Below are 57,671 nucleotides of genomic sequence, written 5' to 3' on the forward strand. Positions count from 1 at the left end.
CCGAGTACAATATGGCACAGCCAAGTAAAACGCTTGGTGTAAGAGTAAAAAACAAGCATAAAAAAGGCCAGCGGGAACAGCTTGAACGCCAGCGGACTTAACTTGAATGAGGCCCAGAATAACAACAACAAGCTAACGATGATGAAAATTACCACTTCGCTCGATTTGAGCAGCCCTGCCGGGATGGCGCGTCCTGCTGTACGCGGATTTTTCCCGTCAATTACACGGTCAATCATACGATTAAAGCCGAAGGCTGCGCTACGAGCGCCAACCATAGCCAACAAAATCCAACCGATCTGCGGCCATGAGGGAAGGTTGTCCGTCACGACAACTGACCCCAATACAGCCCCCATAAATGCAAATGGGAGCGCAAATAAGGTATGTTCAATTTTAATCATTTCTAAAAAAATAGCAATTTTCTTAAACATGCAGACTCTCCTTGATTCCAATATGCAATGCCGCAATGCCTCCGGTGAGAGAATGAGCCTGAACATCCTTTAATCCGACTTCACGAAAGATGTCAGCCAGTTCATCCCTTCCTGGAAAAAGCGCCAACGAATCAGGGAGCCATTTGTACTGCTCATAACGTTTGGCGAACAATTTGCCGAGCATGGGCAAGATGTGTTGAAAATATGCGTAGTAAATTCCCTTGAACGGCTGCCAAGTAGGTTTAGACAACTCCAGACATACGACCTGCCCACCAGGCTTAACGACTCGTTGCATTTCCTGCAACACGCGGCGCAGATCAGGCACGTTGCGAAGACCGAAACCAATCGTCGCATAATCAAATGAATTGTCTTCAAAAGGTAGATCCATCGCGTTGCCTTGAACAAGCTTGATTTGCTTTTCTCGGGATTCTGATGTAATCTTTCGCTCGCCAACATTTAGCATGTTCTGGCTAAAATCCAGTCCTACGATGTGACCACTTTCACTTGCACGCGCCATCGCAAGCGTCCAGTCACATGTCCCACAACAAAGATCGATTGCCGTATCGCCGCGATGCATGTCCATCTTTTTCATTGTAAATTTCCGCCAAGCCTTATGTCTGCGAAAGCTCAGTATATCGTTCATCAAATCGTATTTACCGGCTATACTTTCAAACACGCCATGAACGAATTGCTCTTTCGGCTTGGTGTCGCTTGATCCCATGACGTTCACCTAACCTTCCCTCACAACCGGGTGCGAACTATGTAGCAGCTTTAGGAAAGGCTCAAGCATGCATTCAAATTCCTCAATCCCCGTGTTTTGTTCATCTGACAGGGTCTGCCGGATGTGTGTAACAGCCGTGCGAAGCTTGTCCAGTATCGCATCCTCGGCTTTGTATTTCAGCACAAGCTTACGCCAAACTTCTGTTTCAGTACCACCCTCTGAAAGCAGCGCCTGCTCATGCTGGTCTCCGTTACCGTAAATATGCCAGAACATATATCCGAAACGGGACTTGTCTGGTTCTGCCCGCTTCTCCCATTCCTCCACCAGCGTATCACAGAGAGCGAATTCGTTAAGAAGCTGCTTCCAGACTTCCTGATCCTGTTCTGCAATAAGTGAAGTCAATGATAAAAAAAGCTCCTGTTTGAAGCAAACCATCTGAGATAAATACTGAGCAGCATCCAAACGAAAATGCTTCATCTCCCAGTACAAGCTCATTTTCCTTGCGTTCACTTCACATACAGCATCACTCAGCTTCGAAATGGCCTCGATTCGGCCTGCCAGTGCAAGTAGCTGATAAAAACGGCTGCTGAAGTAGTCACCGGCTAACACTTTCAGCTGTCTGGAACGCATCTCTTCCGGGCTTCGTATACCGGATAAAGTATCAATCATATCATGCGTATCCAGTCCCATCTGCACAAGTGATGTTACCAAAGCGTACAGTTCATCCTCACTGGCATGCAGCCCTTGCGCATTCCGGTTCAAAAACTCAAACAGCAAACGGGTACGGCTGTCAGGAAAAGCCGGCATTTCCGTATGTTGTTGAATCATGTCGTATTCCACATATTTCCTTGCTAATTGAGGTACGCGATACGGTTTCATCCTAAGCCTCCGAGCCATGACTTTCTGGTATACTCAAATAATTGCAATGCCTTATATTATATCACAATTTAAAATGATTCGCGACTAAAGTACTGTAGGTCCAGCGGTAGAAAACATCTAGTTTGTATATACACCGCTAAACCTGTTTTGCCACATGGGCGTTACTGTAATGCGGAAACGAGATTTCAAATCTTCTGGCAGTTCGGCGCCTTCCCGATTTCTAAGTTGTTCCAGTGCCTCGTTCGTCCACTCGTTCCGGCGTATATCGGATGCCAGCAGCAAATGGCGTTCTCCTGACCATTCGTCCTCTGTCACCACCCGCAACAGCAATTGCCGTACATTCGTCGTTCCGTAGAAGCTAAAGGCGGCAAGCTCCGCCATGTTTTGATAAATCTCCAGTGGCGTAGTTTCTTCCTTGGACAACTTAACATCCAGGGTCAAGACTGAATGTTCCCAGCTTACACTTGCAATCGGTGTAGTTAATGGAAGCTCATTCAGTGTATCTACCAGATTGTCATCCGTCAGCAGTACTCGTTTCTGGGGCGAAATTGTCGCCTGTGTTTCACGAACTGCTGCGGTACCCGAGTCCAGCATCTGTAAGGACGGCAGCAGTATTGCTGCTGCGGTGGTTATGAGAATGGAACCACCGAGTACAGTCCAAGGTTTCATCAGAGCCTCCCCTGACCCCTACCCCATAATGTGGGTTTGCTACGGTAAAGGTCCTCACTCTCATTGTACAACAAAAAAAAGCAGGCTATGCCTGCATTTTACTCCTCTGTATCTACAACCCCGTGCTTGGTCATCACAACGGCCTTGCCGCGGATTTTGATGGCAGAAGTATGATCCGTAAATTGGACGATCATTACCTCACCCTTGTCCAATTTTTCTGAATGATGCAGGCGTGTATCCTGACCTCTCGTCAGACCAAAAACCTGACATCCGTTGCTTTTTGCTTTAATTACGACGTACTCACTGCTGCCCGTCACGTTATCTTCCATGTTCTTTTCCTCCCTGAGAGCCGAAACTATATTTTTATGATGGAGATTTAAGATTGTTTTGTCAACTCATGCTTTCCACGCTGCCTGCAACAAATAGTGCTTCCTGTGCCATACTATCTGTGCAATCCCATCTATTAACGAAAGGAACGGATCTGATGGAAAACTATCGTCCCGCCAATCTCAGTCCTGCTCAGATTGAGCAGCTTCAACGGCTGGAACATGAATTTGCCGAGCTGACAGGTGAACCCCTGGTACTGATCGCTTATGCCTCCCGAAACGGCAGGACAACTTCCTCTTCTTCAGTCCATGGCACCTCTACCACAAAGTAAATAGGACAAAAAGAAAGGGCCGTGAATCAAATTCACGGTCCTTTCAGCGCATTGGGAATATGTAAGAAATCTTATTTAATTCCGTCTTTGAGCGCTTTACCCGGTTTGAATGCCGGAATTTTGCTCGCAGGGATTTCGATTTCTTCTCCTGTTTGCGGGTTACGTCCTTTACGTGCGGAACGTTCACGAACCTCAAAGTTCCCGAAACCTACCAGTTGTACCTTGTCTCCGTTTTGCAGTGCACCAGCGATCGCCTCAAATACTGCATCGATTGCTTTGGTTACGTCCTTTTTGGACAATTCAGTGCTCTCAGAAACCTGATTGATCAAATCCGTTTTATTCAACATATTCACCTCCCAATTCAAGTGTAGTCCAGCATTAAGGTTATCGGTGTGCTCCACCGATAATGAAGTCGCCTGTATAAAATAACCCGGGCGGCATACTGCCTTCCATAATGTTATCATCTGTTTCCGTTTCGTCGTTAAATATACATATAATATACCTAACCACCGCCATATAGGCCGAAACTGGCGTTTTATGGCACCCTTCTTGCGTGGAACAAGGTTTATAGTAATACAGTCGACAGACAATTTCAAGTACGACGACGGTTCAGCACGTAAAAAGTAACAGCCAGCGCAAGCACCAGCACTAGTCCTTTGACAATGTCATGGGCAAAATATTGCACATTCATCATGGTCAGTCCATTAACCAATACGCCGATCAACACCGCACCAATAAATGTACCAATAACATTGGGTTTACCCGCTCCAAACACTGAAAAGCCGACGAATACTGCAGCTACCGCCTCCATGAGCAAGGGAGAGCCAGCGTCAATTTGACCCGAGCCTACACGCGAAGCATACAAAATACCAGCAATTGCTGCAAATACGCCTGAAGCAATATAGGCCAGTGTACGGACTTTTTTTACCCGTATACCCGACAGACGAGCAGCCTCCTCATTCCCGCCAGTTACATACATTTGACGCCCGTGCTTCGTATAGGTCAAGAAAACATGCACCGCTGCCACAGCTAGCAACAGTAAAATAACCGAAATCGGGATACCCAACCATTTACCTTGACCTAGTAAAAGAAATGCTGGAGATATCTCGCCTGGGGCCTTGCTGCCATCAGGAAACTGCATATGATTGTAGATAGTATAGCCCTGCGCGTACGTTTGATGAACCCCGCTTACAATATACATAATGGCTAGAGTTGCGAGCAAATCGGGGATACGCAGTTTAATAATCAAAAGTGAATTTAATAGTCCAACTAAAGCTCCAACAACCAGAGCCACAATAATGACCACTGCAACAGGCTGTTCATACCAGACCATCAACGAAGCTGAGACGACTGTCGTCAAAGATACCGTTGCACCAACCGACAGGTCAAAACCGTCCACGATAAGTGACAATGTCACACCAATGGCTACAAAAGTTACAATCGCAATTGAGCCAAGAATATCCATTAAATTATCATACGTCCAAAAATAAGGTAAGGTGGCTGAGAAAAACGCCAACACACCTATAATGACCACTACAGCACCGTAACGAAACGAGACATTTAACCATTTTTCCTTCATGAATGCACCTCTTCACCACCGCTGGCGTACAACAGAAGCTGTTCCTGTTCGACTTCGCCTCGCGCAAATTCCCTTATTATTTTGCCGTCATACATGACTGCTATCCGATCACCAATGCCAATACCTTCTGCAAATTCACAGGTTAGATAAATGATTGCTTTTCCTTGTGCTGCCAATTCTCCAATGATACGGAAAATATCGCTTTTTGCCCCTATATCTACACCCTTGGTTGGTTCGTCAAAAACAAAGACATCCGCTCCAGAATGAAGCCATTTTCCTATCGCAACCTTTTGTTGATTCCCACCGCTCAAATACTTAACATGCTGGCGCAGTGAAGGCGTCTTAATACCAAGAGAGGCGACAACCTCATTACCGTTATTACGTTCTCTATGCCGACTAATGAAACCAAGGGCACTCAGCTTGCCCAAGAGCGGAAGACTAAGGTTTCGGTCCACGCTTTCCTCAATCAAGACCCCCTGCTTACGCCGCTCCTCGGGTATGGACACAATTCCTTGAGCTACCGCGTCCGCTGGCTCATGCAAACGAATGCAGCGCCCCTTGAAGGTCAGTTCCCCCACATCTGGCTTGTCTGCCCCTGTAAGAAGTCGTGACAGCTCCGTCTTGCCCGCACCGACCAAACCTACAATAGACAGAATTTCGCCGCGTCTGACCTGCAAATCAACACCGTGAACCCGCAATCCCTTCCGGAGCCCTCTTGCTTCCAATACCGTTTCACCAATAGGCGCCTCTGTTTTCGGAAATTCCTCATCAAATGTTTTCCCAAGCATATACGTGACAATGTCGCCTACACTTAAATCAGAAGCAGGTCCCGAGAACACGCGCTCACCATCACGCATTACCGTAACACGGTCACTGTGCTCGATGACCTCCGGCAATCGGTGGGTGATAAGAATACATGCTACTCCCCCATCCTTGAGGGTATGAATCGTACGGAACAAACGCCGCGTTTCTTCCTCGCTCAGCGGTGCCGTTGGCTCATCAAAAATGATAGTATTCGCTTGCTGTGTCAAAATTCGTGCGATAAGTACAAGCTGCTTTTCTGCCAACGTCAATTCAGACACATATCGTCGTACATCTATATCAACCTCCAGACGCGCTAATGCCTCACGTGCTCGCCTACGCATGGACGCTGGTGCAACCCACCACCGACCATCAAGTGCAGACAAATCGTCCATTACAATGTTTTCAGCGACGGTTAACTGAGGCACAAGTGCCGAATCGACTTCTTGATACACACAGTGAATTCCGGCTCTTTTGGCTTCCCACGGTGAACTAATAATCAGTTCCTTGCCATCCACAACGATCGCTCCCTGATCGTAACGATACGCACCGGACAAGATTTTCATTAATGTGCTTTTCCCTGCCCCGTTGGCACCGAGCAGAGCGTGAATTTCGCCACCCTGAACCGTAAAATTCACGGCTCGCAGCGCATCTACACCAGCAAACCGTTTGCTGATGTTCTTCATCTCCAATGTATATACTGGTGAACTCATGGTGCCCCCTCACTCCCGCTTATGATAAAAGCGCGCCGAAGCGCGCCTTTGCATTTGCGTTATGAATCAATTTATTTGGACGTTTCATATTCCTTCATCCAATCCTTGTAACCCTGCTCACTCTTGCCCCATCCTTTCACATATTGAGACAACTCGGATGTGGAAATTTGCTTATCTGGCAACTCTTCGCGCTGCACATATACTGCCTTCAGTACAACTTTCTCCTCAGGGTTATCCCCATGCAACTTTTGGTATGCATAGCGCACTTGTACGCGTCCAATATCTGTTGGATCGACGGCTGCTGAAGCCACCCACGGGTTTTTCAGGTCCTGAATCATTTGCAAATCTTCATCACTCATATCAATCCCGTAAACTTTAATTTCCGTACGCCCAGCTTGTTGTATCGCCCGAGCTGCACCTTTGGCAAATTCATCCCAAGCCGCCCAAACTGCCGTAATTTCGCCCTTAGGATATTGCTTTAGCACAGCTTCCATTTTGGCTTGCGTATCCAAAGCAGGATTCTCAGCCGAACCAAAAGTCGCAATCTCTTTAATATCTGGATTGGATTTCAAAAATGCATCATAAGCAACCTGACGGCGCTCCATTGGCGCAAACCCTGCAACCCATACCTTCACAATATTTCCTTTGCCACCGATGTCCTTTTTCATTTGCTCCAGCGTCAGTTCCGCCATGCTTTGATCATCCTGTGAAAGCACTACCGCGCCCGGAACATTGACCGCAGCATCGAACACGATAACCGGAATATTGCGGGAAATTGCTTTTTTAAGTCCTGGCTCCAGCAATGCGTCACCGTGATCAGTCAAAATGACATCAAATTGCTGGTTAATCGCACTATCTAGCAAGGAAGCCATTTTTGCCTTATCGTTATTTGCAACAAACTTGGTCAGCGTACCGCCAAATTTCTTAACCTCATCTTCCACACCTTGAACATACTGCTGCGAAAACGTACCTGTGTTAAACTCCATGATCAAAGCAACCCGTTTACCCTTTAGATTCGAACTATCTGTTTTTCCGTCCCCTGTATTCGTTCCTGCAGTGCTTGTCCCTTGAGCGCCGCTCTCTGTTTTAGGCGCGCCACATGCTGTGACCAGCAGAATCAGCACCAGTAGGATAATGGCTCCGAGCCCTAGCTTCTTGTTTTTTTGGAGCCCTTTTTGGATATACATGATCTGTTTCCCCCTCGTTCCATCCACTAATATGTTTCAAATTTGATACTTAATATATCGCGTTAAACCAAGTATGTAAATAGGTTTTATTAAATATAGAAAAATTCGCGATCTCTCATGGCAAAAAACTACAAATCCCGTAAAAAAATACCGCAAAGAGCAGTCAGCCCTCTACGGTATTTCCCTTACACATTTTTGGTAATGGATTAGCCTTAAAGAATTATAGCAATAAGACCACCAGAACCTTCATTGATAATGCGACCCAGCGTTTCCTGCAGCTTATAGCGTGCATTGTCCGGCATCATGGCAATCTTGCCTTGAATACCTTCACGCACAATGGAATGCAGCGAACGTCCGAAAATGTCTGATTCCCAAATTTTGATTGGATCATTCTCAAAATCCTGCATCAGGTAACGTACGAGTTCCTCACTCTGCTTCTCTGTTCCGATAATCGGAGCAAATTCCGATTCCACATCGACACGGATCATGTGAATGGAAGGGGCTGTCGCTTTAAGCCTCACTCCAAATCTTGTACCCTGTCGAATCAACTGCGGTTCGTCCAGTGCCATCTCAGCCAGTGACGGAGCAGCAATACCATATCCTGTTGTCTTGACCATTTCCAGAGCCTCGGCAAAACGGTCATATTCCCGTTTAGCGTGGGCAAAATCCTGCATCATCTGCAGCAAATGATCCTTGCCGCGAATCTCTACCCCGACGACTTCAACCAAAATCTGGTCATACAGTTCATCAGGCGCATACAAATCAATTTCCGCGACGCCCTGCCCCATATTCATTCCGCTTAATCCGGCCCTGTCGATGAACTCATACTCCATAAACTGGCCAACGACCCGATCTACATCACGCAGGCGCCGAATATCTTTAACCGTATCACGAACGGAATTTTCATAGTTGCTACGCAACCAGTGATTTTCGTTCAATACCATAACCCAGCTCGGCAGGTTCACATTCACCTCATGCACCGGGAATTCATACAATACTTCACGAAGTACACCCGTAACATCATCTTCCGTCATGGTTGCCGCGCTGAGTGTCATGACTGGAATATCGTACTTGGCAGCCAGTTCACTGCGGAGTTGAAGTGTTTCATCACTGCGTGGATGCGTGGAGTTGATAACCAGAACAAATGGCTTGCCAACTTCCTTCAACTCTTCAATGACGCGTTCCTCCGACTCTACATAAGAGCTACGCGGGATTTCAGCAATGGTACCGTCTGTAGTGACGACCACACCGAGTGTCGAATGTTCTTGAATAACCTTACGTGTACCAATTTCTGCCGCTTCCTGAAAAGGAATGGGTTCTTCAAACCATGGTGTAGAGATCATTCTTGGACCATTTTCATCCTCGTAGCCTTTTGCACCTTCTACTGCGTATCCTACACAGTCAACCAGACGTACATTCACGTCCAGTCCTTCCGTTACTTTGATCTGGACGGCATTATTCGGTACGAATTTAGGTTCCGTCGTCATGATCGTCTTCCCTGCCGCACTTTGCGGCAACTCGTCTACGGCGCGGGCACGGTCCGCCTCACTCGTAATGTTGGGCAGTACAATCGTTTCCATAAACCGCTTGATAAACGTTGATTTTCCTGTTCGGACTGCGCCGACGACCCCAAGATAGATGTCTCCTCCGGTGCGTTCGGCAATGTCTTTAAAAATGTCCACTTTCTCCAATGAAATCCCCTCCTCAAAAGTCTCCGAAGGAAAAATGCTTAAAGAGCATCCGCTTCGTGTTCAACCAACTGCTTGATCCCAGATGCGGCAGAACAGCCTTTAAAATGCCCGGAAGTCGTCCGCCGCCGAGATTCAGGAGACTGATGGAATCGGCGAAACGGCGTAAACTCGTACATGCATTTGGACTGATACCATCATATGTATCCCCTCCGTAAAATATGTTTAGTTTTTTAAAAATAGATTACGTAACAGCGATCAATGCAGAAACGATATTTTACGTTTGGGTCCACTCACCTAATATATGCACAGCAAGATTTCTCCATGACTTTGTTGCTAGACTTAAATAAAAAAAGGATATTTCTCAGACCGTTTCTAACCGTCGAGAAATATCCTTTGTTTTTTTGTTCTACTGATATAATCGATATTACCACAGTTCGTCATCCAGCCCCTGACGCTCCAGTTGCCGTCTAATAGCTGCCTTGAGCCTATCCTCCGGTATGGTTACCTCCATATCACCCTGAGCTCGGGCCTGACAGGATAAACGTATTCCTTCATTCAGTAAAGGCCCCAGCTTACGCTGCTCTGCATCATTAGGGCGACCTGCAAGCTCAGCCCGTTCCGGTGCTATCTCTACCTTACACATCAGACAGGCTGCTTTTCCATCACAACGTGTGGGAATATACACACCTGCTTTACGGGCAGCCTGGAGCAAAGACGTACCCCGACTGACCTGTACGCACCTGCCTGACGGCTTGAACGTAATCTGCACATTCATGAACGGTCCTCCATTCACCTTTCCTCTTAATACGCACGCAACTTATATTTTTTTACTCATTCGGATGAAGGAGTGAAGTTCTGGCCAAGGGAGAAGCTCTCCAAGCTTGCCCAACTGCTCCTTATTCCAAATGTTACTGACCAATAGCTGTTTTAGTATCCCTATGTGTCGTTGCGGGTCTCGCTTCATGACATTTGCAATCGCTTGATAGCGGTCGGGGCGATTTCGCAACAGATTGAATAGCAACTCGTGACTGAGAGGCATCAAACGCAATGAGGTATTTTCCAGATCAAGCTGTATCCCAGCCGACCAGAGTAGGCGCTCGACCTCTAAGCGGTATAAAGCTCCATCACATAAAACCTCAAATCCTCCCACCAATTCGACTGGAAATCCCTCCAGCTCATAGTGGCTTAGCAACGAAACGTAAGATCCGCTACGATCAACCTGCTGTTGGTCTATACTCACACCCGGCGAGTGCGCGTGTAACAGCTTTGCTGCATGAATATCCGCATAAATATCAATGTCCCGAGGCAGACGATCCAATTCAACTTCTTGCACAAGTAGTGCACAGCTCCCCCCCAGCATCCATGGAACCGACACCGCTGACCAGCTCTCAGTCAAGCTACCCAGCGCAACTGCCAGATCATGAGGAAGCCTGTCCACTAACACTGATGATATTGCCTCCTTCAACATCGTTTCCTCCTTTGCTATCTTTCCTCCCGTTTCCTGATGGGCATCATTATAACATGTTAGACATGGCAGTTCGACATTTTGTGTACTGGAATAGCACTTTCCTGCCTCAAAATATAAAAAAAACCGCGAACCTTCCCGGTTCACGGTAAAAAAAACGAACCATCGTGCGGCCAGGGTTTTATTTTTTCATCATCATTTTCATTAACGCTTCCATATTGGAAGGATTCATTCCACTCTTTTTGACGGCTCCGACAATATCCCTGACTGTATCTTCCGATACCGGAATGTTAGCCATCGCAGACACCTGTTTTATAAGCTGACGCAACTGTGTTTCATTTTGAAGCGTGTCCGGCTTTACCGTGCCTGCCAGCTTTTTCACTGCATTTTCGGATATGTTTTTGCCGCCTTTTTTGTTAATGGCCTTCAATGCATCTTTCGGAAAGTTTTTACTCACAATCTCCCCTCCTCCGCCATTGCTCAACTCAGTCTATGAGTGACGGAGACAAAAGGTGATTAAGCATACAAAAGACATGCCAAACGCCTAACTAAAAAAGGCTATCTCATCGTAGAAAAATCTACTCATGAGACAACCTTTATACTTTAGAAACTCCTCTGTACTCTTATGAATGCCATTGCTCCCAAGTTTGAAGCGGCATGACTTCCATCTCGGTTTTCGGATCGCGACCCATTAATGCCTCAACAGCTTTGCGGACGTCACGTCCTTCAAACAACACTCCATACAGCACCTCTGTAATAGGCATTTGAACACCTAATTTTTGTGAGATAGCGTATGCTGCTTTTGTCGTACGAATTCCCTCTACGACCATACCCATAGATTCCAGTACGGCATCAAGCTGTTGGCCCTGTCCCAATAATGACCCTGCACGCCAGTTGCGGCTGTGACGACTCGTTGCCGTCACAACTAAATCACCTATACCCGCAAGTCCGGCAAAGGTTAATGGATTAGCCCCCATCTCAACTCCGGCACGGGTAATCTCAGCCAATCCACGGGTCAACAAAGCCGCTTTAGCATTATCACCGAAGCCAAGTCCATCCGACATCCCCGCACCCAGTGCGATAATGTTTTTTAAAGCACCGGACAGTTCGACACCGAGCAAATCCCGGTTTGTATAGACGCGGAAATAGGAGTTCATGAACAGCCCCTGAGCAGCCTGTGCTGCCTTCTCATTGGAAGAAGCTACAACAACCGTTGTAGGACATTTCTTCACCACTTCCTCCGCATGACTCGGGCCTGATAGCACGGCAATATCGTCCTCCGCGATTTCCAGCTCTTCCGAGATCACCGTGGACATACGCTTGAGTGTCTCTGTTTCAAAGCCCTTAATGGCATGTACTACCAGCATATCCTTGGTGAAATGAGCCTTCAAACTACGTGCAACCTGCCGAGCGGCAGACGAAGGAGATACGATGATCACCGCTTTTGCTCCAGATACCGCAGTCTGCATATCCGTTGTAGCTGAAATGCGATCAGACAAAATAGAGCCTGGTAAATAATGCTCGTTCGTATGCTTCTCATTGATCTCAGCAGCTTGCTGTTCGCTTCTCGTCCAGACAGAGACATCGTTGTTATTGGTCGCAAGTACGGAAGCTAGGGCTGTTCCCCAACTACCTGCTACCAGCACAGCTATTTTCTCAGACAAGACGATCTCCTCCTTTGGAGCCAAGCTTATTCTCATTTCCCCGTGCCAACTTGACTATATTAGTACGGTGTCTCCACACAGCGAACAGGCAAATGATTAGAGCCGTCCAAAATAACGGCCAAGCATAACCAAGTACGAGTAATATCCAAGGGGTCAAAATAACAAAAATTAGCGATCCCAGGGATACATAACGCGTTATTACGATGGCAAGTATCGCAATGATTCCGGCATATAATGCCGGGAGCAAGGCAAGCGATGCCAATACACCAATGGCAGTCGCAATCCCTTTGCCTCCGCGAAAGTGAAAATATACCGGCCAGTTATGGCCCGCAATCGCCGCAATGCCACACAAACCCGGTAACCAGGATGATTCTCCACCCAACCAGTGCCCTATCAGCACCGCAATAACCCCTTTAAGTACGTCCAGCAGCAGTACCAGAATAGCTGGGCCTTTTCCAAGCACGCGCAGCGTATTCGTCGCACCGGCATTGCCGCTTCCATGCTGGCGAATGTCGATTCCTTTTAATTTTCCATACAGCAAACTAAAGCTGACAGAGCCAAGCAAGTAACTGAGTACGATGGCAACGATCTGTAAAATCAACCTATTCGCTCCTAACTTTCGTCAGACTTGCGCCGGGTAAATATACGAATTGGAGTTCCTTCAAAATTAAAGGCGGCGCGAATTTTGTTCTCCAGATAACGCTCGTAAGAGAAGTGCATTATCTCTGGATCATTTACGAATACAACCATCGTAGGCGGTTTAACAGCAACCTGAGTCACATAGTTAATACGCAGACGACGGCCCTTGTCTGTTGGTGGTGGATTGATGGCAACCGCGTCGGAAATGACATCATTCAGCAGATGTGTCTGAATACGCATGACATGCTGCTGTGCCACATGCTGCACAACTGGAAGCAACTTTTGCAGACGTTGCTTTGTCTTTGCAGATAAGAACACAATCGGAGCATAGGTCATGAACAGAAAGTGGTCACGGATTTTCGTCTCAAACTGGTGCATCGTTTTATCGTCTTTATCTACGACATCCCATTTATTAACGACAAACAACGAGGCTTTACCCGCTTCATAAGCATAGCCAGCAATGTGTTTATCCTGCTCAATGATGCCTTCCTCGCCGTTAATAACGACCAGTACAACATCTGCACGCTCAATGGCACGCATCGCACGCATTACACTATATTTTTCTGTCGTTTCGTATACTTTACCACGTTTGCGCATACCTGCCGTATCAATCAGTACATACTTTTGTCCGTCTTTTTCAAAAGGCGTGTCAATTGCATCACGTGTTGTGCCTGCAATGTCACTGACGATAACCCGTTCTTCACCTAGAATGGCATTAACGAGTGAAGATTTACCTACATTCGGACGTCCGATCAAAGCGACACGTATAACGTCTTCGTCATAATGATCTTCTTCTAGCTCAGGTAAATTGGTCGTAATTGCATCCAACAAATCACCGATCCCTGTGCCATGACTACCAGAAACAGCAATTGGGTCACCAAATCCATAAGAATAAAACTCATAGATCAGATCGGCGCGACTGAGGTTGTCCACCTTGTTTACTGCTACGATGATCGGTTTACCCGAACGATATAGCATTTGAGCTACCTCTTCATCCGCTTGCGTTATTCCTGCTTTTGCATCGCTCATGAACACAATAACATCTGCTTCTTCTATTGCAAGTTCGGCCTGCATACGGATGGACTTCAAGATAACATCCTCACCATCAATCTCAATGCCGCCGGTGTCAATAATACTGAAGGATTTACCATTCCACTCCGATATACCGTAAATACGGTCACGAGTGATTCCCGGTTTATCTTCCACGATGGACAAACGATCCCCGATAATCCGATTAAAAATCGTGGACTTACCCACATTCGGACGACCAACGATAGCCACAACGGGTCTTGCCATAAATTCACTCCTCCTGTCAATTCTTCCGCTATCATCATAGCAAAAAACATACCTATTGGCGATATAGTGACGTAACAACAATCGGCGAACCCTCTGGGTCCGCCGATGGTGTACGTTATGCTTATAATAAAATGTATTGATTTAAACTCATTTAAATTTGTTCAGCTTATCGCCAAAACGCTCGCCAAGCGTAATGCTCAGTCCGGAATTGTTGAGGGAAACGTTAGGATTATTCAGTTCCTCACGAGGCGCGCGAGATGCACGTGGTGCTCTTTCTGCTTTTGGAGCGGCTTCAGGAGCTTCCTCAGTTTCTTTAATGCTCAGGCTAACACGTTTTTCAGAAGGATTCATTTCAAGAATTTTAACTTTAACTTCTTGTCCTTCTTCCAGAACTTCTTGTGGAGTTCCAATGTGTTTGTGGGAAATTTGAGAAATATGAACCAAACCTTCCACACCAGGAGCAATCTCAACGAATGCACCGAAGTTAACCAAACGTTTAACAACACCAGTTACGATGTCATTGTTATTGAATTGTCCAGCAGCCGATTCCCAAGGACCAGGCTGTGCAGCTTTCATGCTCAGGCTGATTTTTCCTTTTTCAGGATCTACTTTCAAGACTTTCACTTTCACTTGATCTCCTTCGGAAACAGCGTCAGAAGGCTTATCAACATGAGTCCAAGCAATTTCAGATACGTGAACCAGACCGTCCACTCCGCCAACATCTACGAAAGCACCAAACTGAGTAAGACGTTGAACCGTACCAACGATTTCTTGTCCTTCTTTCAGCTCAGCCATTACTTTAAGCTTGTTAGCTTCGAATTCTGCTTCCAGAACGTCTTTTTGGGAAAGGATCACTTTGTTGTTTTCACGATCCAGTTCTTTTACAACAACACGCAATGTGCGGCCTTTGTAATCACTGAAATCTTCAACAAAATGGCGTTCTACCATGGATGCAGGGATGAATCCGCGCAGACCCACGTCTACTACGATGCCGCCTTTAACAACATCATTCACAACAACTTCAAATACTTCTTTGCTTTCGAACAGTTGCTCCAACTTTTCCCAAGCATTTTCACTGTCGATTGCACGTTTGGACAGAACAAGTTTTTCCTTGCCGTCGTCGATGCTGATAATTCTAGCTTCAACCTCTTGGCCTACTTGTACTGCTTCTTCTGCATTATCCAGACCAGAAGACAATTCGCGAATTGGAATAACTCCATCGTATTTATATCCAATGCTTACTACCGCTTGGTTATCTTCCAATTTCACAATTGTACCCTTAACGGTGTCACCTTTTTTCAGGGAAACGATTTGATCGAGCTCGTCTTGATTTGCCGCTTCAGCAGCTTCTTGATTTTTAATTTCTTCCGACATGTCAATACCCTCCTCAATTCAAAAAAACCATTTATTTAAACCTGCGCATAGCAGAGTTCAAAACAAAATACATTTTTGCTCTAGTTTTCCAAGCTTAGACACAATTCATGCAAGCCTTTCAATCATTCGTAGGCTCACCAGTTTCCTTCATTGTGCGAATACGTGACATAATTGCTTCTGTTGCCAGTTCAAGAGGATCTCCTTCGACATCGGCACCCTTTTGGTAAGCGTCCAAATTAACAGGTTTACCGTATATCACTTTCGTTTTACGGAAAAGCTTGTAATCACCAATAATGGCGACTGGAACGGCAGCCGCTCCACTACGCAGTGCAAAACTGGCAGCACCCTTTTTACCAATTCCCCCAGCTCCTCTGGAGCCTTCGGGAAAAATCCCCATAACCTTACCGTCACGCAAAATGTTCAATGCCAGCTTAATGGATTCCTTACTCACACCACCACGTTTGACTGGAAAAGCTCCCAGTTTGTCGATCAGTGGTCCCAGCACAGGAACATTAAACAGCTCTGCTTTGGCCATAAAGTGAACCTTTCGCTTCAGCAAAATGCCAACTGTAGGAGGGTCAAGATTACTAATATGATTAGAACACAACAGCACTCCACCCTCAGCAGGAACATTTTCCCTGCCTACCGCCTCAAGCCTAAACAGAACGCGGTAAATGAGACGCAAAATACTGGCGCATACAGTATATATCATTGGCTGATCTCTCCATCCTTCTCCGTTAAGCAATAAGATACGATCGTATCAACGACATCCTGAATGCCCATATGGGTCGTATCAAGCACGATGGCGTCCTCACTGCAACGAAGCGGGGATACCTCCCTCTCCTCATCAAACTTATCACGTGCCGCAATGTCACGTTCAAGCTGTTCCAGAGTGATATCATCAGTTTCGCTCAGTTCTTTAAAACGACGTGAGGCACGTTCCTGAACACTTGCGGTCATGAACACTTTAACTTCCGCATCGGGAAGCACAGTTGTTCCAATATCGCGTCCGTCCATAACGACACCCTTACGCGCAGCCATTTCCCGCTGGTTTTCGGTCAAGCGTGTACGTAAACCAGCAATACTTGAATACTGTGACACATTGCTAGTCACTTCCATCGAACGAATCACAGTGGTTACATCTTCCCCGTTACAATAAACCTTTTGGCCTGTGGGGTCCGGTACTAATTCAATCACCAGCTCAGGTACATGTTGAAGCACTTTTTGTACATTTTCTGCAGGAATTTCTTTGCACATCATGTACCACGTTGCTGCTCGATACATGGCTCCGGTATCTACATATACATAGGAAAGTGCTTTCGCCACCAGGCGGGCCACTGTACTTTTCCCTGCGCCAGCAGGTCCATCAATGGCTACATTTATTTTGTTAATTGAAGATGCATGTTGCCTTGCCAACAGGGAATTCCTCCTAACCTAACCTCAAGAAAAAAGCAGGCATTGCCTGCGACGTGAAAATTATACCACACATTTATAGGCGATGCAAAATAAGCGACAGGTTTACTAAAAAAGAAAAGCTTCGCATGATTACGATTTCCCCCGGAACTCTAACTGTCTTTCAAAACAATATTTAATCAGTTTTTGGCGCTCCTGATCAGCGATTTTCTCATATTTCAACATAATGAGTTTGCGGTCATTTTCCATCTGCTGAATGCGTACAATTTCAGATTGGAACGGAACATGCTCTTGAGTGCCGTTTTTATATGGAACCAAAACCCAGCAAGACAATGATTCTCCTTCTTCAAGATGATGTGAGCCCTGAGTTTGAAAAGATACGCCTCCACCTCCCACATCATGCGTCTCTGCTACAAATCTAGATTCGTTTGCACCATGCTTAACCGCAATTTCCAAGTTGGCCTTTACCCTAAGAAAGTTTCGACGCTGAATTTTGCTGATGCTGTCCGGAGCAGGCTTGTGAATGCGAACCATCCGGAGGACGTCATCTTTAAAGCCCGTAACGTGGGTATTAAAATAGTTTTTAATTCCACCCTCACTCATAAAAAATATAGACAGTTCTTCCCCAAGAAACAGCTTTTTCAAGTGTCCGCTTGTTTGTGACATGGGAATTTCAATTAGAAAGTTCTGTGAGTCCTCTTCCGCAATACGCGACTTATATTCAAAAGATTCCTCCTTCTGATCGGTACCGGCAACTTGTATGTATAACACATCATTAATTTTTGGAAACAAACGATTCACCATCCTTGTCCATTCAAAACTATAATTAAGGTATATAATACCACGACTTTGTGCCTATATTAAGCATTATATTTGCTAGAACTATGACTAAAGCACAAAAAACCTCCTTAATAAAGGAGGCTTAGAGTGACTATAGATTCATTTCAGTGTAATCAACTAGGCATTACTTGCCGTAACTTGTGCTTCATCTGAATCTTTTACTTGTTCAATCGTTTCTTCCATTCCCGTGTTCGCGTTAATGTAAATTCGATAAATGGAACCGTTAATTTTACCGCCAAATTCATAGCACAGAACTTCATTCGACAGTTCATTTTCAATTAGTGCTTTGCGGTGGTAAGTTTCGCGAAACTCAGGATTCAACTTCGCTCGCGCTTCATTTAAATTCAGTTTTGCCTGAGGAATACGACGGAGGTGACTGTGCTCATATACATAATCGCTGCATTGAAAACCAATCACTTGTCCGTTATCTAAGCCTGATCTGACTGTGATTTTTTCTGGATAGATAATCACATCCCCTTGTTGGCTCGCAAATGTAATGTTAGCTAAATTCCCGCTTTCATCATATGCTACGGGCTTCATTCCTTTGTAGCCCTTTTGTTCAAGATACTCACTTGCATAGCGAACCGCTTCATTACGAGTTGCTTTTTTAGGACCTACTGATCTCATATCATGATAAGAAATGAGCTTGCCACCCTTTTTCGTAAAATCCATTGTGGCCACAGGCTGCTGCTTATTTAGCAACGTAGCCGTAAAAGACGCCCACTCTGTTCCTTTACCATTTTCGTTCACACGAATCTGACTTTCTGGTTTTCCTGTAAAGTCAGCGGCATTCCGCTTAATTTGTCCAGCATCCACCGCCGGGAGACTCAACTTTTTCACTGAGCGCTTATCATAGATGCTCGCAACAGACGGTCCCCAATCCAGTTCTTTGTAGTTCTCTACTTTTTTGTCCACGGTTTTGAAGCCATCAATAATGGTGTTGTCTTTCGGTCCAGTTTGAGAACCTGCCGCCATATCCACATCCATCCAACGCAAGTTTTTGCTAATGACCTTTTGCTGCACCTCATGCATGTTTTTCGAAATTTCCTTGGAATTGTTATACAACGTTTTCAGATTCGAAATTTCTTTCTCGTTTAAAGGCTCGTGATCCAGATCACGAACAGCGGTCTGATACGAAAATGCAGATAGATGTGACAGCAAATCTTTAGCATGATTAAAAGGCATTACATTGAGAGGCAACTGATTAACCTCATTTTGGGCTTCACTTGCAATTCTCCACACGTTCATCAAGCATTTGCGGTGCATTGCGTGTGAAGTAGTATGGACAGCAACCGCGTTACCGAGTTGGGAATGCAACTGATCCATATGAAACGACAAATCGTGAAACGCACGCTGGTATTGATTTTCCGCTTTAATTGACATTCTATTTGCCTGAGAAGACACCTCTCTTCTCATCTGGCTTTGCTGATAACCCCACACAAATGCTCCTATCATAATCAGGGTAACCACCGGGAACAATACGGCACTAAGTCGCTTATACATATTGGGAGTCTCCTTTCTTCAAATACACTACCGATAGTGTGACAAGAAGAAAGCTCTCTTATGCATGGTTTTCCATGACTTCAACAATAAACTCACAGTTATCGCAAATACAGCGTTTAAAGCCGGTCTGAATCTGCCCTTGCTCCATTCGCCCTCTCAGCACAAAGCGTTCTCCGCATCTTTTACAATGAATTCTTACTTTTATACGCAAAAAAGACACCTCTTTCTCTAACAGGTTTGTCAGATCAGTGTGTCCCATTTCGTTACATATTAACCTTTTCTTCCCGTTTTAACATTCGAAAAGGAGAACGATTATTCGCTCGACTGATTTTTGCCATCCCTCCATACCATAGAAATGCCATCAGTGGAATGATAAACCAGATCCAGTCGTGTGAAAATTTCGTTAAAATTAAATCATATACTCCGTGCCAAAACCATGGAAGCACTAATGACAGAAGCAGCATATATTTACTCTTCAGGTCTACCGAAAACTTGGCTTTCCCCATATAGTAGCCCATCATAACGCCAAACATCGCATGACCGGATACCGGTAGCAATGATCTCATTAACATCATGCTGATCGAAGCATGCCCCGCCCAGGCATATAGCAGATTTTCAACCGTGGCAAACCCGAGTGAGACTGCAGCTGCATACAATATCCCGTCATAAGGCTCGTCGAACTCCGTATGGTTATAGATGATGTGATACAGCAGGAACCATTTAAAAAACTCTTCCACTCCAGCGGAAATACCGAACACCTGAATTAAAGTGTCATCTCCTAGCCAAATCAGCAGCCCACGTTGAAAAATCATGACCGGAAGCACCACTAAAAAACCGAGCAAAAATACTTTAATAACCATGTGCAGGGGCTCCGAATCATAGCGATCCTTTAAGTAAAAGTACATCAATAAGGCGAGACCCGGCGCTGTAGCTGCCGCTAAAACAGAAAACAGAAGCACCGATCATCCCTCCATAAAAATGAGTCGGCCCTGCTTTCAGCGCAGAGCCGACAAATTAACTTCATTATCACTTTCTAAACCAAATCAAGAACGGCTGTCAAAATGGGTGCAAATGACAGCAACTGCCTGTTCAGGAATGACCAGCTTGCCATACTCTTCCAGCATAGCTGGTGTTACGGATGAACCTTCTCCAAATTCTGCCAGAATCGCAATTAAGGCTGCTAGCTTGGACTCTTCTACTTCTTCTGGCTCCAAATGCAAAATCCATTTTCCTCTATAATGATACAGCTTACCTGCTTCCGTAGTGTTGCTGCGGAGCATATGAGCCGCTTCTATGAGTACTTCGAAATCGCTAAACGCGTAAACGATGGAATCACTGTGCTCCATTGTGACTTCCATTTCGTAGACTTCCTCTGGAAGCTCCTCATCGGGACCCGAACCGTACTGCTGGTGATCGTATTTTCCCCGAGTGACGATAACAACCATTCCCTGAGCAGGAAGCGCAAAGACTTCAACAGCTAACGGTCCCGTGGCATCGAAGCCCAGTTCGCTGTATGCCTGATCCATCATTTCAGTAAACAGCTCATGAACCCTTGGAATTTCTTGCCACATATCATCCTTTTGGATACCCCGTTCGCTCAAATCGTCAAAGGTAAGGAAAATCCGTATCTTGTCCTGACTTAATCTTTCTATTTTCATACTGGACCCTCCTCCTGGCAGCCGAGTGTTATTAGCAGATTATGATTCAAAATATGATGCCTGTGATGAAAATGGTTCTATGTAATCATGTTATCATTTTATAATCGTAAATGCACGAATAAAAATGATAAAAAAAAGAATCATTTGAACGGCTTTAACAAAAAAGCCGCAAAATGATTCGGAATAGAGGTTTCGGGTTACAATCCCGGTACGGCTGTATGAGTTTCTTTCAGTATTTGCTCGACCTCACGTTTAACATCGGGACTTGTGCTTATAAACTCTTTAATCAACTTCATATTTTCTTCTTTGCTCTTGGCAGTTTGGGCGTTATGAACGGTTTTATTTGCTTGTGAACGATGATCATGATCCTTGTGGGTGTCTTGTGTATTCAGCGCAATATCACCCATGCCTGGAAAAGCGGCGTCCATCATTTTTGTACGAGCTTTCTGCACCAAATTTCCGCCTTTTTTTCCGCCCATGTCCATGGATAAGCCCAAACCATTGCGGTTACGAGAGATCAGAGAGCTTGCGACAGCCCCCAAGACGATTCCCAGGAAAAATGAAGATGTTTTCACAATTAGAACCTCCCTTTGTGGTAGAATCAAGCATAGTGTTCGTCAGCAGAGACAAACTCATACGGTATAAATATAGGAAGGTGAGATGAATTAATGGGTACAAAAACAGCAGTCATTTTGCTAACAGCATGTCTGCTGCTTAGTGCTTGCACTGCGACGAAGCCGGAATCTGCGGATTCCAATAACCATCAGGATTCAGTAACTTCTGATTCAAGTAACAGTGCCAAAGATCAGAGCAGTATATCTTCCCCAAAAGGAAGCAGTAAGCAAGCAGACAGTGATGAGCAAAAATCAGTGAGTACAACAAATACACAAAATGACAAAACCGCCGTTGGGAGCAACGGAACTACAGTTTCGACAACTGCGGTTACCACTAACAAAATGTATCACTTGGACAAAGCTTATAATGTAATTCCTAACCAACAAGGTGCCGAAAAAAAAGTGGTGTTGCTGACTTTTGATGATGGTCCGAAGGAAGCCGTCATGATTAACAAAATCATAGATACATTGGATAAGCACAAGGCAAAGGCGATTTTCTTCGTAAACGGTTATCGTGTAAAAGAACATCCTGAGTTGCTTAAGCTCATCCATGATCGTGGACAGCCCATTGGCAACCATAGCTGGGACCACATCGTTCTCAAGAACAAGTCTGAGGCTGAGGTCAAAAAACAGATTGAAACGGTACAAAAAATCGTTAAAGATACTACAGGCCAAGCACCCGTATTCTTTCGTCCGCCTCATGGTGCTGGTGGAGACGTAGGTCGCAAGGTGGCGAAGGAAAATGGGCTCTTATATATGACATGGTCCGTTGGTTCTCTGGACTGGACGATGAAAAAAAATCAACCTCATAAAACGGAGACACTTCTCAAAAACGTAACAGAACAACTTCATCCAGGCAGCAATATTTTGATGCATGAACTGCCATGGACAGCGGAGGCACTGGACAGTCTATTGACGCGCCTTGAGCAGAAGGGTTATCAATTTGTCGATCCACAAAGCATTGAGATTCCTGCCAGTTAATAGTCACTTGTGCATATGCTCGTATGGTCAAATGTAGATGACGTAAAAATAAATAATGTAAAAAGGCCTCCATCTCCACATAACTTGTGGGAGATCGAGGCCTTTTTAGAGTAACGTTGCACGCACGTACTAGACACAAGCTGTCACAATGCCTTTATATCACCACAGCATTTCACTAATGGGTGGTGCACCCTTAATTCCCCACCATAGTAACGCTGCTGTAATAAGCACAAAAAGAGTGCTCAAAAAATTTAAAAACCACTTACTTACCCGAATACGGCGGGACGGAAACATTTCTGTCCGTGTTCGGTACTCACTGGCAGGAATGTCTTCCTCCATTGTCACAGCAACTTCTGGTGCAGCGGCAACGTCAGCCAATTCTGGCATGGGCCGTGAAGCACGGGAGCGAACCGGTTTGGGCTTTGACCTGTCCTCCTCCTTGCCTTTGCGACCATTTCGGCGGCTACCATAGGTCTGCACTCTGCTAAGTTCCTGATTCATTCTTCATACCTCCGAAAACGTAACGCTAAGCCAGATATAAGGTCAATCACAAAATGACAAATGATTGGTGCCCACAGGCTGCCTGTCTGCACATATATATATCCCAATCCATAACTGCTAAGGAAAACCCAGCCCGTGGGAATCCAATGCCGTAAATATCGGATATGAATAACCGCAAACAAAATGCTTGTCCAATAAGGACCAAAGCTGTACTGAATCGCACCTCTAAACAAAAGTTCCTCACAGATGGAAACGATAGCAGCTATACAAATAATATGCCAAACCGGTCGATTTTGAAACAGCATTTGATTAATACCACCGTCATCCATGGCATCCTCAGGCATGATCCGAGATAGCAGCAGATCCACTAATAGCATAGCGGCCGCCAGTCCCAATCCCCACCATAAGACGTGTACAGTGTTGGGCAATGCAAACAGTTCAAACACATTTCTTTTCTGAAATATAATCCAGATTGCGCCAATCAGCAGGGTCAGACCCTGAGTTAGATACAAATTGTAAAGCAGCAAGCGGTCGTTCAATTGATGAATTTGCGCTCTTTTCCATTTCACTTTAAGCTTTTTCATAGTTAGTTAGTCCTCTGCTTAGTCTTCTTTAGCATCATAGCCAAAAAGTCGGGCGGATTCAAGAAGACTTAAATCTTAATTTTTCCGCATTCTGTAGCTATGTATCTAGTCGTCTATCCACACATGTCGCATGTCCTATTGACATGCCCATGTAAGCCATGATACATTATGAAAAAATTATTAGCGACAACAACAATGATGGAGAAAAGGTATTGATTTCGTCCTCAGAGAACCGGTGCTTGGGTGGAAGCCGGTGGCGAAGTAACTACTTTCAGCGCTCCTGAGTTATTGCATCGAGGTCTAGGATTTTCCGACATTAGATGCAATCGGCAGAAAACCGTTATCCTTTCGGTCATTATATGACCGCTGAAGGCAGTCCATTGCGAAATGGCTGCGAATTAGGGTGGTACCACGATAACTCTCGTCCCTTACTATGGAGATAGTATGTGATTCGGGAGTTTTTTTGATGCCCGAAAACCATAAAGCGACTCCGCATAAGGCCTTTGGTTGTCAGTTTGGTGCAAAATACTATTTTATTCCTTTTCTGCGTCAATGCGTTATCACACTAGTGTTTCGACCGCTCTCCTGTACTTTTTAGAAGCATTTCAAGTTTTTTCATGTTCTTTATGGAATGTATTTCAGTTTGAAGTACATCCTGTCCATAAAAGAAGTTAACTTTGAGGAGGAAACCAAATGTTTAAAGTGTTAGTATCCGATCCAATCAGTGACCTGGGCATTCAGCAGCTGATGGATGCAGACGATGTCACGGTGGACAAGAACACAGGTCTCAGCGAGGATGAATTGGTTCAAATTATTGGTGACTATGACGCATTACTCGTCCGAAGCCAAACCCGGGTAACCGAACGCATCATGGCGGCAGGTAAAAACCTCAAGGTTGTCGGACGTGCCGGGGTCGGAGTGGACAACATCGACCTTGAAGCAGCAACACAACGCGGGATTATCGTTATTAATGCTCCTGACGGCAATACCATTACGACATGTGAGCACACTTTTGCCATGATGATGGCACTGGCTCGCCATATTCCACAGGCTTACGCTAAAACCATCGGTGGTACATGGGATCGTAAAACATTCCTCGGTGTCGAACTGCGTAACAAAACACTTGGAGTCCTCGGCATGGGACGTATCGGCAGTGAGGTAGCTAAACGCGCCAAAGCATTTGGCATGAGCATCCTCGGTTATGATCCGTTTCTGACTGAAGAACGCGCTGAGAAGCTGGGCATCAAGCTGGCCAGCGTGGACGAAATTATCCGCAACGCAGATTTCATGACCGTACACACGCCATTAACACCAGAAACCAAGCATATGATCGCACGTCCGCAGTTTGAAGTGATGAAGAAAGGAATGCGCATCATCAACTGTGCCCGAGGCGGAGTTATCGATGAAATGGCACTTGTTGAAGCTATTGATGAAGGTATCGTTGCCGGTGCAGCCTTTGACGTATTCGAGTCGGAACCACCAGCACAGGATCATCCGTTCCTGAGCCATCCAAAAATTATCGTTACACCACATCTGGGTGCATCGACTGTCGAAGCTCAGGAGAACGTGGCGATCGACGTGTCTGAGCAGGTGCTGCATATTTTACGGGATGAGCCGTTTAAAAATGCGGTCAACATGCCTCCAGTACCATCCAATGTCATGACGCAATTGCAGCCATATTTCTCACTCGGAGAGAAGCTGGGCAGCTTTGCCGCTCAGATCACCAACCAGGCTGTACGTGAAATCCAGGTGGATTACGCTGGCGATTTGTCTTCTGTGGATACACAGCCGCTCACACGTTATATTTTGAAAGGCGTACTTAGCCGTCATCTGGGCAGCGATGTGAACATCGTAAACTCTGTGCATCTTGCCAAAACACGTGACGTTCATCTCATTGTCTCTCAGGCGCCTGCCACCAAGGGCTTTACCAACCTGATCACCGTTACGCTCAAAACGCAAAGCGGCGAAGAACAACGTGTTTCCGGCACCCTGCTCGCAGGCTATGGTGAACGTATTGTTCGATTGAACCAGTTCCCGGTAGATGTGGCACCGGAGGCTCATTTCCTGCTCATCTCACACAATGATAAACCCGGCATTATCGGCCGTGTCGGCACCTTGCTTGGGGAGAACAGCGTCAACATCGCTTCTATGCAAGTAGGTCGTAAAATTGTTGGCGGTGAAGCTATCATGATCCTGACCGTTGACAAAGCTGTGCCTAAAGACGTGCTGATTCAACTCGTAGGCTTGCCAGAACTGAATACTGCCCAAGAAGTAGTGCTGGATTAGTTCCAGTCAGTGTGAAAACTTCCTTGGTTTTATTTATAAAGAGAGGCGCCCGGCTACCGAGGCGCCTTTTCTTATACCCTTATCTAACATAGAAGCATCCATCTTGAAACTGAATGTTCCACGTTGAACAAGATAAATGTTGATTTTTCAACAAAAAGCATCCTCTTCCGAGGATGCCTGCAAACTGGGACATATGAGCCGTCGTTATAAGCTTGTTACAGAGCCCTGTCTTGTTTTATTGGTGATTGGCAGCAAAATAGTAAATTCCGTCCCTTCTCCCAGCACGCTAGCAGCTGAGACAGAGCCTCCGTGAGCCTCTACGATGTTTCTAACAATGGCAAGCCCCAGCCCAGTCCCTTTGTCCTCACCACGTACTCTAGCCTTGTCTGCCTTGTAGAAGCGGTCAAAAATATAAGGTAGGTCCTCACTGGCAATGCCCACACCTTCATCTTTAATACGAATGCGGATTAACTCATTCCGTTCTCCCCGAATTTGATCCGCCGCAATGGTAACTTTTTTCCCAGAGGGTGTATGTCTGAACGCATTATCCAGCAAATTGGTCAACACCTGCTCCAGTCGGTCTTCATCTGCCTCAGGCAACAGCAAGTGTTGATCTGACTCATAATAATCGAGTATCAGTCCCCGTTCCTTGGAACGAACCGTAAATTTCCGGTGAACACGCTCGATCAGTTCATTTACGTCCACTTCCTGACGGTACATGTCTGTATGACCTGCCTCCATTCGGGCCAGATCCAGCAGATCCTTGACTAATCTTCCCATACGCAATGATTCATCATGGATAACCTGTACTAGCTCCTCAGACTCTTCCGGTGAACCTGCCATGCCGTCCAGCAAAGCCTCACTGTATCCCTGCATCATAGATAAGGGTGTACGGATTTCATGGGATACATTGGCTACAAAATCGCTACGCATCTTCTCAAGTTTTACTTCTTCTGTAATATCTCTAAGTACAGCTACTGCACCACGAATAGCGTTATCTGTATACAGCGGCGCCATTTGCACTGACCACGAGCCTTTCTTGACATGGATGTAGTCTCCGACATCCTCGCCTCTGTCCATAACCGTATGGAACAAAGGCAGCAAAGGCTCAGGCACAGAAGCTCCGAATTCCTCCAGATCACGCCCCTGCCACTCCAGCTTTTCCCAAATATCCAGCAAACTTTGTGCAGGCGGATTCGTCAAGATGATTTGTCCACTTCTGTCGAAGGTAAATACGGCATCAGACATACTTCGCAGCACACTGGATAAGTGGTTTTTCTCCTCATTCAGACTGCGGATCGTCGCTTCCAGTTCCGTAGACATATGGTTAAAAGTTTTCGCCAGCTCTCCAATTTCATCGCTGGTCACCAGCGAAAGCCGAGTATCATACCTTCCCTCACGGATGGCATTCGCCGCCTGAATCAACAGCTGCATAGGCTGTGTGATTTTAGTAAAAAGAAATAGAGCAAAAAAGGTCGTCAATAAAAATCCGACAATACATGTATAGGTGAATAAATGCTTGATCTCCGTCGATTCATGTGCTGCAAAATTTCTGTTGATGTACGGCAATAAAAAAAGCCCCAGAAAAATAAGCACAGAACCTACAAGACAAATGATGGTGATCCACAGCTTGCCTACCAGCGATCTCCAGAAGTTCACGTTATTTTGGAACCTCCAGCTTATAACCTACGCCCCATACGGTCGTAATCATAGCCGCTGCCTCTGGTGATACCTTATTCAGCTTTTCACGAAGCCGTTTCACATGCGTGTCCACGGTGCGTAGATCACCAAAAAATTCGTAATTCCAAACATCTTTCAGCAGTTCTTCGCGTGAGAAGACTTTATCTGGCGACACCGCCAAATAATGCAACAGCTCGTACTCTTTAGGCGTTAGACTGATTTCAATTCCGCCTGCAGTTACCCGGTGTGCATCATGCTCAATAATAAGATTTGGAAAAACAATACTATTGCTTGGCACAGCCTCTTTCGTTAAAAAAGCAGTCTCCGACGACCGTCGTAAAATTGCCTTTACCCGATAAATGACCTCTCGCGGGCTAAAGGGCTTGACCACGTAATCATCAGCTCCGACTTCGAAGCCTTGCACGCGGTTCACTTCCTCGCCTTTGGCTGTCAGCATAATCACAGGTGTAGATTTGGTTTGGCGCAGCCGTGTACACACTTCAATCCCGTCCATACCCGGAAGCATCACATCGAGCAAAATAATACTGTAATCGCTTGCAGTCGCTTTTTGGAGAGCAATCTCGCCATCCTCAGCTTCTTCAATCTCGTATCCTTCTTTTTCTAGATACATCCGCAGAAGGCGGCGAATGCGTTCTTCATCATCTACAATTAATATGCGGTTGCTTTGTTCTGACATATTCCCAGCCCCTTCGCTAAAAAAAGCATTCTCTCTATTTTACTATTTTCCCGTGCTTGGTCAAACTTTACTCTCATCCAATAGTCTCTTTACGCCAAAAAGGCCGGGGTTATGACCCCCGTCCTGTCCGTTTCTTTTTCGTGTTGTCTGATTTGGCAAGTTGAATGAGACGGTTGATTTCGTCCTTGGTTAGGGGTCTGGTGAGACCACGCTTCAAGTTTTGCAGCAATAGATCCCCAAAAGCAATCCGCTTGAGTTTGATGACTGGGTGCGAAATGGCCTCAAACATCCGTCTTACCTGGCGATTTCTGCCTTCATAAATGGTAATCTGGATCACAGATTCCTTACCGTCCGGATCTACATCCTTATATTCTACCTCGGCCGGTGCAGTAATACCATCCTCCAGCACGATTCCTTTTTTCAGCTTGTCCAGCTCAGTACCGTGCGGAACGCCTTTGACTGTAGCCACATACGTCTTCGGCACATGATGCTTGGGATGGGTGAGCAGATTGGCGAACTCTCCGTCATTGGTAAGCAACAGCAGCCCTTCGGTGTCGTAATCAAGACGTCCGACCGGATATACGCGTTCCTTGACGCCTTTTAGATAGTCAGACACAATTTTGCGACCTTCCGGATCGGAAGCACTTGTAATGACCCCTTTGGGTTTGTTCATCATCAAATAGATTTTTTTCTCAGTTTTGATCGGGCGTCCCTTTACTGTAATCATATCTTGATCAGGGTCTGCTTTCGTTCCCAGCTCAGTTACGGTAACCCCGTTTACTTCCACACTGCCCGCCTGAATAAGCTCCTCACATTTACGTCTGGAAGCTACACCGGCTTGGGCCAATATTTTCTGCAATCTTTCCATGTTCGCTAATTCACCTCATGCTAATGATACCCATCCATGAGCAAAATCACAACCCCCGTTCAAAAAACGATGCAAAATTCAAAATACAAGCAAACAAATGGCAATAGCCGCCACAAAACCAACCACATCTGAAAATAGTCCCACCTTCAAGGCATATCGTCCATTGCGGATACCTACCGCACCAAAATATACAGTTAATACATACAGTGTCGTATCTGTGCTGCCCTGAATCGTTGAAGCAATCCGACCGATCATGGAATCGGGACCATAAGTGCGAATTAGATCCGTCGTGAACGCAAGTGAACCAGTGCCCGTCAATGGACGGAGCAAGCCTAAAGGCAGCACCTCGCCAGGTACGCCCCAGTTTTTAATCCACGGGGTTACCCAGGATATTACATAGTCCAAAGCGCCGGATGCTCGAAAAATGCTAATCGCCACCATCATGCCTACAAGATGAGGAATAATGCTGATGGCGGTAGAAAAGCCGTCTTTGGCTCCATCTACAAAAGAATCGTAGACAGGGACCTTTTTGGCATATGCATATAAAGGAATAAAAGCAAGAATAACCGGGATGGCCCAAGTCGATACGAGGTTAATAAAATTCAGCATGCCTCCCTCATCCTTTCCAAGTGGTTTCCCTGCCCTTGGTAGCTGTGATTCGCGTTCGCGGCACGGCAGGTGAAGATATGGGCGGTACATGTGAAGAAGCCACAGATGTTGGTGCTTGCGTGGTACGTGGCGCCAAGGAGGTCTGGGATGGCGGATTCGCTGGAGGACGGCGGCGCAATTCTCGACTACGATACCAACGATCCGCCGCAATGGCAGCAAAGGTGGCTATTGCGGTCGCCACCAGTGTCGTTCCGACGATTTCTGCCGGGTGTGCGGAATGAAAATTTAGCCGAATGGCGATCAACGTAGTAGGAATAAGCGTAATGCTGGCTGTATTCAGTGCTAGCAGCGTACACATGGCAGGTGTAGCGGTTTGCTTATCAGGATTGAGCGTCTGTAACTCTTGCATCGCTTTGATCCCCATGGGCGTTGCTGCATTCCCCAGTCCGAGCAGATTGGCGCTCATATTGGACAAAATGTAGCCCATAGCGGGATGATTACGCGGAACATCAGGAAAGAGAAAGGCGACCAAAGGAGAAAGCAGCTTAGATATTTTCTGCAAGAGCCCACCGTCTTCAGCCAACCTCATCATGCCCATCCAGAATACCAGCACACTTATCAGTCCAAAGCATACTGTAACACCCGTAGTTGCCCCGTCAAAAGCCGCCTTCGTCACCACCTCTATATTTCCCTGTGCGGCTGCAAATACAAATCCTATACAAATCAAAGCCACCCATATGAGATGAATCATGACTGATTCCCCCTTTTCCCAATGATGTGACACCGCAGCTTTATAACATCAAGCCTACTTGCCTTATGATCTGAACAGATTTTTAAGAATTTCATTCCATTTGCTCGTCCAACCTCGTGGCTGAGTATGGTTTGCAGGAACTTGTGCAGTCGGAGCCTCCTGCTGTGGATGTACAATAGTTTGAGTAGGCAGCTTACTACCTTTTTCATATACAGGAACAGAACCGATCAATTTACCTTCCAGTAAAAATTCGACCCGTCCTCGTAAACCAAAAGACACGTCAGCTCTATCCGCCGAAGCGGAATTTTTAAACAACACCAGTCTTTTGTGCAATTGAGTCTTCTCACCATCATGTAGAGGATAAGAAAAACTCGCCCCTGTCAAGAGGGGGTAACCATCAATAGGCTGCTGCTTGTCCGTAATCGGAATGAGAGGATAATATCGAAAGCCGTAATCAAGCATACGGGCATGGTCATTCCAATCGTCCCCGTCATTCAAGGTAACAGCAGCGAGCTGGCGCCCCTCACGCGTAGCTGAGCTGACCAGGCAACGAAACGCTTTTTTAGTAAAGCCTGTTTTTACACCGTCAGCTCCCTCATACAGCCGCAGCATTTTGTTTTTATTATGCCATGAATAGTCCCAGGAATCGTTGGGGTTCGGTGCTTTCTTCAGTTCTGTTTTTACGATACGGGCAAAAGTTGGGTTATGCAGCGCATAAGCAGTGAGCCGGGCCATATCGTTGGCTGAGGAATAATGTCCATCGGCATCCAGCCCATGAGGATTAGCAAAATGCGTATGGTTTAGCCCAAGCTGAACCGCCTTGTCATTCATTAAATGGACAAATCCCTCCTCTGTCCCCCCAACATGCTCGGCAATGGCAGAAGCTGCATCATTACCCGAACGGAGCATTAAGCCGTATAGCATATTTTCCAGCGTCATTTGTTCACCCATTTGCAGAAAAAGCGAGGAGCCTTCTTTGGCATACGCCGTTGAACTCACTTTTACTCGGTCCTGCAAGCGTCCATGTTCAATGGCTACAATAGCCGTCATAATTTTGGTTAGGCTAGCTATTCGGAGCTCCCGGTCACCTTCAGCTGAATATATGATCCGTCCTGATGTGACATCAATTAAAGAAGCAGCCTGTGCATGAGTTCCTAACGCGGGTGGTGTTGCTTCTGTTGTCACCGCTCCCAGAACAGGCTGTGGACTCAGCAATGTAAGCGGCAATGACAAAACAAGCATAAGCGCTAGCGGTAAAACAAATGCGCGTGCCTTATTCTTAAAATGGCTGTGGTCCGCATGGATATGTTGTTTTTTTTTAAACATTTGGATTCCTCCGGTTTTGAGCAAGTCTTGTACCATTCTATGTCCAAGCTGTTCAAAGTATGTCCACCTTTATAACAGAAAATTCCTTGTACAGGACAGTCATTAGCCGCTCCTCTTTTGCTTTCTTTCTATGTTAACCAAGCAACTTGCACTCCTGAACACATATAATATTAGTTACTAAACGTTAAATATGAATCGGGGGGTTACAACATGCAGCGATTACAGTTTGAAATGATTTTAAGATCGCGGATTGTAGAGTCCGCGCAAGCATTGCATCAAAGTGGTGTATCCTTTGCCACTTTTGCTACCGCGCGTTGCAACCCACAATTTTGGGAGTTAACGGAAAAAGGCGGTTTTCGGATCAAAGCAGGTGTCACTCCGGCGCAAGGAATCAGAGATATCTTTATAAACGGTCAACAATACGCTTTTGAATGTGCAACAGCAATGGTTATTGTGTTGTACAAAGGAGTACTGGATTCCATTCTAGAAAGTGAGTTTAATCAGATTTTTGCAGATATGCTGTTGTATGATTGGCACTATGACAGTGATCTCAGGCTTATACAACAGCAAGGTAGCCATAAAGCGGTTTCTGGGGACATTCTGTATTTTAAAAATCCAGATGTGTCGTCCGATGCATTGGAATGGAAGGGAGAAAATGTCGTCAAACTGAAGGAAGATTCTTTCTATGGCCATGGGATTGGCATCTTGCCGGCTCAAGGTATTATTGATTCTCTTAATCGACATCGTCGCCCGGATGCCACGGTATCTGCTTATTTGACGAATGAAGTGATCTACCCTGACTTCGTTTACCTATCCCAGTTCGCACCCGAAGAAAACCGAAAAAATGAACTATCAATGAATACATTTTATTACCAAGAATTCAGTCACTGTATACATGCTGTCATTGGTGGAAGGCAGTATATTCAGGAATAGAGGCCGAGTTCATACTAAAAAGAAGGTATTCCTAGGCCACGCTCGCCTTGGGGATACCTTCTTGAGAGCACACTTTTAATTTCAATAACTTTTACAAGTAAGCCGGTCCAGATTGACTTTGGTCAGTATTAGCATTTGCAGGTACCTGTGGAGGTGGAGTCTGCATGTTGCTGCCTGAATTCTGGAAGATAGACTGAACCTTATCGATCAGGTATGGTGTGGAGTCGATGATTTTCTCAAACAGATGCGTTTGATTGTCCAGCGGAACGATTTGTGCTCCCTGTTTGCCAACAACTAGAAAGGCAATGGGATGAATAGATACACCACCACCGCTACCGCCACCAAAAGGATGTACTTCCTTCCCACTATGATTACCGGATGCTGAGGAAGTATGGAGTGCCTCTTCATCTACGTTAAAATCACTTCCCCCGGCTGCGAACCCAAATCCTACCTTACTGATTGGCAAAATAACGGAACCATCGGGTGTTTCCACCGCGTCTCCCACAATCGTATTCACGTCCACCATGGCCTTGATGTTCTCCATCGCGGTTTGCATGAGCCCTTGAATCGGATGATCTGACATGTTTTATTCCTCCTCTGCTTATCTCAAGCGTAGACTGCTTTTCTTTCGCTATTGTGCGCAAAGGTTCAGGGAAATATGTATGTTAATCCTCTACACTGTTTATTCCTCACTGCTGGCTTGTTGATGCTCAGGATTTTTGGAAATAACCCGCTTCCATGCCTCTGGTCCTCCCGGAACACGCCATATGCGGAAAGCTAATCTGAGCATGGAAAAGATTAAATAACCGAGCGATATTTTTGCTTCACAGTTCAAGATGGTAGTAAAACGTAGTCGGTCCACCCAATAAGGCACAACAAACACCTTTGGGGTACAGTCCATGCGCACAATGCTGGAAGCAAAACCGATCAAGGTCGTTTTCAGTCCCCATAACATACCAGTTGAGGTCGCTGTATAAGCTGCGTCAGCCAGACTAATATTGGTAGACCACTCCATTTTGGACACTGTTACATGGGCCAATGTATGTCGCAGCCATCGCTGTAAAGATTGTGTTCCCTTGAGCAAAACCCGTATATCATGTATAAATTGCTTAATTTTTTCGATATCAATATTTCCGCTATCCACAGAAGCATCCGTTTTATGTATGTTTTTATTGCGGTCAAGCCGATAGAGAAGCCCTTTTTTCAAACCTGTTATGAGAATGGCTGGAATATCGTAATCCATTTTGACCAACCCGTATAGAATTCTGATCTCTAGATGCGCCCGATCATCATTGTCATGCTTGGCAATTTCCAGCTTCAACCGAATACGAGAGAGCAGAATAGCCAGTACGATGAATATAAAGATGATGATGGCGATACTGATCCATTTCCACACTGGCGAGTCCTCCCTACCCTTTTGCTATAGAATATCATGGCAAAAATAGTATGACCCTTCGGCGGAAAATCATGCATCTTAAAATGCCAAACAGCCAGCCCTCAACAACGTAAGGACTGGCTGTCTTTTGAATTTTATGAACTTAGGATTCCAGATCCGAATCGTTCTCCGCAGGCTGGCTGCTCTCCAGACGCTCGAACAATAGCTGTGTCTCTTCTTCCAAATTGTCTGAATCCTCGAATTGCTCCGGTTGCGGTAGATCTTCGAGCGAACCTAGACCGAAATAATCCAAGAATGATTTCGTCGTTCCATACAATATTGGTCGTCCGATGGCTTCAGCTCGACCTTTCTCTTCAATGAGCTCCTTGTTGACCAGTGTATGTATGGCCCGCTCGGATTTGACACCCCGAATTTCTTCGATTTCAACTCTTGTAATGGGCTGGCGATAGGCCACAATAGCCAATGTCTCCAAAGCAGCTTGAGACAGTGAGGCACGTGCCGGAGAGTAGGCGAGCTTTTCAAAATAGGGTGCATGTTCGGATAAGGTTGCAAGCTGATAATGACCAGCAATACGGACAAGCTGCAGACCTCTTCCTCCCTGCTCCATGTCCTGTTTCATATCCTCCAGACACTTTTCAACCAGCTCTTGCTGCTGCTCTACAATGTCGGCGATCTGCTTGGTGGACAACCCTTCCTCTCCCGCAAGAAACAGCAGCCCCTCAATAATTGATTTCAGCTTCAGATAATCCATTAACCCGTAAATCCCCTCTCCACTCCATTACAATATCATCGAAAAGCTTCTCCTGATAACAGAAGATTTGCTTCATTTTCATCAATTCAAGGATAGCCAAAAAGGTTACAACCACCTCATGCCGATACATGTCCTCATGCATCAGCTTGGAGAACAGCAGCCGTCCTCCAGTCCCCACCATCTCTAACGCCCCGATAACTTGCCGGATACGGTCCTTGACTGAAATTTCGTCCCGATGAACACGGGTTACCGTCGTACGTCGTTCAGCTTTGCGCAATGCACGCTGAAAGGCCGCGACCAAATCACTTGCATGCAGCCCATGCACCGGATTCGCGGGTTCGGTTGGCAAGAATGCGCTCAAATCTTCCGGCTCCTTGCCATAAATCAGACTCCGTTCCCACTCCCGTTCACTCAGGTGGCGAGCAATCCCTTTGTATTTGCGATACTCCACCAGCTTGCGAACCAGTTCCTCGCGTGGATCATAGTCCTCTTCTTCATAATAATCCAAATCGTCATATTCCATCACAGGTGGCTTGGGAAGCAACAATTTACTCTTAATGGATAAGAGCGTCGCCGCCATCACTAGAAACTCGCTTGTAATGTCCAGCTCCAGCTCCTGCATACTGTGCAAAAAAGCCATGTACTGATCAGTAATATCGCTAATCGGGATATCCTGAATGTCGATCTCGGCTTTATCAATCAGATGCAACAGTAGATCCAGCGGACCCTCGAATGTTTCCAGCTTGTAATTTACGACTGTCAATGTGCTTCCCCCTGCCTTACTCCAATCATCATTCAACAATACCTTTCCCCATTAGCACTTATGCTCTACGTTATCAATCCCTCTTTCTGTAGTATATACGTCATCGCCTTGCTTAACAATCCAATCCCTTTTCCACTTTGCAGTTTATGCCGTTCTTTCAGCCATTTATATCATTAGAACTGCTTACCGAGATTGGCCATTTCAATCGCAGCCAGCGCAGAATCCCAACCTTTATTACCAGCCTTCGTACCTGCTCGTTCAATAGCCTGCTCAATATTTTCCGTAGTCACTACACCAAAAATAATGGGGACACCCGTTTTCAGACTGCTTGCCGCCACACCCTTGGCCACTTCATTGCAGACGATATCATAGTGTGAAGTAGAGCCACGGATAACCGTGCCAAGCGTAATGACGGCATCATATTTTCCGCTTGCAGCCATTTTTTGTGCAATAAGTGAGATTTCAAATGCACCCGGCACCCATGCTACATCAATTTCATCTTCCTGTGCACCATGTCGTTGAAGTGCGTCAAGCGCACCACTTAACAGTTTGCTTGTAATAAACTCATTAAATCTGCCCACCACAATACCATACTTTAAACCACTTGATACAAGATTACCTTCCAGAAAACGTGCCATGCTTATCAACCTCTCTTTTTTTTGAATTTTTTACAATGACAAACGACGACGGTATTCAATTAAATGTTGAATGCTAATCAGCTTCAATTGATGTAGCTTGGCGATCACGGCCAAATCAGGCAAGCGGGCCATTGAGCCATCTTCTTTTATAATTTCGCAAATGACCCCGGCGGGCTTGAAGCCGCTGAGTCGTGCCAGGTCGACAGCCGCTTCAGTATGACCGGCGCGTTGCAGGACCCCACCATTGCGAGCAATTAGCGGGAACATGTGACCAGGTTTGCGGAAATCGCTGCCCGTGATTGCTTCGTCGGCTAAGGCGCGAACAGTCAAAGAGCGCTCGGCCGCTGAAATCCCCGTTGTTGTCTTCATATGATCTACCGATACCGTAAAGGCGGTACCGTGAAAATCTGTGTTTTGCTCTACCATAGGATGCAATTCCAATGCCTCGGCTCTGTGCTGTGTGATCGGCACGCAGACCAACCCGCGACCTTCTGTAATCATGAAGTTGATGACCTCAGGCGATGCTTTCTCAGCCAAAGCGATAAAGTCGCCTTCATTTTCCCGCTGTTCATCATCCACTACAATAACGACTTTGCCGTTCTTTAAATCCTCCAATGCTTCTTCGATGGAATCCAATCGAATCTCTTCGTCATGGTGCAACTCGCCCTGCTCCATGATATTTGTCGTCGCACTTGTTTGGATGCCTCTATCCATAACCCTCTCCTCCTTATGTCTTATGTCACGAATGCTCCTGAACCAAATTTTCTATCATTCTGTATCAGGCTGTATCAAGCAAAGCCGTGTTTCGCCAAATAGTCCAAACTAAGAGGAGCTTGATCTGCTCTCTTCATCGGTACTGAACCTCTGTAATGTAAAAGCTGCTCCACATATTTGCCCAATATGTCGCATTCAATATTCACAGTGTCTCCTTCACGTTTGGCTTGTAAGGCCGTTTCAGCTAAGGTGTGGGGGATGATGGATACGGCAAAGCTATCTCTCGTACGCTGCGCGACTGTGAGGCTGATACCATCAATTGTAATTGACCCTTTGAGGAGAACATATTTAAATAATGCTTGATCAGAAGGCTCAACTTCGAACACAACTGCATTCTGGTCTGATGTTACTCCGCGAATTGTACCCGTCCCGTCCACATGTCCCTGTACGATATGTCCTCCGAACCTTCCATTCGCCGCCATCGCTCGCTCTAGGTTGACTCGGCTACCGGATCTGAGTTCCCTTAGATTACTGCTGCGAAAAGTCTCTGGCATCACATCAACCTTAAAATCTTTAGTACCAATCTGTATTGCCGTCAGGCAAACACCATTTACCGAGACACTATCGCCGATTTTCAAATCGCCCAATACCACAGAACCCGAAATCCCCAGCACCATCGCTTCACCGCTTTTGGAAATACTTTGAATGCGACCCACTTCCTCGACCAATCCGGTAAACATGCTTTCACTCCTTTCCACTACATTTCAGTTTATCCCTAATTCATCTGCTGTAAGCGCAAATAACCCCCAGTCAGGATTCAATCCGTCATGGGGGTGATGAGAGTCACATATGTAGTATACAAGCGCAGTTCATGTATGTCTTAAAATGACATGAAATCATAGGTTTGCCAAAAGAAAGCATGATCGAAGATACAGCAATTACGCTCAGAACGTTATCAAAAAGAAAGCTAAAAAAAGCTATCGTCTGATGCTGTCCTACAACGAAATAAGCCGTACGTACTTTTAAGTATGCTAAAAAATTGGCACATGCCACGTCATGCACATGCGCTTCGTATCCTTCTCCCATCCAGACTATACTGTCGGTCCCGGAATTACACCAGGTCCACCTTCTGCTGATTGTTCAGCATCCGGGTCACGGACTAAGCCATGCTGTGTTCGCAGAAGCGATTCACAAACATGTCATCACCGCCGGTGGGGAATTTCGCCCCGCCCCGAAGGATCTTGCTCTTATTTAATTGAATTAACATTAAACTTGTTACGTATATTAGCACCGACTTCAAAAAAAAGCAAGTTATCTAATAGAAGCTCCTGCTTTGGTTTTGACATATTGGCTGGAGAGTTCTTCAAACCAGGTTTTATCATTCATATGAAGTGCCAGATCAATCAGATCGGCCAGTTCGTCGACTCCAAGCTGTGTATCATGGTCAAAGGTAATAACGGCCGAAGCGACAGGTCCTCGCTCTCCCTCAGAACATGCTTCATAATCCAGTCGCACATCCACATGCCCATCAATAAACTCGCATTTTAAAAAATAAATAATTTCACACATTAAAATAGGGCGCACTTGTGTTTCTAACACACAATCCATCACCTTGGCAGAATAATGCTGGTTCGTCAGCGTGAATTTGTGTTCTGTTGCCGCCAGCGATGCTCGTCCAAAATCATCCGTAAACTTGAGTTCCACTGGCGTGATGTTCATAACCTTGGGGATTTGCTTCTTTATAATTTCAATTATTTCAACTGTATTCAGCTTAATCATTACCTGCACCTCATTGCATCTTAAAATTCAGAAGAAAACTTTATAACATGCCTTCTATAGGCCTCCACTCCTATATCGGAAATCATTACCTGTTTTTTTATGCCTCAGTCCATAAACGCAAAAAAAGATTCCTTGCGCAGCAAGCGCAAGGAATCTCAATCGAACTGGTGCCGAAACAGCGGCTAACAATGTTACACGATTATTATGCAAAAAACAGAATTATAACTCCGAAATTTCATGTTTCTTTTTCAGGATAGTCCAGCGACGCTCAATCTCCTGCTCAAAGGTAGCCAGCGTTGCTTCCTCTTTGAGAAGATGCTTCGTTTTACCCATTAATTTCAGCCATTCTGCGGCTGGAATCCGTTTTCCCTTGTCTTCCGGATTGTACGTAATCGTCGTGCTTCCCTGCTCGATTTCGTACAAAGGAAAGAAGCAAGACTCAACTGCGGCGCCTACGATGCTAGTACCCAGTCTGTCTTCGGATTTCCAGTTGAGCGGACAGGCGCACAGAATTTTACCATAAGCCGTACCGACGTTGTTGGCATACCATTGAGCCTTGGCCGCTTTGCGCAGCATATCCTGCGGATGACTTTCGGCTGCTGTAAAGGCATACGGGATGTTACAGGCGGCCATGATTTGCACGGTATCCTTATGATGCCCTTGCTTCCCTTTTTGCATTTTTCCTACACCCGATGTACTGGTCATATGCCCCATTGGAGTGGAGTATGACTGCTGCGAACCTGTATTCATGTACCCCTCATTATCATATTCCAGCATAATCAGTTTATGGTTACGCAGAGCCGCACCAATTGCAGAACCCATACCGATATCCATCCCACCGTCACCACTGATCATGATAAAGGTTGGATCATCAGATATCTCAATTTCATTACGTCGCTTCATCTCCATGTAAGCTTCCAGCGCACCTGAAAGGGTAGCGGCCCCGTTTTGAAAAAGATTGTGGATCATCGGTTGCTTGTGTGATGTATATGGATACCCTGTCGTCACCACATAAACGCAGCCAGTCTGGAATAGTACGACAATATCGCCTTCAATTCCTTTAAAAAATAGCTCAAGCGCAGACAAGGCTCCACAACCAGGACAAGCCCCATGCCCTGGTGTAAGACGGCGTGGTTTGGTTGTCAACGAACGCAGAGGTGGTACCTTGACTTTGAGCTTCCCAGTCGCCTCGTCCGGCGTAACCTGAATCAGCCCCGTACGGTATGCATTGCCACGTGGTGGCTGCATGACTTGCGGCATCACCTTGTCTGGAGATCCTGGATTAACCCCGTAATAATCAAAAGGCTTCTCCGCGCGTCCAGCCTCTGCCGCCTGAATCGCAAGCTGGAAGAAGGCCTCTGCATCTTCCGCATAAAAGTCCTTACCACCCAAGCCAAAGATACGGCTTAACACGATGGTTTGGTTCAACGGGTCCTCCTGCAACGCCGCCTTGATTTCGTGCGTCAAATTACCGCCATCCGATCCGTATGAATCTGCACGTTCACCCACCAGCAGCGCCTTGACATGACGCAATGCCTCTCGCAATTGTGCAGCAGGAAATGGCCGGATGATATTCGGACGAATCACACCCGCTTTAATGCCGCGCGTGCGGAGTTGATCCGCCACATCCTTGGCCGATTCGGCCGCCGAGTTCAGCAGGAAGACCGCAACCTCGGCATCTTCCATATGATACAGGTCCAAAATCGGATATTCCCGCCCGGATAAAGCGGCATATTCTGCTGCTACCTGCTCATATACTCCTTCTGAAAGCTTCAACGCTTTGGACAGTTGAGCGTGATTATTCGTCAGGTCATCGCCGTTCATATGCGCACCCACAGTGACAGGATGATCAAAATCCGTAATATTCGGATAATTTAGGTTCGGGTTGGGGCCTACAAAATCGCGCACGGTCTCTGCATCGGCAAAATATTGCACTTTACGTTTTTGATGGGACGTATAAAAACCGTCGTATGCGACCATTACAGGCAACCGTACATCGCTATGCTCTGCAATTTTCAGAGCCATAATGTTCATATCATACACAGCCTGTGGCGTACTTGCCGTCAAAATGACCCAGCCTGTATTCAAACCATAATACAGGTCCGAATGATCCCCCCGAATATCCAAGGGACCACTGACAGCTCTTGTCACCAGATTCATAACCATAGGAAAACGGGTACCCGACTGAACAGGCAACTGCTCCAGCATGTATAGGAAACCTTGCGAACTGGTAGCGTTCACAACCCGCGCTCCTGCTGCCGCAGCTCCATAACAAATCCCTGCCGATCCGTGTTCTCCATCTGCTGCAACCAGTTTAATATTATGCTGACCACGCGTTTTCATTTGATCCAGATACTGTGCTACCTCAGTCGATGGCGTAATCGGGAAATATCCCATCATATGATAATTGATCTGCGCAGCCGCCGTAGCTGCCATTTCATTACCGGATTCGAATGTTGTCACTTGTGCGGCGCCCGTCTGTTTGAGTTCTTCCTCCAGCTTTGCCATTACGCACGCCCCCCTTCATATACTGGAAATTGGTGGGCAACGCGATTCTGCTCCGCCCAGCCCCATTGTTCGCGACGCGAGCTTAATGCCCCCGACGGGCAAATATCTACACACTTCAGACACCCTTTGCAATACTGGTAATCAATCCCTTGCAAAAACGGCATCATTCTTCCGCGTTTGTCTGCTTGCTCTTCCCATACAAAGCAGTAATCCGGGCAAATCGAATCACACTTGGCACAATGAGTACATTTATCAGCTTCATACTCAGGTACATAACCCTGACGTGAACCACTAACATCTTTCGTCATGCTGTTGCCCTGAGTTGCAATAACGCCCCCCAGCAATTGAGTTTCGTACCCTAGCAAAGGCTGCGGACGTTCAAAAACCCGATCCTGCGCATCAGCAGTAACCGGATATACATGTAGTTGCATTTCTTCAAAACCACGATTAAACGTACGCAGATTAGGTTCCACTAATTGTGGATTTTTCTTTTCAAAAGTACTGCGAATAACCGATCTCATTGCTTCCGGGTCCAGGAAATCACAGACACGGAACAAGGCACCTAGCATGGACGTATTTAGTTTGGTCCGCTCTTCCAGTGCGATACCCATCGCATCCACCACTGCTAATGTACCGGATACCAGTCCCAAATCAGCCCGTATTTCTTCTGCCGGACGTGTGGAATTTACCACTACAATCCCATCTGCTGGCAGGCCGCTGATTACATTTACCGTTTTGTATAACGTTTCATGGAAAATGCCTACCACATGCGGTTGCTCGATCGGACTGTGATCGCGAATATCCACCTCCGGCTCACAGAAGCGAACAAAGCTTTTAACTGGAGATCCCTTCTTTTCCGAACCGTAGGATGAGAAATTTGAAGCATTCAGCCCCAGACCAAGTACCCCGGTTTCGGCCAACATTTTGCCAGCCAGATTTGCGCCGAGACCACCAATGGATTCCAGCCGGATTTCAAAAAATCCGAGTCGATTTGTGCGCGTTAAAATAGACAATGTGATAAGCCCCCTTCTTTTCCAACTCTTACTGAGCTTGAATACTCATATAAAATAAATGGAAATGCATTCTTATGAAAAGGCTATCACAACACTTACTTTTCGAATGTGATCTTACGCACTGTAATACCTACGTGATTGTAAAAATCAGCAAACCGTCAAACAAAAGACAACAAAAGCCGCCCTGTCCAAAGACAGAACGGCTTAGGTGCAACGCTATTTAAAGGAATTCAAATCATGCATGTAATGGTAAATTACACGTCAAATACTTTAACCTCTTTCATTTTGTCGCCTTGTTTTACAGCATCAATGAATTCCATACCTTTGGTTACTTTACCAAATACAGTATGTACTCCATCTAAATGCGGCTGTGGAGCGTAGCAAATAAAGAATTGACTGCCACCTGTGTTGCGACCTGCATGAGCCATGGACAGAACGCCTTTGGCATGCTTTGTTGTATTCGTAGCTGTTTCACAGTCAATGGTGTAGCCAGGACCGCCAGTACCATTACCGATCGGACAACCCCCTTGAGCAACAAAGCCCGGGATGACACGGTGGAAGCTCAAACCATTGTAGTAACCGCTGTTTGCCAGCTTTTCAAAGTTAGCAACGGTGTTTGGAGCTTCTTCTGGGAAAAAGTCAATTTCGACGATACCGCCGTTTTCAAGATCTATTCTACCTTTTTTCATTGTTTGTATCTCCTTTTCAACCTGTTTTGAGAACTAAATAACATCAAGTTCCAGTTTACTATGAATTGGCGCGCTTAGCAAAGCCTTGTCCAAAAAAAAGGGGCCATTGTCCCCGGTCTATTATTACCGACGCAATGGCCTGCTTGAATTTAGAATTCCACAATCAGGACGAAACCGTAATCTTAGCATTGGGCTGAACCACTGAACTGGCTTGATCACGAACCAAGCGCTGTGGCAAAACATCATTGCGAACGATATCCTCGTAGGTTTCCCGACGCACTACCAGCTCGGCCTCACCGTTGTTGACAAATACAACTGCTGGTCGGCGTATCCGGTTATAATTGCTCGCCATGGAGTAATTATAAGCTCCGGTTGAGGCAACAGCGAGCAAGTCTCCGCTATTCGGGCGAGGCAGTTCTACATCCCAAATAAGCATATCGCCGCTTTCACAGCATTTGCCTGCAATGGACACTGTCTCTTCGTTCGCATCTTGGGCTCGATTAGCCAGCATTGCTTCATACTTGGCCTGATACAGTGCAGGACGTGGATTATCTGTCATTCCGCCGTCTACAGAAACGTATTTACGAACCTGCGGAATATCCTTGATGCTTCCTACCGTATACAAGGTTGTACCTGAATCACCTACAATACTGCGTCCCGGCTCAATCCAAATTTCTGGAAGTTCATCGTAAAGCCCTGAAAAATGAGTTTTTACCGCTTCGCCGATAGCCTGTACATAGGTGGATAGTTTCAGCGGTGTGTCCTCCTCTGTGTAACGGATACCAAATCCCCCACCGAGATTAATCACCTTGAAGGAATACTGAAGCTGTTCCTTAATCTCCCTGCAAAAAACTGCGACCCGCTCGGCAGCCATTTGGAAGCCATTGACTTCGAAGATTTGCGAGCCGATATGAGAATGTACTCCCAGCAGATTAAGATGATCCAGCTTGATAGCCTGTTCCACCGCTTGACGGGCTGTGCCATTCGCAATGTCAAAACCAAATTTTGAATCTTCTTGACCTGTGGCCATATATTCATGCGTGTGCGCCTCAACCCCCGGCGTAACCCGCAGTAAAACATTGACCTGTTGTCCTTTTTCAGAGGCGAGAGCCTGTAACAAATGCAATTCCATCTTGCTATCAACGACAAAGCAGCCAATTTGCGCCTCTAACGCCATTTCAATTTCTTCCGGCGTCTTGTTATTGCCATGAAAATGGATTCGTTCTGCCGGGAATCCTGCTTGCAGTGCTGTGAACAGCTCTCCGCTGGAAACAACGTCGAGCGACATCCCTTCTTCAGCAGCTAAAGCGCACATTGCCATAACACAAAATGCTTTGCTTGCATAAGCCACTTGAAACTTTAAACCGGTCTCACGAAATGCTTCTATAAATTCCCGGCAGCGCCGGCGGACTAACTGTTCGTCTACAATATATAGCGGCGTGCCAAAACGCTCTTTCAAAAGCGTGGTATCACATCCGCCAATCTCCAAATGTCCATTGCTGTTAATTTTACTGCTTCCATGCAAATACATGTTCTGGCGCCTCTCTTTCTGGAACAAGCTAGTCATATTCCATCGAATGTTTACACCAGTATAGCAAAAAAAACATCAAGAACAATGGATTTTTATTCAGAACATTTACATTAATGCTCCTGTCCATTGCCTGAGTTCGAATCTGTGTTGGCATCCGTATGGGGCATACGCGTATTGTCCCTCGTTTTATTAAATGACGGGCGGTTAGGCGCATCAAGTACAGGCATACGGAACAAGATGGAAGCTAACGCTTTGGCATTAAAAGGAATAAACGGCCACAAATACGAAGAATTATATGACCGATGCAGCGTCAGCATCAAAATGATCAGTGTCGTGCCCACGACAAAGCCTGGTACGTGAAAAATAGCAACAGCAATCAGCAGGAATAGTCGAATCAGTCTATTCGCGAGCCCCAGCTCATAGCTCGGTGTTGCGAACATTCCTATGGCAGCAACAGCCATGTACAATACGACTTCATTTACGAACAGTCCCGTCTTAACCGCTATATCACCAACCAGAATGGCTGCAATCAACCCCATGGCGGAAGCCAATGGTGTCGGAGTATGCACAGCTGCCATTCGCATAAGATCTACCCCTAGTTCCACAATGATAAACTGGGCAATCAGCGGAAAATGTGCTTCCTTTTGAGGGCCGATAAAATCGAGAAACGCCGGTTTTAATTCGGGATTGATAACCATTAGCAGCCACATCGGAAGCAGAAACATCGAGGCGAATATGCCTATAAAACGTACCCAGCGTAAATAGCTACCCATAAAAGCGGTTTGCCGATTCTCTTCTGCATGCTGGCACAGGTCAAAAAAAGTGGTAGGCAAAATCATTACGCTGGGTGAGGTATCAACGAAAATTACGAGCCTTCCTTCCATAATATGCGAAGCCACAACATCTGGTCGCTCTGAATATCGTACTAATGGATATGGATTCCAACCTTTATTGATAATCGTCTCCTCTAATTGCTTATCAGCCAGTGGAATACCATCCAGATTAACATTTTTAATTTTGTCTCGTACCGTATCCACCATGACCTTATCCACAATATCATCAATGTAGCCCAAGCATACATCTGTTCGAGTTCGGCGTCCGACCTGCATGGCCTCGAATTTAAGTCCGGGGTCTCGCAAACGCCGACGCACTAAACCTACATTTGTAAGCATCGTTTCAGTAAAACCATCACGTGCACCGCGCACAACTCTCTCCAAGGAAGGTTCTTCTGGGCTCCGTACAGGGTAATTACGAGTATCCAGAATAACAGCAAAACGCTCGCCTTCCATGAAGAGAGCACTCATTCCCGTCAGTACCTTGTTTATGACAACGGACATCTTATCCGTCTTCTCCACCTGTATATGTGGAATAAAATTTTCGAAATACGCTTGAAGTCCAGCTGAAGTCATGTCATCCGGCGTCAGATAGGTGAGCCGCTTTAGCACCTCAAGCATGATCTGATCCTTGGCAAAGGTATTCAAGAACAAATACCCGATATGGCGGCCACCTGTTGTCATTTCCCTAAATACAACATCAAAGGTTTCTCCCAAACCCAATACCATCTTAAGGGTTTCACGATTTTCCTTCATCTTTGGCGAAATATCATCCTCAATCTGCCAATAACGAATGGATTCCTCTACATTATCAGAACGCTCGCTTTCTTTTTTGTGCTTAAGACGGGCGGCTTCCTGCTCCTGCTTTTGCTTCCAGGAGCCCAAACTTTCCCCGTCAGTATGATTTTCCCTTCCAATTGCTCCGTCTCCATGATAATGCTCCTGCTGATCCTGATCCGTTCTGTGATCCATACTTCTTGCCCCCTTCTCTTTCACTATTAACGGTTGTATACAAACCAATCAAATAAGGAACCCGTTACCTTGCCAAGCACCATTGCCATTAACAGACCGAACATGTATACAGTCATATGGAGTCGCTTGGCCAGTATCGGCAGGAGATTCAGCACCTCTGTTAGAGCCGCGGCGAGCAAGCCAATAAACACTCCGCAAAACAAACCAGGTATCCATGTAAATATGCCCGGTAATGGCAAGCAGATGTTCCAAAAATCGACCACGGTTCCCGCCACTGAACCTAAAATCATCGCCTTTTCGTATGCACGTGATTTTTTATACGTCCGGGTGAGTTGTGCTAATCGCGGCATAATATCCAGCACAATAAAAAAAGCAATCACACCGCTACCTACCGCCAGCCCCCCAGCGATACCCAAAATAATCTGAAGTGCAGCCTGTACAAATATCATGGTTTCTTATCCTTTGGCTGCAAACGAGCCATCTTTTCATACTCCTCTGCCACAACATACTGATCCACATTTTCCTGATACAGATACATTTCCACCTCCAGTGGCGTCGGCTCCTCATTCCATTTTTTCTTGAACAAGTGATTAAAAAATACGATCATACCAAAGCCGATGCCGATCGAGTAAGCAATTTGGAACAAGTACGGGTGCTCATCCTTTTGTCCCGTAATCATTTCTACAATCCGAACCTGTACCTCCATCATGCTAACGTCAGCATGAAAGTTCATAATCGTCAGCGCAGAGCCAAAAAACAGAAGCAACCATACCAACACGAACAGTATTTTGGATGGCTTACGGGGTCTCTCCACGAGTTCCACAAGTACATGCGGTTTCCCGAGAGATTCAATTACAACTCCCGGAATATGATCTCTAATTTTTGATATGATCTGTAGCATGTCCACCAGTATCAGGTTACCGTCCTGCTTCTGCGGCCGCTTGAGAACAAGTTCAAGCAGATCCTTTTCCCATTCGGGCTCCGTCAGCAGATGGGCTACATCGCCCAAATGTAAATCCTGCCCTTGGATCATACGCACACGGCTGCGGAGCCGCAAGTAGACAATAGGAGCCGGACTATGATTCATCCGATTCCCTCCTTATCCTCGTAATTACCGATTAGTATGGAGCGAAGCAAGCAAACCTATTCTGTATATTGTCTTTTGTCACACGCAAAAAAGAGTACTCCTGGCCATTAAAATGGCTTTGGAATACCCTTTAAAATGCGTAAGCATAAAGTTTTACTAAAATCCTGCCCTTTATTATTGGGCAATCTGATCGCGGATCAGTTGTAAAATCTTTTTTTCCAATCGTGATACCTGCACCTGAGAAATACCAAGACGACTTGCAACCTCTGATTGAGTCTGATCCCGATAATAACGCAGGTACACAATCAATCGCTCCCGCTCAGATAATCCGTCAATGGCCTCATTCAGCGCCAGCTTGTCGAACCATCTTTCCTGTGATTCGTCGGCAATCTGATCCATAAGTGTAATCGGGTCCCCGTCATTTTCAAACACCGTTTCGTGAATCGAGGTAGGAGGCTTATTCGCCTCCTGCGCAAAAACAACATCCTCCGGTGTCACTCCCAGCTCATCAGCAACCTCCTTGACTGTAGGCAGACGATTGAGCCGTTTGGATAGCTCGTCCTTCATTTTGCGGACCTTATTGGCTGTTTCCTTCAAGGAACGGCTAACCTTGAGTGTACCGTCATCTCGAAGGAACCGTTGAATTTCACCGATAATCATAGGTACCGCATACGTTGAAAATTTGACTTCGTAGCTGAGATCGAATTTATCCACCGATTTTAACAATCCGATGCAACCAATTTGAAAAAGATCGTCAGGTTCATACCCCCGGTTCATAAAGCGCTGCACGACAGACCAGACGAGCCGGATATTACTATTGACCAGTGTCTCACGAGCATCATTATCACCAGATTGGCTCAGTGCAATAAGCCGCTTGACCTCTGCATCCTCCAAATAGCTGTGCGAAGTTTTTTTTCCTCCTGCTTCCATAGGATCAACTCCTAATTATATAAAGCTTTCTTGGATTCAATCCTTTTCTTCATCCGGACCGACGTGCCTCCGCCCGGCTCACTGACTGCTTCGAACTCATCCATGAAATTTTCCATAATCGTAAAGCCCATGCCAGAGCGTTCCAATTCAGGCTTGGACGTATAGAGAGGCTGCTTGGCCAGCTCCAGATCCTCAATTCCCCGTCCTGCATCCTCAACGACCAACGTAATCACGTCCGCTTCAATCCCAACTTTAATCGTTACAACACCTGACGGATCGCTGTCATAGCCGTGAATAATACTGTTTGTCACCGCTTCAGACACGACGGTCTTCAAATCGCTAAGCTCATCCATTGTGGGATCAAGCCTGGAAATAAAGGCTGCCACAGCCACGCGGGCAAATGCTTCATTTTCCGATTTGGCGGCAAACTGCAAGCTCATGAAATTGTTCCCCGTGCCTTCTCTCATGACACAACCTCCAATTCCGTGAGCGCATTTCCCTCGTTGTCATAGATGGGCATGATTTTAAATAAGCCTGACATATCCAGCAGTCGATGTACCGGCGGATTGACATCACAGACTGCCATTTTCCCGCCCTTTTGCTTGATCAGTTTGTATCGTCCCAAGATAACGCCAAGGCCGGAACTATCCATAAACTGAAGATTCTTCAGGCTGAGCACGATATGCTCGCATTGCCGGCGTTGAATCGCCTCATCCATTTGCATACGGACCATATCCGACGTATGGTGATCAAGTTCACCAGACAGCCTTACAATAAGTACTCCCCGGTGATGCTCCATTTCAATTTGCAGGTTCATGCTTGCTCACTCTCCTCCCGGTCTTGGACAAGGATTTCTACGTAGTCGCAGACGATTCCTGCCCTCCGACAAAACTAGAAGAAAACCCCGTAAAATCTACAAAGAAAATAGGTTTGACATGGTACGTTTAAACAATTTCCACCAGTCGGCCTTCTCGATCGCCACAGGCGAAGTGATATTAAACTCCTTAAGACGTTGTCCATCCTGATAGACGACCAGCTTACCAACGGGGTCACCCACCCGGACAGGAGCTTTAAGGCTTGGAGTCAGTTGCAGCTCGTGACGCAGTGTTTGTTTGTTGCCGCCTTTTTTCACCAACACACTGTAAGAACGGTCAGCCTGAATTTCCAGCTCTGGTAATACACCTTTTTCAACTTTTACACTGCCCAGCTTTTCACCTGGTTTATATATGGATTTCATTGTATATTGAGAAAATGCGTAGTCGAACATGGAAGAAACCTCATTGTTGCGTATCTTCGTGTTCGGCTCACCGAGTACGACAGCTACTACACGTAAGCCATCACGCTTCGCTGTAGCGGAAAGGCAGAACTTTGCTTCTGACGTATAGCCCGTTTTCAGACCGTCTGCTCCGGTATAGAAGCGAACAAGCTTATTCGTATTCACCAGCCAAAAGGGCTTGACCGAGGATTTGCGCAAATAGTCCTGATACGATCCCGTATATTTCGTAATTTGTGGATATTTCAACAGTTCCCGGCTCATAACCGCAATATCATGCGCAGAGGAATAGTGATTTTCTACGGGTAAACCGTTGCAATTGGCAAAATGCGTATCTTTGAGTCCGAGCTGCTGCACCTTGGCATTCATCATCTCGACAAAAGCCTGTTCAGACCCTGCAATTTTCTCCGCCATCGCTACAGAGGCGTCGTTGCCCGAAGCCATCGCAATTCCCTTCAGCATCTCATCGACCGTCATTTCTTCTCCCGGCTCCAAGAAAATTTGCGAGCCTCCCATTGAAGACGCATACTCACTGGCCCGTACTTTATCGGTCAGCTTGAGCTTGCCATCATGAATGGCCTCCATTGTTAGCAGCATCGTCATAATCTTAGTGATGCTTGCTGGAGGAAGCTTTTCACGACTATTTTTTTCATAGATGACTGTGCCTGTATCTGCATCCATCAAGATCGCCGAAAGAGCCTCGGGAGCCAGCTCAGCTGCTGATCCTACTTTGGTTTTGCTTTCAGGTCTGCTTTCTTCGGCCCAACCGCCGACAGGGACGGCAGTCAAGGCTACCAGACAAGCCAGGATGAACGCCACCACTTTTTTCTTCACAATCGGTCCCCTCCTCAACATATTGGCGTAAAGCACCGGAGTCCATTTACTGATCTCTCCGGTCTATTCGCGTGCTGCTAACCATTGTCGTCAGATTGAAAGAAAAATATTCCATATGGATAAAAACATCAAATAGCACCAAGCTGAGCCAGCATGGTGCTATTTTCCAATCTATAAATGACACAACATGTATCGTCTGTAACAGGATCTATAAAAATCGTTCAAATCCGGCTAACGGTGAGGTATGTAATACCTCCACCCGGTAAAATATCCACTGCATTTTGACTAAACACCCGTATATCAATAAAAGAATTCGCTTCAAGTCTAAGTTCCATTGCTCCACTCAATGCACCATAGTTCAGCCCGCCAATCACCCTGTCATCGAGATATGCATAAGCAGAACTTCCGGCAAGCTGCTCATCATTCAGGTGAAGTGCCAGCCGTGTCCGGTTACCATCTACTTGGGGATCGGTCGAAACGTATACTTGTATTCTGTATTTCCCAGCTCGTTTGGCTCGCCACCGACTATTCGAACCATCGAATTCGGTCAACTCATCATGATTGATTTGATTGAACCTTACTTTCTGCCAGCTACCTGCAGGGATATTTTGCCTTGAACCAAGGTAGGCTTTGACAAAGGTTTCATTCAAATGTTCAATACCGTTATTCGAATATTTCTCTACGAGCAACAACGCTTGCCCTGTCCCATTATTTTCGTCATAACGATGATTGCTATAGCTAAAATCCAAATGTGAGCGAAGTGTCACCTGCTGTGTGGAGGAGCTACCAGAGAAACAAATAAGCTGTTTTAGATTACGGGGATATCCGCCCACCTCGTCCACCAAAACTTTTTTGCCAATGACCACATCCACAAAATAATTGCACACTGATTGGGTGTCATCGTATTTGTCTGCTATCGCCAAAATAGAGTCGCGCAAGGCAACATTTTTGGTTTCTTTCGTAGCACCAATTTGAATAAAAGAAGGTACTGTCACCTTGTGTTCTCTGCTTAGTCCCTCAAACCAGCAGCCTATAAATTCTGCATTCATAAAATCATTTATTAGAATGGGAATATCACTGGGGCTCCCATCCTTAATGTGCTGGCTAGCCATGAATCTCGCCCCGTTAGAACTATTCAGGTCCAGCGCCGTATCGTTTCCGAGCGTAAAAAGCGCAATGCTTGTAAACTGTGAACTTCTGTTCTGCAAGTGAATCCCTATTTTATTGTAATTTATCTCCGTGCATTTAAATAAGTTCACATCACTTTCATAGCCCCAAAAAGCCGTTTCAAAATGCTCAATCAACACGTTATCCAGGACAACGCCGCCGCCCTTCCAATCCTGAATGCCCGTAGTACCTTTGCCATAATACCCGCGCTTCACTGACTGCGAAAACGGATTATTTAAGGTAGCTCTGTCGGTCCCTTCGTACCGGATCGATAAGTCATGGAACTGCACATTTTGAAAGCCACTAAACGATGGCAGACTTTCGTCTCCAATTTGGAAACAAGGGCCCTTGCCATAATATTCAATCGATGTAACTCCCTTACCCTGTCGGTATCTGCCCTTATGAATACCAAAAATGCGCATACCCTGCTTCCGAATCTGAAGGGTAGATGTTATTTTGTATCGGCCGCTGGGGATGTGAAGAATGGAGTAATCGGGGGTCTTGTTAATCAATTCTTGCAAAGATGCCGTGTCGTCCTGAATACCATCACCAGCAGCTCCAAACCAGCTTACGTTTACACTGCGTTCCATGAATTCTTTTTCAATGGCTTTAAAATTGTCATTTAACTGCTGAGGCGTTAACTCTTTGCCCGTACCGCTCAAATTCAACTTCAATCGGTCTGTAAAATCTGCCACCCAAACACCCCCATTGTTAAAAACGTGAAAATACTTTCAGACTATGCCGAAGAATTCTTCATTTTCTTAGCATGGACTGAGTATATGCACAATAAGGCTTGCTCTAGGATCGCGAAAAATGAAAATAAATATTTTATATGATTGTACAAGAAGATACATTTTGTATATTATAGATACATAACGTATCTAGGCGGTGAAACCGTGAAACACATACTCACAGTAGCCGGTTTACTGGCTTTCTCGATCCCCTTTGCCTGTCAGGGTTTGTCTCCCAGAGTGATCACGATTTCCCTGCTTATCTTGTTGTTTAGCTACACCATGCTTCTGCCTTCACTCAAGTCATTAATCGCAACCCTAGCTGATAATCCGTTGCTGACTTTACTCATGATGTACATCGCCGCCTCCTGCATATGGGCTGAACAAGAGCAGACCTCTTCCCTGCTCATGGTTCTCAAATTTATTGCCTTCTCTACCTTTGGACTTTATCTGGTCACCCATTATACAACACAGGGCTGCATACGCCTCTTAGTCGTTACATTAAGTATCCTGAGCGTACTCAATCTACTCGCCGTTGTACTCGTTCCTTCCTTTGCCATTCATGGCGGTGTAGAACATACTGGACTGTGGAAGGGAATCTCCGGTCATAAAAATACACTTGGAACCCTCTCTCTGTTAAGTTTTGTTTCACATGTCATTTATTTTTTCAGGGGCACACGCAAAGCTTTACATATTGGCTTCATCTTACTCAATGCCTTATTACTCATCGAATGCCAATCTACCACCTCATTGGTGCTGACATCTTCACTGTTCGTATTTATTTTGTTTATATTACTATTCAAAAGAATTCGAAGCATCGCGTTGCGGGGGTTCTTTGTTAGCTGTTCCTGCTTACTTGTTCTTTTGGGTTTGGCACTTACCTTTACTTATGGAGATGCGATTGCCTCGGAATTCGGAAAAACAACAACCTTAACCGGAAGAACGGAAATCTGGCAGGGAATTGATGGTGCTATTCAGAGCCACTACTGGTTCGGCCATGGTTATGGCTCCTTCTGGGCAGCCCGGCCCAGCATTTATGCGAACGGCATCCGCTTTGATCTGACCAGCAGCCATAGCGGCTTTCGAGATCTGTGGATCGATGTGGGTCTTATAGGACTACTGGCAACGGTTATACTCGTCGTAACTACCTTATTTAAATTCAGAATCGGCAAAACAGATATGTATACTTGGCTTACGGCAGCCGTCTTTTTCCTGTTCATCGTGTTAAACAATATAACGGATAGCCGTTTTCTGAACTCATTATCCATCTACTGGATTATATTCATGGTCATTGTGATCAAGGTGCAAGAGCGACATAGACTAACTGTAGCAGAAAAAGCGAATACAGCTGCATGGAGCACACGCCCTCTTCACTAGGCAATCTTACTCAGCTCAACCGCGGTATGTAAAAGAACCCCGTATCCCACGCCATCAAAAGGCGCTCGGATATGGGGTTCTTTGAATATAACCACCGTTTCGAATTGAAAATTATACTTAATCTACATTTGTGGAATAATCGCCAGTACCAATTTCAGAAATTGTTCACGTACCTTCTCTGCCGTCTCCATCACTTCACCATGAGACAAAGGCTGGTCCAGAATGCCTGCAGCCATATTGGTAATACAGGAGAAGCCCAAAACCTCAATCCCCGCATGACGAGCTACGATAACCTCAGACACGGTCGACATCCCTACTGCATCTGCCCCCAGTGTACGCAGCATAACGATTTCAGCAGGTGTCTCATAGTTGGGTCCCAGCAATCCGGCATATACACCTTCCTGCAGGCTGAAGCCTTGTTGGGTAGCTGTTTGTTTGGCAATTTCACGCAAGCGGCGGCTGTATGCCTCTGACATGTCTGGGAAGCGAACACCCAGAGCAGCATCGTTCGGTCCAATCAGCGGATTTTGTCCGGTCAGATTCAAATGATCCGAGATGACCATCAGATCGCCCGCTTTGTAGGAAGTGTTTACACCACCTGCCGCATTTGTCACGAGCAGGCTTTGAATCCCGAGCTGCTTCATTACCCGAACAGGAAAAGCCGTCAGTTGCGGGCCATAGCCCTCATACATATGAAAGCGCCCCTTCATCATGACGACAGCGCGACCTTCAATAGTGCCTAACAGTAACTCCCCCTCGTGGCCTTCTACCGTTGATACGGGAAAATGGGGAATATCCTGATAGGGAATACTAACTCCATCTTGAATCAAATCTGCCAAAATACCGAGGCCCGATCCCAGAATAAGACCAATCTCTGGAGTTATTCCGCTCTTGGCACGGATATAGTCTGCTGCTTCCTGAATTGTAGCTTGGTTGGCTGTTGACATAAATATCTCTCCTGACTTGTACAATCGTAAAGTTATAGTCATTATCACATTTTCTATAATAGCAAAGCGACGTTACGTTTGATCCTTGCTATCATGAGAAGTGCGGTTGCCGCCGTGCGGGTGATGCATTTCATATACTTCCTTCATGTTCCGTCTAGCGGTCTGTGCATATACCTGCGTCGTTGATAGATCTGCATGACCCAGCATTTCCTGTACAGAGCGTAAGTCCGCTCCGCCCTCCAGCATATGTACCGCAAAGGAGTGTCGCAGCGTATGGGGCGTGATATCCTTGCTTATGCCTGCTTCCTGAGCGTACTTCTTAATTATTTTCCAGAAGCCCTGTCTACTGAGCCGCTGACCTGATACATTCAAGAACAAGGCTTCCTGCTCTGTCTGAGCCTCTTCACCCTGCCCGGGTCGCAGCAACGCTGGACGCTGCTCGTCCAAGTAAGCTTGTGCCCACTGTGATGCCTCACGACTGATCGGTACAACACGCTCCTTGCCCGCCTCACCGCCACAGTGCACAAAGCGCAAATCGATGCGCACATCACACACGTTCAGGGCAATCAGCTCTGATACGCGGATGCCCGTCGCATACAACAACTCTAGCATGGCCTTATCTCGCCCCCCCTGCGGGGCACTCACATCCGGCGCTGCCAGTAAACGCTCTATTTCATCCTGCGTCAACACCGAGGGCTTCTTTTTAGTGGCTTTGGGCAGTTCCACCAGAACGGACGGGTCATGGATTGCGATTCCCTCTCGAATGAGAAAATGAAAAAAGGAGCGTATCGAGGCGACGCTACGTGAAATTGTCGCCGCGGCTTTTCCCTGTTCCTTCAGATGCCCCAAATACAGCACCAGATGTGACCGCTGTACATTGTCCGGCTGCTCAAGGCCACAGCTTTCTGCGAACTCGGCAAACTGCTGTACGTCCCGCTGATACGCTTCCAATGTGCTGCGCGACAAACCTTTATCCTCTTCCATATATTGAACGAAAGGTTGAATATACATTTTCATGAGTTCCAAAAGTCTCCTTGTCCTGCATACAGCGATTCAAGTTGTTGCGCCTGCTTCTTCGTGTGCGGCCTTCATATCATCATCTCATCGTGAAGATTACATAGACTACTCACCATACCAATAAAAGAAACGTAAACGTTCCAACACTCCGATTCGTTGCTCGGACCCTTCATTCACTGTTTGTCCGCCAAATACCTTAACTGCATGTCCTTCCGGTATTCGGTAATGATCTACAGGTGTTATCCAATCTGTAAACAGCCTGAGGCTATAAAAGAACATACATGCCAACACCCCGAACAATATCAGCAAGCGCAGCCATTGTAGTCCTCTCCGTAATGATAGTACCATGTGGATCAGCCGCCTTCCCAAAATATAGTCCCTATGTAGGGCTCTCTATGGAAGGGTATGACAAGCTATTCCGTTTTATACCACTTGGTCCTACACAGTAAATTCCGAACCAAAAAAGCTCCCCCGAACGCGTCTTCGTCGGTGAGAGCTTGGGTAGTCAGCTTATTAATCCTGGGATTTGTTTTTCTTGGTTTTGCCCGAGGATTTCTGGGCAGTTGTATCGTTCTTCGCCTTACAACGATAACAAATACCGTGGAAGTCCAAACGATGATCCACTACAGTAAAATTATATTCCCGTTCCAAACGCTCCTCTAACGGTCCAAGCCAATCTTCCAGTATTTCATCTACACTGCCGCACTGCACACATATCAAATGGTGGTGGTGATGTTTGGCTGTATCGCCGCGTAAGTCATAACGCGCAACGCCATCGCCAAAATTAATTTTCTCCACGACATGCAGTTCACTTAGCAGTTCTAGGGTACGGTATACGGTTGCCAGACCGATTTCGGGAGCTTTCTCTTTGACGAGCATAAATACATCTTCCGCACTCAGATGATCATCTTCGTTCTCAAGTAAAACTCTGACGGTGGCTTCCCGCTGAGGCGTTAGTTTGTAGCCCTGGGATTGCAGCTGCTGCTTAATTTTTTCGATCCGTGCTTCCATGTGTCTCCCTCCCCCTGCAAAGCTACTGCCTACTGCACTTTTTTTCACTCCTATTATTATAGGGGGTCTATACAAATAAAGTCAAACATTTTGAAATGAGATCAAGATGTCACGGAAGCCGTCAGCATAGGAGTGACCCATTGCATCATAACCGGGGTGACCCAGGTTTCAAAGGATGCGCTGCCGATAAGCAGCACCATCATCACAGCAGTCAATCCTGCGTAAGAAAGCAACGGACGCAACATCCCGTCTGATGGCCGAGTAGCAAGTATTTTAGTTTTGATCATATGAATGGAAAAAGTCATCGCAGCCACACTACAGACGAGCAGTACCGGAATCACGAGCAGGTTATGTGGAGCAACGGAAACCAATGAAAATAATAGTCCTTTCCACGAATATTGCCCTACCATATAACCTACAGAAAATCCGATCAGCACACCCTTGAGAAAATTCAATACAAGAATACCTGGGAGTCCGATGACCGAAAGCCCGCATACCCAGATGAGGCCCACCCATTTAAGATGTAGTGATACGCTGTCCCAAAAGGTCGAGGCCGCCTGCGAATCAGCAAAGCCCTGCTTGTTTTGATTGACCGTCACAAAAAAATCCTTCAGGTAACGGGACAAATCCTGTAACTGTTCCAGGGAAAGTGCATTTACCATGAGTGCGCCAAAGACAACTCCCACTAGAAACAGTACAGCC

At 46.0% G+C, this 57,671-nt stretch carries 62 protein-coding genes, 1 riboswitch and 1 other annotated feature (2 of these 64 only partly in view); of the genes, 5 read left to right on the forward strand and 57 right to left on the reverse strand.

The features are described 5' to 3' along the window. The 5 genes from ACU1JV_RS02005 to mtrB form a co-directional block, all read right to left on the reverse strand. Positions 1 to 428 carry the 5' end (the start) of a UbiA-like polyprenyltransferase gene (locus ACU1JV_RS02005; protein ID WP_058711587.1) on the reverse strand. Its footprint begins 445 nt before the window's first position, so the window shows 428 of its 873 coding nt (coding positions 1–428); the start codon lies at positions 426 to 428; its stop codon lies off the left edge, out of view. Next, a complete protein-coding gene (locus ACU1JV_RS02010) occupies positions 421 to 1,149 on the reverse strand; it encodes a demethylmenaquinone methyltransferase (protein ID WP_013371679.1) in 729 nt (242 codons plus the stop codon). Before ACU1JV_RS02010 ends, ACU1JV_RS02005 begins: the two co-directional genes overlap by 8 nt. 9 nt (positions 1,150 to 1,158) lie before the next feature. Beyond that, the gene (locus ACU1JV_RS02015; protein ID WP_064962979.1) at positions 1,159 to 2,028 is read right to left on the reverse strand and encodes a heptaprenyl diphosphate synthase component 1; all 870 of its coding nucleotides are present in this window, start codon (positions 2,026 to 2,028) and stop codon (positions 1,159 to 1,161) included. A gap of 117 nt (positions 2,029 to 2,145) precedes the next feature. Further along, the gene (locus ACU1JV_RS02020) at positions 2,146 to 2,697 is read right to left on the reverse strand and encodes a hypothetical protein (RefSeq protein WP_064962978.1); all 552 of its coding nucleotides are present in this window, start codon (positions 2,695 to 2,697) and stop codon (positions 2,146 to 2,148) included. A gap of 98 nt (positions 2,698 to 2,795) precedes the next feature. Then, a complete protein-coding gene (gene mtrB, locus ACU1JV_RS02025) occupies positions 2,796 to 3,026 on the reverse strand; it encodes a trp RNA-binding attenuation protein MtrB (protein ID WP_013371682.1) in 231 nt (76 codons plus the stop codon). Positions 3,027 to 3,079: 53 nt separating this feature from the next. Between mtrB and ACU1JV_RS02030 the strand changes: the two genes are divergently transcribed. Further along, positions 3,080 to 3,355 (forward strand): hypothetical protein, encoded by a 276-nt coding sequence (locus tag ACU1JV_RS02030; RefSeq protein ID WP_058829734.1) that lies wholly within the window; start codon positions 3,080 to 3,082, stop codon positions 3,353 to 3,355. A 71-nt stretch (positions 3,356 to 3,426) separates the two neighbouring features. Here the strand turns inward: ACU1JV_RS02030 and ACU1JV_RS02035 are convergent, their stop codons facing one another. The 19 genes from ACU1JV_RS02035 to ACU1JV_RS02125 all read right to left on the reverse strand — a co-directional run bounded on the left by ACU1JV_RS02035 (position 3,427) and on the right by ACU1JV_RS02125 (position 21,753). Next, the gene (locus ACU1JV_RS02035; RefSeq protein ID WP_014599981.1) at positions 3,427 to 3,699 is read right to left on the reverse strand and encodes an HU family DNA-binding protein; all 273 of its coding nucleotides are present in this window, start codon (positions 3,697 to 3,699) and stop codon (positions 3,427 to 3,429) included. A gap of 248 nt (positions 3,700 to 3,947) precedes the next feature. Continuing rightward, positions 3,948 to 4,934 (reverse strand): ABC transporter permease, encoded by a 987-nt coding sequence (locus ACU1JV_RS02040; protein WP_165082343.1) that lies wholly within the window; start codon positions 4,932 to 4,934, stop codon positions 3,948 to 3,950. Then, complete coding sequence (locus ACU1JV_RS02045) at positions 4,931 to 6,448, reverse strand: sugar ABC transporter ATP-binding protein (protein WP_413986563.1); 1,518 nt, start codon at positions 6,446 to 6,448, stop codon at positions 4,931 to 4,933. Before ACU1JV_RS02045 ends, ACU1JV_RS02040 begins: the two co-directional genes overlap by 4 nt. 71 nt (positions 6,449 to 6,519) lie before the next feature. Next, a complete protein-coding gene (locus tag ACU1JV_RS02050) occupies positions 6,520 to 7,635 on the reverse strand; it encodes a sugar ABC transporter substrate-binding protein (protein ID WP_413986564.1) in 1,116 nt (371 codons plus the stop codon). 212 nt (positions 7,636 to 7,847) lie between these two features. Next, complete coding sequence (gene spoIVA, locus ACU1JV_RS02055) at positions 7,848 to 9,326, reverse strand: stage IV sporulation protein A (RefSeq protein WP_013371689.1); 1,479 nt, start codon at positions 9,324 to 9,326, stop codon at positions 7,848 to 7,850. Between the two features lie 424 nt (positions 9,327 to 9,750). Beyond that, on the reverse strand, positions 9,751 to 10,101 hold the full coding sequence (locus ACU1JV_RS02060) for a 2Fe-2S iron-sulfur cluster-binding protein (protein ID WP_013371691.1): 351 nt from the start codon (positions 10,099 to 10,101) through the stop codon (positions 9,751 to 9,753). Between the two features lie 42 nt (positions 10,102 to 10,143). Then, on the reverse strand, positions 10,144 to 10,794 hold the full coding sequence (locus ACU1JV_RS02065) for a hypothetical protein (protein WP_064962975.1): 651 nt from the start codon (positions 10,792 to 10,794) through the stop codon (positions 10,144 to 10,146). A gap of 178 nt (positions 10,795 to 10,972) precedes the next feature. Continuing rightward, complete coding sequence (locus ACU1JV_RS02070; RefSeq protein ID WP_064962974.1) at positions 10,973 to 11,248, reverse strand: stage VI sporulation protein F; 276 nt, start codon at positions 11,246 to 11,248, stop codon at positions 10,973 to 10,975. 166 nt (positions 11,249 to 11,414) lie between these two features. Further along, positions 11,415 to 12,455 carry an NAD(P)H-dependent glycerol-3-phosphate dehydrogenase gene (locus ACU1JV_RS02075; protein ID WP_013371696.1) on the reverse strand — a complete coding sequence of 347 codons (1,041 nt, stop codon included), beginning with the start codon at positions 12,453 to 12,455 and terminating at the stop codon, positions 11,415 to 11,417. After that, entirely contained in the window at positions 12,448 to 13,056 is a 609-nt protein-coding gene (gene plsY, locus ACU1JV_RS02080; RefSeq protein WP_013371697.1) for a glycerol-3-phosphate 1-O-acyltransferase PlsY, read from the reverse strand. Before plsY ends, ACU1JV_RS02075 begins: the two co-directional genes overlap by 8 nt. An 11-nt stretch (positions 13,057 to 13,067) precedes the next feature. Further along, positions 13,068 to 14,390: a ribosome biogenesis GTPase Der gene (der, locus tag ACU1JV_RS02085; protein ID WP_413986565.1), complete on the reverse strand. Its 1,323-nt coding sequence runs from the start codon at positions 14,388 to 14,390 to the stop codon at positions 13,068 to 13,070. 147 nt (positions 14,391 to 14,537) lie between these two features. Continuing rightward, positions 14,538 to 15,764 carry a 30S ribosomal protein S1 gene (rpsA, locus tag ACU1JV_RS02090; RefSeq protein ID WP_013371699.1) on the reverse strand — a complete coding sequence of 409 codons (1,227 nt, stop codon included), beginning with the start codon at positions 15,762 to 15,764 and terminating at the stop codon, positions 14,538 to 14,540. 118 nt (positions 15,765 to 15,882) lie between these two features. Beyond that, on the reverse strand, positions 15,883 to 16,476 hold the full coding sequence (locus ACU1JV_RS02095) for a lysophospholipid acyltransferase family protein (protein WP_064962972.1): 594 nt from the start codon (positions 16,474 to 16,476) through the stop codon (positions 15,883 to 15,885). Further along, a complete protein-coding gene (cmk, locus tag ACU1JV_RS02100; protein WP_040103475.1) occupies positions 16,473 to 17,180 on the reverse strand; it encodes a (d)CMP kinase in 708 nt (235 codons plus the stop codon). The genes ACU1JV_RS02095 and cmk overlap by 4 nt, the downstream gene beginning before the upstream one ends. 129 nt (positions 17,181 to 17,309) lie before the next feature. Further along, a complete protein-coding gene (locus tag ACU1JV_RS02105) occupies positions 17,310 to 17,969 on the reverse strand; it encodes a flagellar brake protein (RefSeq protein WP_013371702.1) in 660 nt (219 codons plus the stop codon). Positions 17,970 to 18,134: 165 nt separating this feature from the next. After that, complete coding sequence (gene ypeB / locus ACU1JV_RS02110) at positions 18,135 to 19,520, reverse strand: germination protein YpeB (protein ID WP_013371703.1); 1,386 nt, start codon at positions 19,518 to 19,520, stop codon at positions 18,135 to 18,137. 263 nt (positions 19,521 to 19,783) lie between these two features. After that, positions 19,784 to 20,479, reverse strand: coding sequence for a glutamic-type intramembrane protease PrsW (gene prsW, locus ACU1JV_RS02115; RefSeq protein ID WP_013371705.1), 696 nt, complete (start codon positions 20,477 to 20,479; stop codon positions 19,784 to 19,786). An 84-nt stretch (positions 20,480 to 20,563) separates the two neighbouring features. Further along, entirely contained in the window at positions 20,564 to 21,178 is a 615-nt protein-coding gene (locus ACU1JV_RS02120; RefSeq protein WP_013371706.1) for a genetic competence negative regulator, read from the reverse strand. A 197-nt stretch (positions 21,179 to 21,375) separates the two neighbouring features. Further along, a complete protein-coding gene (locus ACU1JV_RS02125; protein ID WP_064962968.1) occupies positions 21,376 to 21,753 on the reverse strand; it encodes a hypothetical protein in 378 nt (125 codons plus the stop codon). Between the two features lie 93 nt (positions 21,754 to 21,846). Here ACU1JV_RS02125 and ACU1JV_RS02130 point away from each other — a divergent pair, with 93 nt between their 5' ends. After that, on the forward strand, positions 21,847 to 22,773 hold the full coding sequence (locus tag ACU1JV_RS02130) for a polysaccharide deacetylase family protein (protein ID WP_058829738.1): 927 nt from the start codon (positions 21,847 to 21,849) through the stop codon (positions 22,771 to 22,773). 159 nt (positions 22,774 to 22,932) lie between these two features. Here ACU1JV_RS02130 and ACU1JV_RS02135 read toward each other — a convergent pair whose 3' ends face one another. Together ACU1JV_RS02135 and ACU1JV_RS02140 are read right to left on the reverse strand one after the other, a co-directional pair. Then, positions 22,933 to 23,274 (reverse strand): hypothetical protein, encoded by a 342-nt coding sequence (locus ACU1JV_RS02135; protein WP_058711104.1) that lies wholly within the window; start codon positions 23,272 to 23,274, stop codon positions 22,933 to 22,935. After that, positions 23,271 to 23,858 carry a type II CAAX endopeptidase family protein gene (locus ACU1JV_RS02140; protein ID WP_013371710.1) on the reverse strand — a complete coding sequence of 196 codons (588 nt, stop codon included), beginning with the start codon at positions 23,856 to 23,858 and terminating at the stop codon, positions 23,271 to 23,273. The genes ACU1JV_RS02135 and ACU1JV_RS02140 overlap by 4 nt, the downstream gene beginning before the upstream one ends. A 186-nt stretch (positions 23,859 to 24,044) precedes the next feature. After that, positions 24,045 to 24,290: a binding site (T-box leader), on the forward strand. 261 nt (positions 24,291 to 24,551) lie between these two features. Between ACU1JV_RS02140 and serA the strand changes: the two genes are divergently transcribed. After that, entirely contained in the window at positions 24,552 to 26,144 is a 1,593-nt protein-coding gene (serA, locus tag ACU1JV_RS02145; protein WP_013371711.1) for a phosphoglycerate dehydrogenase, read from the forward strand. Positions 26,145 to 26,348: 204 nt separating this feature from the next. Here serA and ACU1JV_RS02150 read toward each other — a convergent pair whose 3' ends face one another. From ACU1JV_RS02150 to ACU1JV_RS02175, 6 genes are all read right to left on the reverse strand, one after another. Continuing rightward, positions 26,349 to 27,803: a sensor histidine kinase gene (locus ACU1JV_RS02150; RefSeq protein WP_413986567.1), complete on the reverse strand. Its 1,455-nt coding sequence runs from the start codon at positions 27,801 to 27,803 to the stop codon at positions 26,349 to 26,351. A 1-nt stretch (position 27,804) separates the two neighbouring features. Next, positions 27,805 to 28,521 (reverse strand): response regulator transcription factor, encoded by a 717-nt coding sequence (locus ACU1JV_RS02155; RefSeq protein ID WP_013371713.1) that lies wholly within the window; start codon positions 28,519 to 28,521, stop codon positions 27,805 to 27,807. Between the two features lie 109 nt (positions 28,522 to 28,630). Further along, the gene (locus ACU1JV_RS02160) at positions 28,631 to 29,389 is read right to left on the reverse strand and encodes a pseudouridine synthase (RefSeq protein WP_413986568.1); all 759 of its coding nucleotides are present in this window, start codon (positions 29,387 to 29,389) and stop codon (positions 28,631 to 28,633) included. A 78-nt stretch (positions 29,390 to 29,467) separates the two neighbouring features. Beyond that, on the reverse strand, positions 29,468 to 29,998 hold the full coding sequence (locus ACU1JV_RS02165) for a spore maturation protein (protein ID WP_014599983.1): 531 nt from the start codon (positions 29,996 to 29,998) through the stop codon (positions 29,468 to 29,470). 7 nt (positions 29,999 to 30,005) lie between these two features. Then, entirely contained in the window at positions 30,006 to 30,749 is a 744-nt protein-coding gene (locus ACU1JV_RS02170) for a nucleoside recognition domain-containing protein (RefSeq protein WP_413986569.1), read from the reverse strand. A 63-nt stretch (positions 30,750 to 30,812) separates the two neighbouring features. Continuing rightward, the gene (locus ACU1JV_RS02175) at positions 30,813 to 32,075 is read right to left on the reverse strand and encodes a D-alanyl-D-alanine carboxypeptidase family protein (RefSeq protein WP_064962964.1); all 1,263 of its coding nucleotides are present in this window, start codon (positions 32,073 to 32,075) and stop codon (positions 30,813 to 30,815) included. Between the two features lie 210 nt (positions 32,076 to 32,285). Here ACU1JV_RS02175 and ACU1JV_RS02180 point away from each other — a divergent pair, with 210 nt between their 5' ends. Next, positions 32,286 to 33,008: a protein-glutamine gamma-glutamyltransferase gene (locus ACU1JV_RS02180; RefSeq protein ID WP_413986570.1), complete on the forward strand. Its 723-nt coding sequence runs from the start codon at positions 32,286 to 32,288 to the stop codon at positions 33,006 to 33,008. Between the two features lie 91 nt (positions 33,009 to 33,099). Here ACU1JV_RS02180 and ytfJ read toward each other — a convergent pair whose 3' ends face one another. The 20 genes from ytfJ to ACU1JV_RS02280 all read right to left on the reverse strand — a co-directional run bounded on the left by ytfJ (position 33,100) and on the right by ACU1JV_RS02280 (position 52,581). After that, positions 33,100 to 33,591 (reverse strand): GerW family sporulation protein, encoded by a 492-nt coding sequence (gene ytfJ, locus ACU1JV_RS02185; RefSeq protein WP_013371720.1) that lies wholly within the window; start codon positions 33,589 to 33,591, stop codon positions 33,100 to 33,102. Between the two features lie 99 nt (positions 33,592 to 33,690). Beyond that, complete coding sequence (locus ACU1JV_RS02190; protein WP_337683131.1) at positions 33,691 to 34,404, reverse strand: DUF2953 domain-containing protein; 714 nt, start codon at positions 34,402 to 34,404, stop codon at positions 33,691 to 33,693. Positions 34,405 to 34,546: 142 nt separating this feature from the next. Next, positions 34,547 to 35,155, reverse strand: a complete 609-nt coding sequence (gene scpB / locus ACU1JV_RS02195) for an SMC-Scp complex subunit ScpB (protein WP_013371722.1) — start codon at positions 35,153 to 35,155, stop codon at positions 34,547 to 34,549. Next, a complete protein-coding gene (locus ACU1JV_RS02200; protein ID WP_040103467.1) occupies positions 35,124 to 35,918 on the reverse strand; it encodes a segregation and condensation protein A in 795 nt (264 codons plus the stop codon). Before ACU1JV_RS02200 ends, scpB begins: the two co-directional genes overlap by 32 nt. A gap of 173 nt (positions 35,919 to 36,091) precedes the next feature. Further along, positions 36,092 to 36,556: a 6,7-dimethyl-8-ribityllumazine synthase gene (gene ribH, locus ACU1JV_RS02205; protein WP_013371724.1), complete on the reverse strand. Its 465-nt coding sequence runs from the start codon at positions 36,554 to 36,556 to the stop codon at positions 36,092 to 36,094. A gap of 30 nt (positions 36,557 to 36,586) precedes the next feature. Beyond that, entirely contained in the window at positions 36,587 to 37,270 is a 684-nt protein-coding gene (gene ribB / locus ACU1JV_RS02210; RefSeq protein WP_413986571.1) for a 3,4-dihydroxy-2-butanone-4-phosphate synthase, read from the reverse strand. A gap of 74 nt (positions 37,271 to 37,344) precedes the next feature. Beyond that, positions 37,345 to 38,010, reverse strand: coding sequence for a riboflavin synthase (gene ribE / locus ACU1JV_RS02215; RefSeq protein WP_025675636.1), 666 nt, complete (start codon positions 38,008 to 38,010; stop codon positions 37,345 to 37,347). 330 nt (positions 38,011 to 38,340) lie between these two features. Further along, a riboswitch (FMN riboswitch) is annotated at positions 38,341 to 38,513 on the reverse strand. 68 nt (positions 38,514 to 38,581) lie between these two features. After that, positions 38,582 to 39,049 carry an IDEAL domain-containing protein gene (locus ACU1JV_RS02220; protein WP_058829742.1) on the reverse strand — a complete coding sequence of 156 codons (468 nt, stop codon included), beginning with the start codon at positions 39,047 to 39,049 and terminating at the stop codon, positions 38,582 to 38,584. A gap of 219 nt (positions 39,050 to 39,268) precedes the next feature. Beyond that, complete coding sequence (locus tag ACU1JV_RS02225) at positions 39,269 to 41,557, reverse strand: thiamine pyrophosphate-dependent enzyme (RefSeq protein ID WP_413986572.1); 2,289 nt, start codon at positions 41,555 to 41,557, stop codon at positions 39,269 to 39,271. Continuing rightward, positions 41,557 to 42,570 carry a 2-oxoacid:acceptor oxidoreductase family protein gene (locus tag ACU1JV_RS02230; RefSeq protein WP_013371729.1) on the reverse strand — a complete coding sequence of 338 codons (1,014 nt, stop codon included), beginning with the start codon at positions 42,568 to 42,570 and terminating at the stop codon, positions 41,557 to 41,559. Before ACU1JV_RS02230 ends, ACU1JV_RS02225 begins: the two co-directional genes overlap by 1 nt. A gap of 254 nt (positions 42,571 to 42,824) precedes the next feature. Then, positions 42,825 to 43,259, reverse strand: a complete 435-nt coding sequence (locus ACU1JV_RS02235; protein WP_013310775.1) for a peptidylprolyl isomerase — start codon at positions 43,257 to 43,259, stop codon at positions 42,825 to 42,827. 163 nt (positions 43,260 to 43,422) lie between these two features. Beyond that, a complete protein-coding gene (gene lysA / locus ACU1JV_RS02240; protein ID WP_058711114.1) occupies positions 43,423 to 44,790 on the reverse strand; it encodes a diaminopimelate decarboxylase in 1,368 nt (455 codons plus the stop codon). 110 nt (positions 44,791 to 44,900) lie between these two features. Beyond that, on the reverse strand, positions 44,901 to 46,595 hold the full coding sequence (locus ACU1JV_RS02245) for a spore germination protein (protein ID WP_013371731.1): 1,695 nt from the start codon (positions 46,593 to 46,595) through the stop codon (positions 44,901 to 44,903). Between the two features lie 26 nt (positions 46,596 to 46,621). After that, the gene (locus ACU1JV_RS02250; RefSeq protein ID WP_090738848.1) at positions 46,622 to 47,044 is read right to left on the reverse strand and encodes a stage V sporulation protein AB; all 423 of its coding nucleotides are present in this window, start codon (positions 47,042 to 47,044) and stop codon (positions 46,622 to 46,624) included. Continuing rightward, entirely contained in the window at positions 47,041 to 47,682 is a 642-nt protein-coding gene (locus ACU1JV_RS02255) for a stage V sporulation protein AA (protein WP_025675632.1), read from the reverse strand. Before ACU1JV_RS02255 ends, ACU1JV_RS02250 begins: the two co-directional genes overlap by 4 nt. 174 nt (positions 47,683 to 47,856) lie before the next feature. Further along, complete coding sequence (gene sigF / locus ACU1JV_RS02260; RefSeq protein ID WP_064962957.1) at positions 47,857 to 48,612, reverse strand: RNA polymerase sporulation sigma factor SigF; 756 nt, start codon at positions 48,610 to 48,612, stop codon at positions 47,857 to 47,859. Positions 48,613 to 48,623: 11 nt separating this feature from the next. Further along, on the reverse strand, positions 48,624 to 49,079 hold the full coding sequence (spoIIAB, locus tag ACU1JV_RS02265) for an anti-sigma F factor (RefSeq protein WP_013310781.1): 456 nt from the start codon (positions 49,077 to 49,079) through the stop codon (positions 48,624 to 48,626). Then, positions 49,076 to 49,429: an anti-sigma F factor antagonist gene (gene spoIIAA, locus ACU1JV_RS02270; protein WP_013310782.1), complete on the reverse strand. Its 354-nt coding sequence runs from the start codon at positions 49,427 to 49,429 to the stop codon at positions 49,076 to 49,078. Before spoIIAA ends, spoIIAB begins: the two co-directional genes overlap by 4 nt. 96 nt (positions 49,430 to 49,525) lie before the next feature. Then, positions 49,526 to 50,719 carry a D-alanyl-D-alanine carboxypeptidase family protein gene (locus ACU1JV_RS02275; protein ID WP_413986573.1) on the reverse strand — a complete coding sequence of 398 codons (1,194 nt, stop codon included), beginning with the start codon at positions 50,717 to 50,719 and terminating at the stop codon, positions 49,526 to 49,528. 221 nt (positions 50,720 to 50,940) lie between these two features. Continuing rightward, entirely contained in the window at positions 50,941 to 52,581 is a 1,641-nt protein-coding gene (locus ACU1JV_RS02280; RefSeq protein WP_058711117.1) for a glycosyl hydrolase family 28-related protein, read from the reverse strand. A gap of 201 nt (positions 52,582 to 52,782) precedes the next feature. Here ACU1JV_RS02280 and ACU1JV_RS02285 point away from each other — a divergent pair, with 201 nt between their 5' ends. Beyond that, complete coding sequence (locus tag ACU1JV_RS02285; RefSeq protein ID WP_216974827.1) at positions 52,783 to 53,994, forward strand: O-antigen ligase family protein; 1,212 nt, start codon at positions 52,783 to 52,785, stop codon at positions 53,992 to 53,994. 122 nt (positions 53,995 to 54,116) lie between these two features. Here the strand turns inward: ACU1JV_RS02285 and ACU1JV_RS02290 are convergent, their stop codons facing one another. The 5 genes from ACU1JV_RS02290 to spoIIM all read right to left on the reverse strand — a co-directional run. Then, positions 54,117 to 54,941 carry a purine-nucleoside phosphorylase gene (locus ACU1JV_RS02290; protein WP_025675629.1) on the reverse strand — a complete coding sequence of 275 codons (825 nt, stop codon included), beginning with the start codon at positions 54,939 to 54,941 and terminating at the stop codon, positions 54,117 to 54,119. A 72-nt stretch (positions 54,942 to 55,013) separates the two neighbouring features. Further along, on the reverse strand, positions 55,014 to 55,958 hold the full coding sequence (gene xerD, locus ACU1JV_RS02295; RefSeq protein WP_165082305.1) for a site-specific tyrosine recombinase XerD: 945 nt from the start codon (positions 55,956 to 55,958) through the stop codon (positions 55,014 to 55,016). Between the two features lie 105 nt (positions 55,959 to 56,063). Then, positions 56,064 to 56,306, reverse strand: a complete 243-nt coding sequence (locus tag ACU1JV_RS02300; protein ID WP_013371741.1) for a YqzK family protein — start codon at positions 56,304 to 56,306, stop codon at positions 56,064 to 56,066. 165 nt (positions 56,307 to 56,471) lie between these two features. Then, positions 56,472 to 56,969 (reverse strand): ferric iron uptake transcriptional regulator, encoded by a 498-nt coding sequence (fur, locus tag ACU1JV_RS02305; protein ID WP_013371742.1) that lies wholly within the window; start codon positions 56,967 to 56,969, stop codon positions 56,472 to 56,474. A 101-nt stretch (positions 56,970 to 57,070) separates the two neighbouring features. After that, a protein-coding gene (gene spoIIM, locus ACU1JV_RS02310; RefSeq protein ID WP_013371743.1) for a stage II sporulation protein M crosses the window boundary here: on the reverse strand, positions 57,071 to 57,671 show its 3' portion. Its footprint extends 53 nt past the window's final position; 601 of the gene's 654 nt are visible here — the last part of the coding sequence; the start codon falls outside the window, past its right edge; it ends in the stop codon at positions 57,071 to 57,073.

The sequence above is a fragment of the Paenibacillus sp. T2-29 genome, from assembly GCF_052921365.1.

Excerpts from the sequence above, each read along its gene's own strand:
- xerD (WP_165082305.1), bottom strand. The coding sequence starts at position 55,958 with ATGAAAATGTATATTCAACCTTTCGTTCAATATATGGAAGAGGATAAA.
- ACU1JV_RS02040 (WP_165082343.1), bottom strand. The coding sequence starts at position 4,934 with ATGAAGGAAAAATGGTTAAATGTCTCGTTTCGTTACGGTGCTGTAGTG.
- ACU1JV_RS02165 (WP_014599983.1), bottom strand. The coding sequence starts at position 29,998 with ATGCTGAATTTTATTAACCTCGTATCGACTTGGGCCATCCCGGTTATT.
- ACU1JV_RS02160 (WP_413986568.1), bottom strand. The coding sequence starts at position 29,389 with ATGGAAAGATTGCAGAAAATATTGGCCCAAGCCGGTGTAGCTTCCAGA.
- ribB (WP_413986571.1), bottom strand. The coding sequence starts at position 37,270 with ATGGATAGAGGCATCCAAACAAGTGCGACGACAAATATCATGGAGCAG.
- ACU1JV_RS02015 (WP_064962979.1), bottom strand. The coding sequence starts at position 2,028 with ATGAAACCGTATCGCGTACCTCAATTAGCAAGGAAATATGTGGAATAC.
- ACU1JV_RS02180 (WP_413986570.1), top strand. The coding sequence starts at position 32,286 with ATGCAGCGATTACAGTTTGAAATGATTTTAAGATCGCGGATTGTAGAG.
- ACU1JV_RS02060 (WP_013371691.1), bottom strand. The coding sequence starts at position 10,101 with ATGAATGTGCAGATTACGTTCAAGCCGTCAGGCAGGTGCGTACAGGTC.
- ACU1JV_RS02175 (WP_064962964.1), bottom strand. The coding sequence starts at position 32,075 with ATGTTTAAAAAAAAACAACATATCCATGCGGACCACAGCCATTTTAAG.
- spoIIAA (WP_013310782.1), bottom strand. The coding sequence starts at position 49,429 with ATGAACCTGCAAATTGAAATGGAGCATCACCGGGGAGTACTTATTGTA.
- fur (WP_013371742.1), bottom strand. The coding sequence starts at position 56,969 with ATGGAAGCACGGATCGAAAAAATTAAGCAGCAGCTGCAATCCCAGGGC.
- ACU1JV_RS02220 (WP_058829742.1), bottom strand. The coding sequence starts at position 39,049 with ATGATTAAGCTGAATACAGTTGAAATAATTGAAATTATAAAGAAGCAA.
- sigF (WP_064962957.1), bottom strand. The coding sequence starts at position 48,612 with ATGGAAGCAGGAGGAAAAAAAACTTCGCACAGCTATTTGGAGGATGCA.
- ACU1JV_RS02010 (WP_013371679.1), bottom strand. The coding sequence starts at position 1,149 with ATGGGATCAAGCGACACCAAGCCGAAAGAGCAATTCGTTCATGGCGTG.
- ACU1JV_RS02130 (WP_058829738.1), top strand. The coding sequence starts at position 21,847 with ATGGGTACAAAAACAGCAGTCATTTTGCTAACAGCATGTCTGCTGCTT.
- ACU1JV_RS02120 (WP_013371706.1), bottom strand. The coding sequence starts at position 21,178 with ATGAAAATAGAAAGATTAAGTCAGGACAAGATACGGATTTTCCTTACC.
- ACU1JV_RS02225 (WP_413986572.1), bottom strand. The coding sequence starts at position 41,557 with ATGGCAAAGCTGGAGGAAGAACTCAAACAGACGGGCGCCGCACAAGTG.
- ACU1JV_RS02245 (WP_013371731.1), bottom strand. The coding sequence starts at position 46,595 with ATGGATCACAGAACGGATCAGGATCAGCAGGAGCATTATCATGGAGAC.
- ACU1JV_RS02020 (WP_064962978.1), bottom strand. The coding sequence starts at position 2,697 with ATGAAACCTTGGACTGTACTCGGTGGTTCCATTCTCATAACCACCGCA.
- mtrB (WP_013371682.1), bottom strand. The coding sequence starts at position 3,026 with ATGGAAGATAACGTGACGGGCAGCAGTGAGTACGTCGTAATTAAAGCA.
- rpsA (WP_013371699.1), bottom strand. The coding sequence starts at position 15,764 with ATGTCGGAAGAAATTAAAAATCAAGAAGCTGCTGAAGCGGCAAATCAA.
- serA (WP_013371711.1), top strand. The coding sequence starts at position 24,552 with ATGTTTAAAGTGTTAGTATCCGATCCAATCAGTGACCTGGGCATTCAG.
- ACU1JV_RS02135 (WP_058711104.1), bottom strand. The coding sequence starts at position 23,274 with ATGAATCAGGAACTTAGCAGAGTGCAGACCTATGGTAGCCGCCGAAAT.
- ACU1JV_RS02065 (WP_064962975.1), bottom strand. The coding sequence starts at position 10,794 with ATGTTGAAGGAGGCAATATCATCAGTGTTAGTGGACAGGCTTCCTCAT.
- ACU1JV_RS02290 (WP_025675629.1), bottom strand. The coding sequence starts at position 54,941 with ATGTCAACAGCCAACCAAGCTACAATTCAGGAAGCAGCAGACTATATC.
- ypeB (WP_013371703.1), bottom strand. The coding sequence starts at position 19,520 with ATGTATAAGCGACTTAGTGCCGTATTGTTCCCGGTGGTTACCCTGATT.
- ACU1JV_RS02095 (WP_064962972.1), bottom strand. The coding sequence starts at position 16,476 with ATGATATATACTGTATGCGCCAGTATTTTGCGTCTCATTTACCGCGTT.
- spoIIAB (WP_013310781.1), bottom strand. The coding sequence starts at position 49,079 with ATGAGAGAAGGCACGGGGAACAATTTCATGAGCTTGCAGTTTGCCGCC.
- ACU1JV_RS02050 (WP_413986564.1), bottom strand. The coding sequence starts at position 7,635 with ATGTATATCCAAAAAGGGCTCCAAAAAAACAAGAAGCTAGGGCTCGGA.
- ACU1JV_RS02140 (WP_013371710.1), bottom strand. The coding sequence starts at position 23,858 with ATGAAAAAGCTTAAAGTGAAATGGAAAAGAGCGCAAATTCATCAATTG.
- ACU1JV_RS02235 (WP_013310775.1), bottom strand. The coding sequence starts at position 43,259 with ATGAAAAAAGGTAGAATAGATCTTGAAAACGGCGGTATCGTCGAAATT.
- ACU1JV_RS02045 (WP_413986563.1), bottom strand. The coding sequence starts at position 6,448 with ATGAGTTCACCAGTATATACATTGGAGATGAAGAACATCAGCAAACGG.
- scpB (WP_013371722.1), bottom strand. The coding sequence starts at position 35,155 with ATGGATTATCTGAAGCTGAAATCAATTATTGAGGGGCTGCTGTTTCTT.
- ACU1JV_RS02250 (WP_090738848.1), bottom strand. The coding sequence starts at position 47,044 with ATGATATTTGTACAGGCTGCACTTCAGATTATTTTGGGTATCGCTGGG.
- ACU1JV_RS02155 (WP_013371713.1), bottom strand. The coding sequence starts at position 28,521 with ATGTCAGAACAAAGCAACCGCATATTAATTGTAGATGATGAAGAACGC.
- ribE (WP_025675636.1), bottom strand. The coding sequence starts at position 38,010 with ATGTTTACCGGATTGGTCGAGGAAGTGGGTCGCATTCAAAGTATTTCC.
- ytfJ (WP_013371720.1), bottom strand. The coding sequence starts at position 33,591 with ATGTCAGATCATCCGATTCAAGGGCTCATGCAAACCGCGATGGAGAAC.
- der (WP_413986565.1), bottom strand. The coding sequence starts at position 14,390 with ATGGCAAGACCCGTTGTGGCTATCGTTGGTCGTCCGAATGTGGGTAAG.
- ACU1JV_RS02255 (WP_025675632.1), bottom strand. The coding sequence starts at position 47,682 with ATGAATCATAGTCCGGCTCCTATTGTCTACTTGCGGCTCCGCAGCCGT.
- ACU1JV_RS02170 (WP_413986569.1), bottom strand. The coding sequence starts at position 30,749 with ATGATTCATCTCATATGGGTGGCTTTGATTTGTATAGGATTTGTATTT.
- ACU1JV_RS02300 (WP_013371741.1), bottom strand. The coding sequence starts at position 56,306 with ATGGTACTATCATTACGGAGAGGACTACAATGGCTGCGCTTGCTGATA.
- lysA (WP_058711114.1), bottom strand. The coding sequence starts at position 44,790 with ATGTATTTGCATGGAAGCAGTAAAATTAACAGCAATGGACATTTGGAG.
- ribH (WP_013371724.1), bottom strand. The coding sequence starts at position 36,556 with ATGGCACGTTTTCTGGAAGGTAATCTTGTATCAAGTGGTTTAAAGTAT.